At 55.0% G+C, this 57,671-nt stretch carries 42 protein-coding genes and 2 tRNA genes (1 of these 44 only partly in view); 20 read left to right on the top strand and 24 right to left on the bottom strand.

The features are described 5' to 3' along the window. Window positions 1-6: 6 nt before the first annotated feature. From FYJ63_RS02465 to dnaA, 12 genes are all read right to left on the bottom strand, one after another. Complete coding sequence (locus tag FYJ63_RS02465) at window positions 7-777, bottom strand: ABC transporter ATP-binding protein (RefSeq protein WP_229769877.1); 771 nt, start codon at window positions 775-777, stop codon at window positions 7-9. Continuing rightward, the gene (locus FYJ63_RS02460) at window positions 774-1,601 is read right to left on the bottom strand and encodes an ABC transporter permease (RefSeq protein WP_154543447.1); all 828 of its coding nucleotides are present in this window, start codon (window positions 1,599-1,601) and stop codon (window positions 774-776) included. Before FYJ63_RS02460 ends, FYJ63_RS02465 begins: the two co-directional genes overlap by 4 nt. 119 nt (window positions 1,602-1,720) lie before the next feature. Next, window positions 1,721-3,043: an ROK family transcriptional regulator gene (locus tag FYJ63_RS02455; protein WP_195839313.1), complete on the bottom strand. Its 1,323-nt coding sequence runs from the start codon at window positions 3,041-3,043 to the stop codon at window positions 1,721-1,723. A 64-nt stretch (window positions 3,044-3,107) separates the two neighbouring features. Further along, a complete protein-coding gene (locus FYJ63_RS02450; RefSeq protein ID WP_154543443.1) occupies window positions 3,108-4,637 on the bottom strand; it encodes a sulfatase family protein in 1,530 nt (509 codons plus the stop codon). A gap of 131 nt (window positions 4,638-4,768) precedes the next feature. After that, window positions 4,769-5,899: a glycosyltransferase family 2 protein gene (locus FYJ63_RS02445; RefSeq protein ID WP_277026332.1), complete on the bottom strand. Its 1,131-nt coding sequence runs from the start codon at window positions 5,897-5,899 to the stop codon at window positions 4,769-4,771. 49 nt (window positions 5,900-5,948) lie between these two features. Continuing rightward, window positions 5,949-6,959, bottom strand: a complete 1,011-nt coding sequence (locus tag FYJ63_RS02440; protein WP_154543441.1) for a DUF3566 domain-containing protein — start codon at window positions 6,957-6,959, stop codon at window positions 5,949-5,951. An 84-nt stretch (window positions 6,960-7,043) separates the two neighbouring features. Next, the gene (gyrA, locus tag FYJ63_RS02435; protein ID WP_277026335.1) at window positions 7,044-9,659 is read right to left on the bottom strand and encodes a DNA gyrase subunit A; all 2,616 of its coding nucleotides are present in this window, start codon (window positions 9,657-9,659) and stop codon (window positions 7,044-7,046) included. Window positions 9,660-9,745: 86 nt separating this feature from the next. Continuing rightward, window positions 9,746-11,761 (bottom strand): DNA topoisomerase (ATP-hydrolyzing) subunit B, encoded by a 2,016-nt coding sequence (gene gyrB / locus FYJ63_RS02430; protein WP_287847025.1) that lies wholly within the window; start codon window positions 11,759-11,761, stop codon window positions 9,746-9,748. 141 nt (window positions 11,762-11,902) lie between these two features. Then, window positions 11,903-12,526, bottom strand: coding sequence for a DciA family protein (locus tag FYJ63_RS02425; protein WP_154543550.1), 624 nt, complete (start codon window positions 12,524-12,526; stop codon window positions 11,903-11,905). A 22-nt stretch (window positions 12,527-12,548) separates the two neighbouring features. Next, a complete protein-coding gene (locus FYJ63_RS02420; protein WP_338106791.1) occupies window positions 12,549-13,901 on the bottom strand; it encodes a DNA replication/repair protein RecF in 1,353 nt (450 codons plus the stop codon). Between the two features lie 65 nt (window positions 13,902-13,966). After that, window positions 13,967-15,112: a DNA polymerase III subunit beta gene (gene dnaN / locus FYJ63_RS02415; protein WP_277026345.1), complete on the bottom strand. Its 1,146-nt coding sequence runs from the start codon at window positions 15,110-15,112 to the stop codon at window positions 13,967-13,969. A 690-nt stretch (window positions 15,113-15,802) separates the two neighbouring features. After that, complete coding sequence (dnaA, locus tag FYJ63_RS02410) at window positions 15,803-17,356, bottom strand: chromosomal replication initiator protein DnaA (protein ID WP_420846010.1); 1,554 nt, start codon at window positions 17,354-17,356, stop codon at window positions 15,803-15,805. A 284-nt stretch (window positions 17,357-17,640) separates the two neighbouring features. Between dnaA and rpmH the strand changes: the two genes are divergently transcribed. The 11 genes from rpmH (at window position 17,641) to FYJ63_RS02355 (ending at window position 25,867) form a co-directional block, all read left to right on the top strand. Next, on the top strand, window positions 17,641-17,778 hold the full coding sequence (gene rpmH, locus FYJ63_RS02405; protein ID WP_277026346.1) for a 50S ribosomal protein L34: 138 nt from the start codon (window positions 17,641-17,643) through the stop codon (window positions 17,776-17,778). Window positions 17,779-17,782: 4 nt separating this feature from the next. Further along, complete coding sequence (gene rnpA / locus FYJ63_RS02400; RefSeq protein ID WP_154543439.1) at window positions 17,783-18,145, top strand: ribonuclease P protein component; 363 nt, start codon at window positions 17,783-17,785, stop codon at window positions 18,143-18,145. Further along, the gene (gene yidD / locus FYJ63_RS02395; protein ID WP_154543437.1) at window positions 18,142-18,519 is read left to right on the top strand and encodes a membrane protein insertion efficiency factor YidD; all 378 of its coding nucleotides are present in this window, start codon (window positions 18,142-18,144) and stop codon (window positions 18,517-18,519) included. The genes rnpA and yidD overlap by 4 nt, the downstream gene beginning before the upstream one ends. Continuing rightward, window positions 18,510-19,850 (top strand): membrane protein insertase YidC, encoded by a 1,341-nt coding sequence (gene yidC / locus FYJ63_RS02390; RefSeq protein WP_154543435.1) that lies wholly within the window; start codon window positions 18,510-18,512, stop codon window positions 19,848-19,850. The genes yidD and yidC overlap by 10 nt, the downstream gene beginning before the upstream one ends. Window positions 19,851-19,877: 27 nt before the next feature. Then, the gene (locus tag FYJ63_RS02385) at window positions 19,878-20,504 is read left to right on the top strand and encodes a Jag family protein (RefSeq protein WP_154543433.1); all 627 of its coding nucleotides are present in this window, start codon (window positions 19,878-19,880) and stop codon (window positions 20,502-20,504) included. A gap of 124 nt (window positions 20,505-20,628) precedes the next feature. After that, on the top strand, window positions 20,629-21,201 hold the full coding sequence (rsmG, locus tag FYJ63_RS02380; protein ID WP_420846012.1) for a 16S rRNA (guanine(527)-N(7))-methyltransferase RsmG: 573 nt from the start codon (window positions 20,629-20,631) through the stop codon (window positions 21,199-21,201). Window positions 21,202-21,559: 358 nt separating this feature from the next. Continuing rightward, on the top strand, window positions 21,560-22,525 hold the full coding sequence (locus FYJ63_RS02375; protein WP_338106790.1) for a ParA family protein: 966 nt from the start codon (window positions 21,560-21,562) through the stop codon (window positions 22,523-22,525). Window position 22,526: 1 nt separating this feature from the next. Next, the gene (locus FYJ63_RS02370) at window positions 22,527-23,546 is read left to right on the top strand and encodes a ParB/RepB/Spo0J family partition protein (RefSeq protein WP_154543427.1); all 1,020 of its coding nucleotides are present in this window, start codon (window positions 22,527-22,529) and stop codon (window positions 23,544-23,546) included. Between the two features lie 913 nt (window positions 23,547-24,459). After that, a complete protein-coding gene (locus FYJ63_RS02365; RefSeq protein ID WP_154543425.1) occupies window positions 24,460-25,155 on the top strand; it encodes a hypothetical protein in 696 nt (231 codons plus the stop codon). Window positions 25,156-25,211: 56 nt separating this feature from the next. After that, entirely contained in the window at window positions 25,212-25,451 is a 240-nt protein-coding gene (locus tag FYJ63_RS02360; protein ID WP_154543423.1) for a FitA-like ribbon-helix-helix domain-containing protein, read from the top strand. Further along, a complete protein-coding gene (locus FYJ63_RS02355; RefSeq protein ID WP_154543421.1) occupies window positions 25,433-25,867 on the top strand; it encodes a PIN domain-containing protein in 435 nt (144 codons plus the stop codon). Before FYJ63_RS02360 ends, FYJ63_RS02355 begins: the two co-directional genes overlap by 19 nt. A 105-nt stretch (window positions 25,868-25,972) precedes the next feature. Here the strand turns inward: FYJ63_RS02355 and FYJ63_RS02350 are convergent, their stop codons facing one another. From FYJ63_RS02350 to FYJ63_RS02325, 6 genes are all read right to left on the bottom strand, one after another. Next, window positions 25,973-27,232, bottom strand: coding sequence for an aminotransferase-like domain-containing protein (locus tag FYJ63_RS02350; RefSeq protein ID WP_154543419.1), 1,260 nt, complete (start codon window positions 27,230-27,232; stop codon window positions 25,973-25,975). A gap of 231 nt (window positions 27,233-27,463) precedes the next feature. Beyond that, a complete protein-coding gene (trxA, locus tag FYJ63_RS02345; protein ID WP_154543417.1) occupies window positions 27,464-27,790 on the bottom strand; it encodes a thioredoxin in 327 nt (108 codons plus the stop codon). Window positions 27,791-27,900: 110 nt separating this feature from the next. Beyond that, complete coding sequence (gene trxB, locus FYJ63_RS02340) at window positions 27,901-28,836, bottom strand: thioredoxin-disulfide reductase (RefSeq protein WP_154543415.1); 936 nt, start codon at window positions 28,834-28,836, stop codon at window positions 27,901-27,903. Between the two features lie 146 nt (window positions 28,837-28,982). After that, the gene (gene murJ / locus FYJ63_RS02335) at window positions 28,983-31,448 is read right to left on the bottom strand and encodes a murein biosynthesis integral membrane protein MurJ (RefSeq protein WP_154543413.1); all 2,466 of its coding nucleotides are present in this window, start codon (window positions 31,446-31,448) and stop codon (window positions 28,983-28,985) included. Then, window positions 31,445-33,709 carry a DUF6049 family protein gene (locus FYJ63_RS02330; protein WP_154543411.1) on the bottom strand — a complete coding sequence of 755 codons (2,265 nt, stop codon included), beginning with the start codon at window positions 33,707-33,709 and terminating at the stop codon, window positions 31,445-31,447. Before FYJ63_RS02330 ends, murJ begins: the two co-directional genes overlap by 4 nt. A 163-nt stretch (window positions 33,710-33,872) precedes the next feature. Then, a complete protein-coding gene (locus FYJ63_RS02325; protein WP_154543409.1) occupies window positions 33,873-34,400 on the bottom strand; it encodes an NUDIX hydrolase in 528 nt (175 codons plus the stop codon). Between the two features lie 198 nt (window positions 34,401-34,598). Here FYJ63_RS02325 and FYJ63_RS02320 point away from each other — a divergent pair, with 198 nt between their 5' ends. Together FYJ63_RS02320 and FYJ63_RS02315 are read left to right on the top strand one after the other, a co-directional pair. Continuing rightward, window positions 34,599-36,044 carry a CCA tRNA nucleotidyltransferase gene (locus tag FYJ63_RS02320; RefSeq protein WP_338106789.1) on the top strand — a complete coding sequence of 482 codons (1,446 nt, stop codon included), beginning with the start codon at window positions 34,599-34,601 and terminating at the stop codon, window positions 36,042-36,044. After that, on the top strand, window positions 36,041-38,368 hold the full coding sequence (locus tag FYJ63_RS02315) for a transglycosylase domain-containing protein (RefSeq protein WP_154543407.1): 2,328 nt from the start codon (window positions 36,041-36,043) through the stop codon (window positions 38,366-38,368). The genes FYJ63_RS02320 and FYJ63_RS02315 overlap by 4 nt, the downstream gene beginning before the upstream one ends. Before the next feature lie 239 nt (window positions 38,369-38,607). Here FYJ63_RS02315 and FYJ63_RS02310 read toward each other — a convergent pair whose 3' ends face one another. Further along, window positions 38,608-40,110 (bottom strand): DUF1846 domain-containing protein, encoded by a 1,503-nt coding sequence (locus tag FYJ63_RS02310; protein ID WP_154543405.1) that lies wholly within the window; start codon window positions 40,108-40,110, stop codon window positions 38,608-38,610. Between the two features lie 60 nt (window positions 40,111-40,170). On the opposite strand from FYJ63_RS02310, the gene FYJ63_RS11345 reads away from it, so the two are divergent. Beyond that, complete coding sequence (locus tag FYJ63_RS11345; RefSeq protein WP_268233695.1) at window positions 40,171-40,296, top strand: hypothetical protein; 126 nt, start codon at window positions 40,171-40,173, stop codon at window positions 40,294-40,296. Between the two features lie 25 nt (window positions 40,297-40,321). On the opposite strand, the gene FYJ63_RS02305 is transcribed toward FYJ63_RS11345, so the two are convergent. From FYJ63_RS02305 to glf, 3 genes are all read right to left on the bottom strand, one after another. Next, window positions 40,322-41,224 carry an NAD(P)-dependent oxidoreductase gene (locus FYJ63_RS02305; RefSeq protein ID WP_154543403.1) on the bottom strand — a complete coding sequence of 301 codons (903 nt, stop codon included), beginning with the start codon at window positions 41,222-41,224 and terminating at the stop codon, window positions 40,322-40,324. Between the two features lie 154 nt (window positions 41,225-41,378). After that, window positions 41,379-42,308 carry a DMT family transporter gene (locus tag FYJ63_RS02300; RefSeq protein WP_277026548.1) on the bottom strand — a complete coding sequence of 310 codons (930 nt, stop codon included), beginning with the start codon at window positions 42,306-42,308 and terminating at the stop codon, window positions 41,379-41,381. Between the two features lie 205 nt (window positions 42,309-42,513). Then, on the bottom strand, window positions 42,514-43,704 hold the full coding sequence (gene glf / locus FYJ63_RS02295; RefSeq protein ID WP_154543401.1) for a UDP-galactopyranose mutase: 1,191 nt from the start codon (window positions 43,702-43,704) through the stop codon (window positions 42,514-42,516). A gap of 427 nt (window positions 43,705-44,131) precedes the next feature. On the opposite strand from glf, the gene FYJ63_RS02290 reads away from it, so the two are divergent. The 4 genes from FYJ63_RS02290 to FYJ63_RS02275 all read left to right on the top strand — a co-directional run bounded on the left by FYJ63_RS02290 (window position 44,132) and on the right by FYJ63_RS02275 (window position 46,418). After that, window positions 44,132-44,205 (top strand) — tRNA-Ile (locus tag FYJ63_RS02290). A 53-nt stretch (window positions 44,206-44,258) separates the two neighbouring features. Further along, window positions 44,259-44,334, top strand: a tRNA-Ala gene (locus FYJ63_RS02285). Window positions 44,335-44,870: 536 nt separating this feature from the next. Continuing rightward, a complete protein-coding gene (locus FYJ63_RS11340) occupies window positions 44,871-45,566 on the top strand; it encodes an SDR family oxidoreductase (protein WP_338106788.1) in 696 nt (231 codons plus the stop codon). Between the two features lie 348 nt (window positions 45,567-45,914). Next, window positions 45,915-46,418, top strand: a complete 504-nt coding sequence (locus FYJ63_RS02275; RefSeq protein ID WP_195839311.1) for a CBS domain-containing protein — start codon at window positions 45,915-45,917, stop codon at window positions 46,416-46,418. 58 nt (window positions 46,419-46,476) lie between these two features. On the opposite strand, the gene FYJ63_RS02270 is transcribed toward FYJ63_RS02275, so the two are convergent. Both FYJ63_RS02270 and FYJ63_RS02265 read right to left on the bottom strand, forming a co-directional pair. Then, complete coding sequence (locus FYJ63_RS02270; RefSeq protein ID WP_154543397.1) at window positions 46,477-47,763, bottom strand: M20 metallopeptidase family protein; 1,287 nt, start codon at window positions 47,761-47,763, stop codon at window positions 46,477-46,479. A gap of 131 nt (window positions 47,764-47,894) precedes the next feature. Continuing rightward, entirely contained in the window at window positions 47,895-48,812 is a 918-nt protein-coding gene (locus FYJ63_RS02265) for a 3-hydroxyacyl-CoA dehydrogenase (protein ID WP_154543395.1), read from the bottom strand. Window positions 48,813-49,005: 193 nt separating this feature from the next. Between FYJ63_RS02265 and FYJ63_RS11115 the strand changes: the two genes are divergently transcribed. Both FYJ63_RS11115 and FYJ63_RS02260 read left to right on the top strand, forming a co-directional pair. Further along, complete coding sequence (locus FYJ63_RS11115) at window positions 49,006-49,371, top strand: hypothetical protein (protein WP_229769875.1); 366 nt, start codon at window positions 49,006-49,008, stop codon at window positions 49,369-49,371. A 428-nt stretch (window positions 49,372-49,799) separates the two neighbouring features. Further along, on the top strand, window positions 49,800-57,671 hold the 5' portion of the coding sequence (locus FYJ63_RS02260; protein WP_154543393.1) for a VaFE repeat-containing surface-anchored protein. Its footprint extends 7,170 nt past the window's final position; only the first 7,872 of its 15,042 coding nucleotides appear in the window; its start codon is at window positions 49,800-49,802; its stop codon lies beyond the right edge, outside the window.

Raw genomic sequence — 57,671 nt, 5'->3', positions numbered from 1 at the left:
TGGTACTTAGTGCTGTACTCCATCTTGGTGATACACCTCATACCAAATCTCGTTACGCAGCTCAGCAAATTCTGGACTGAGGCGCACTTCTTCCGTACGTGGGTACGGCAGATTAACATCAATCAAGCGGTGAATGCGCCCGGGGCGCGCAGCCATTACCACGACTCGATTAGCCAAGAAAGCAGCTTCGTCTACGTCGTGAGTGATGAACATAACGGTTCGCTTCTCTTGCTCCCACGTGTTGAGCAAATGCTCTTGCATACGAACCCGAGTAAGGGCATCCAGAGCCCCGAACGGTTCATCCATCAATAAAATGGACGGGTTCATCGCATAGGCACGAGCGATAGCGCAACGCTGTTTCATACCACCAGACAGTGTCTTAGGCAGAGAATCGGCGAATTGGGTGAGCTCTACCATATCGATGAAATGTTGGGCTTTCTCACGTCGCTCTGCCTTTGAGACACCGGAATTTTTCAGTCCAAATTCCACGTTTTGACGAACTGTAAGCCACGGGAAAAGCGCATACTGTTGAAAAATCACCCCACGCTCAGGAGATGGACCATTCACGATCTTGCCATCCACAGTTGCTGTGCCTTGGGTTGGTTCTTCCAAACCGGCCAGAATGTTTAGCAGCGTAGATTTACCGCAACCTGAGGGCCCTACGACCGTTACGAATTCATTTTCCTCAATTGTGAGATTCACTCCACCCAAAGCGACGAATTCTTCTTTTCCAAGAGAGAATACTTTGCTTACGTCTCTTACTTCGATTTTACTCATCGACGTTCCTGCCATCCTGTCAATTTGTTCTCAATCCAGAGCACCATGCGATCCATGATTAAACCGAAGGTGCCGATAATGACAATGCCCACAAAAATCGTAGGGATATCGTAGTAAATCTGGGATTGCTGCATCCGATAACCTAAACCTTGCTGTGCCGCGATAAGTTCAGCCGCCACCACTGTAGCCCAAGCAGAACCCAAGCCAATACGCATACCTACGAGAATAAATGGTGTGGAGGCTGGAACTACTACTTTTGCAAAAATCGTGCTGTCTTTAGCGCCTAAGACTCGCGCCGCGTTTATAAGTGTCTTATCCACCTGCACAACACCCTGGAAAGTTGAAATCACGCAGGAAAGGAATGCCGCCAAAAAAATAACAAAGATTTTTGGTGTCTCGCCAATGCCCATAAGCACAATAGCTAGCGGGATAATAGCGAGGGGCGGGACAGTACGGAAGAATTGCACCCACGGCTCGAGTAGACCTCGCGCCCAGCTGTACCAGCCCATCAAAAAACCTACAGGAATCGCCAGAGCAGTACCGAGAAGGAAACCCGTAAATACGCGACGGAGAGAAGCAATTATATCCTCACCCATAATCCCTTTTTGTGCGTACTTTATTGCCGCCTGTACCGTCTCCACGGGGGTGGGAAGATTTTTAACAAACATCGACACTACCCACCACGTGGCAATTCCCAGAAATATGGTAGTCACGTTGAGTGCCATATTTAAGCGCTTTTTCTTAACCTCTGCCTCGTTTTTAAAAGGTGTTTTACGCTTACCAACTGCTGTAGAAGGATCCGGTTCGACTACGTTAATAGACATGATCGAACCTCCCGTTTTTTGCTTTCATCGAAACTCCTTTGTATCAAAAATGTGAAAACATCTCTTGTAGCGTTAACCCTATTTATTAAAGTGTCGTAGAGGTAACGCTGCCACACACGTTACGTGTCATAAATGCGAGGGTTGATAAGGTTTGGTGGTGTACTAGGTGTACTAGCTGTGTTCGCTTCTGACATGCTCGCAATCACTGCACCAACTGCCCCGGCTTTGAAACCAACACTAGCGGCGCACACGCGACTTTGCGCAACAGGAAGAATCTCTTTATCAACCTCTGTTTGAATCACCTCCTGCTGAGTTAGCAAAAGATTTCCTACTTCCCCGGAAATCACAATTGAGTCTGGATCTGTAACCACTGCTGCGCATCCAATAGCCCGCCCCAGTGTTTTCGCCGCCTGAACCACAATTTCTTGCGCCCTGCGATTCGAATCCGGGAGCCTGGATGTGCGTGAACTGTTACCTGGGTTTGTCCTGCGTTCGGGATTGTCTTGATGTGCTGCCTCGCAGAGGTCGGCGAATGTATCTTTCGGGTGTCCCGCTTTCCTCCAGGAGTTTTCTAAAGCAGTAATCGAAATAAAAGCTTCCAGACAACCTCGTTTTCCGCATCGGCATAAAGGAGCATTATCGCTGTGATCCACACACATATGCCCAATTTCTCCAGCGAGTTTTGCCGCTCCCACAACTGCTTTCCCACAGTCAATCACCGCTCCGCCCACGCCGGAGGATAGTCGCACATACAGGAGGTTTTCGGCACTGGGGTGATTCGCGGCTTCCGCAATTGCGGCATAGCGAATATGGTGAGCAGTGGCCACTGGCACATGAAATTCTTCAGCAAAAATCTGTGTTACACGCAGGCGGGTATCGTTGGCTGAATCTTGCATAACTTGTGTGCGAGATTCGGCTTTGAGTTCAGCGCGGCTTGGGAAAACCGCTGGATAGTTCTCCTCGCTAAATCCAAAGTGCCATGATGCCGACCCTGGTAATCCAATAGCGATGCGGCTCAATTGCCTCAGATGAAGCTCATGGGATGAAACGAGGGTTTGAATAAACTTTATTGCCGTGGTGCAGCGGGATTCCCATGTTGCTCCAGCTTGAAACTCCTTCATTCCAGAAACAATTTCTGTACCAGCGTTGTTTGCGAGTATCACGATTACACGCGTATGAGACATATCTACGCCAATGTGTCGCACTGCAGTTGGATCTATAGCAAGAATTGCCGCGCGACGGCCTCTCCCTTCGCCACTCTGAGTGGCCACGGTGACGATGGCGCCTTCATCATGGAGCTGTGAGAGCACGGGAGTAATCGTGGTACGAGTGACACCGAGGCGTGATGCTATTTCTGCGCGCGTAAGCTGATGACCAGCTCCTAATAAGTTGAGCACATCTTGAGAATGTTGTTCAAAACTAGCGCGCCTTTGCGTCTCCATAGGACTAGTATGGAGCATCACACTAATTCTGTCAATTATCCGACAGAATAAATGGTTAGCCTATTTACTCGAAAGAAACCTCATCCAAATCGGAACGCGCAGTATTCACCAGCGGCACATCAAAATCGACCATAGCGGCCATCCACTTGGCAAAAGAATGATCGCCGCGCTCACGCAGCTGACGATAAAGCTCTGTGGCAAGCTCACGGCGTTTTTCATCGTACACCGGCACATAGTACACGTTATTAATCTCACCAGGATCTCTACGCAAATCATACATTTCGTTTACAGATTCAGGCGAAATGATGAGTTTGTAATCGCGGGTGCGAATCATGCGTTGCTGCAAGGGGAAATGATGACCGTGAAACTCGCACACAATGTTCTCTCGCCAATCTGGCACCTCATCCCTGCGGGTTAAATCCACAATCGAACGCCCATCCTCAGCAAGACTCGTATCAATCCCTGCCACTTCCAAAAAAGTGGGAGTGAGATCTAGCAGCGAAACAAACGCATCAGACCGCCCCACTCTCGACACTCCTGGAATGTGGGCAATCAAAGGAATTCTATAAATGTCGTCATACATCGCCGGACCCTTGTCGTTTAGGCGATGGGAACCAGTAAATTCGCCGTGATCTGCACAAAAGAAAACAGCCGTGTCATCGAGTACGCCAAGTTCCTCGGCAGCCTTCATGATTCGCCCAATCTCAAAATCAATCATGGCTACATACCCCCAATACACAGCGATGAGCTTCTTCCACTGTTCCGTGGTGAAGTCAGCTGTGCTCCAATAAGTGGCGTAATTCTGTTGTACGGGAGGTTTACCCACAAGTGAGTCTGCGAAATTGTCGGGTAACGTCACACAATCCGGATCAATTAAATCAAACCACTCATCAGGCAGGAAATATGGCAAATGCGGACCGAAAAAATGAATCTCGAGATCAAATGGCTTCTGATGCTCTTTCCAATCATCTGCATACTCTTTAAGCTTTTCAATCGCACGATCTGCTAGGAAACGCTCAAATGTAGCTTCCTCAGGCTGGCGCAGGCGCGCGGCAATAATATGCCCATCACGATTTCCGGGGAGTTTACCTCGATACACATCATATGCGCGCACCGGAGGTAGATGATTTGCCTCTAGCCACGCCACGTATTTCTCGTTGCCCACGGGGTTTTCGGCGCCCCAGTACGAATCGTCATCCATACCAAATTTGTCTGGCAAGTTGCGACCACAATGATACTTACCCACGATTCCCACGTTATAGCCATGGTCGCGCAATTCTTGAGTATAGGTCCAACTGCCAAGCGGAATAGCTGTTCGATACGCAATATTCCACTCGTCATTAGCCACCACCTTGTGTTTAAAGGGGAATTTTCCTGTAAGGAGTGAAGAACGAGCCGGTGTACAGATAGCAGTCGGCGTGTAAGCATTCGTGAAAGCAAAACCCTCACTACCAAGCTTGTCAAGATTCGGGGTGCGCGCATAAGGATTACCGAGACAGCCTATTGTGTCGATACGGTGCTGATCGGTCATGATATTCAAAATGTTGCGCACATTATCCGGAATCGTTCTAGTAGAGTTCACCGCGTCGTCCATATCGTTACCTTCACAAAGAATCTCTTGAGGTGTCTTTGCCTCGTATTGTACTAGTGTTCCTCATCTTCCTACCTGAAAAAACACAAACAGTCTCTCACAGCCGCCCTACCAGCGCGTATCAAGCTAGGTGACTAGTTAAACCGATACAACCGCTGAGCGAGGCGGTAAAGTTTGACCTGGGTGGAGCGCACGGCGGGATTCTTCAAACTGACCCCCCACACGAGCGGGTGGCGGCGCAGCCGCTTCGCGAGTTTTTCCGAGCGAGACTCGATGTGTTTCCACATGTCATCGCGCATATTGAGCGCCTCGCGGTCGCCGCGGAGAATCGAGAAAATCGAGGACGCCGTCACGATCAGCGCCAAATACCCCTCCATGTATCGCTCGAGGTGGGGGTTGCGAGGCTCATCATGCTGCGTGAAAGCATCGACCATCAACCTGGTGACCCGCATTTGTTGATCGAGCCGGCCGAGCATAACCTTCTCGTTTACCGACTGGTCCTCGCGTCCAATGAAGTAGTGGTAGAGATTCACCGGCATATAGTACATTTTCTTGACATAAGGCAAGGGCTGGTAGACAAAAATGTTATCCACGTAGAAGGTGTGTTTCGGAAGTTCCAGCCCGCTTTCCCGCAAGACCTCGGTGCGGTAGACCGCGGAGTGCATCAAAATGTTTTGCCCCACCCCGAAGCGTCGCACCTGGTTCCAGCCGATAATCCGGTTCATGGGAAGGGCGTTAATGTAGCGAATCACCTTGCGGGAGCCGGTCAAAATATGTTCGTACACATAGTTGCAAACGACAAGGTCAACGCGCTGTTTATGGGCGATAAACATCCGCAGGCGTGCCATCAAGAGGTTCAACGCCACGCGGTCAAGCCAGTCATCAGAGTCCACGACCTTGAAATATTTCCCGCGCGCGGCCCGCAATCCCGCCATTACCGCCCCGCCGTGTCCGGCGTTTTCTTGGTGAATGACCCGAATCGTGTCGGGCATGTGTTCGGCCCAGCGGTCGGCTTTTTCTGCCGTTTTGTCGGTCGATCCGTCGTCAACAATGATGATCTCCGTGTCGTCTCCCGCCCCGAGCATGGAGGACACGCAGGCATCCATGTAGTCCTGGGAGTTATAGCAGGGGATCACGAATGACAGGGTGATAGGGCGATCGGTCTCGACCGGTTTCTCGGGTTCGGACGAGTTTTCCCGCTGGGTCACTTCAGTCGGTTCGGCCGGTTTTTCGAGATTAGCTTTCATGGCAGAGTTTTCTTCCACAGTATCCAAATCCTTCACTTGGGTTCGTTTCGGGCATCTGTTCGTTTCATCAATCGTCAGTCAAAACCAGGTGCAATCCCCCGACCATGCGGGCGATGAGGTTGTAAATCATCGCTGCCAGCCAAGACAGCACGGTAAAGACCAGAATCTGGAAGACACCGTAGAGCGCTACGAGGGCGATGAACCGCGAGAACTGCAAGGCGTCCATGAGATTCACCAGAGCGGTCGCGCTCAAAGCGGCGAGGAAACCCTGCATCGAGGAAAACACGTGGAGCATGTCCAGCACAATCCACAAGGCTGCGGCCGCCACGAACTGAATCAGCGCGAAAGCCACCGCCACGAGGAAACCGATCTTCATGGCCGAGAGCGGATTCACCCGCGAAACCGTGAGCTTCACGCGCCTCGCGTCGGGGATGGAGGCGTATTCTGCCTCGCGTTCGGCTTCTCTCTCGGCTCGTCTCGCCTTCGCGGCTTCTTTCGCGGCCGCTTTCTGGGCGCGTTTTTCTGCCTTTTTTGCTTCTCGTTCTTGACGTTCGAGTTCCGCGGGAGTGGGTTCAGTAGAGCTCGGGTCGGTTAAGTCGGTAGCGACTGGGGTTGCGTTCGCGGAGGTTTCCACGGTGGGTTTCTCTTCCGCAAGGGCCAGCCCGCTGGTGGGTTGGGTTTCTTCCATTTCAGCAAGGGCCTCCCCTGAATTTGGCGCGTTGTTTCCGGATTCGCTGGCCGCAAATATTTCAGTCGAATCGCCACTATCTCCGCCGAGCGCCTCTCCCGCTTCTTCGGCGTGGCTGTTTTCTGCGGTTTCGGAGGAATTATCCGGCTCGCTCTTGTTGACTTCAAACACCCCCGAGTCGCTGTCTCCCGTTTCGGGGGCCGACGGCTCGGCTTCCAAGCGATAGGGAGACACGGAACCCTCGCCTCGGTTCGCGTCCTCCCCGAGCGCGAGTTTCGTCCAGTTCACAGTGCTGGATTCCGTGTCTTCGCTGGGTGGCTGGGCGGCGGGGGGAGGGGGCGGCGGAAAAGCCTCTTTGTTCTTGGCTTTAAAACGCTTAATCCTTGTCATCACGTGCCTTCCGAAAGTCTTAGTCCCAGTCTAAAGGGTGCGCCGGGTTTCACTCAATTGGCTGGTGCTCTAATTGTTCAACTTTCACGCCTCGGTAGGGAGATTTGCGGCGGATTCTGCTGGAGTTTCCGCCTCCGCGGCGGCCTCCCCTGCGGGGGCATCCTCCTCTTCCTCCGTGTCGGTTTCCACGTTCAAAGTCACCGCAATCACCTTGTCATCCCCGTCAGCGCGCGAGAAAATCACGCCCTGAGTGTTGCGTCCGGTTCGGCTCACTTCATCGACCCGAGAGCGGACAATCTTGCCGCCCGCCATAATGACCAAAACCTCGGAGTCCTCGTCGGTCACCAGCGCGCCGACAAGGTGTCCGCGCGCTTCGACAAGGTTCGCAACCTTGATGCCGAGCCCACCGCGACCCTGGACGCGGTATTCTGCGAGGTCAGTGCGTTTCGCGTAGCCGCCTTCTGTGACGACGAACAGGTCCGCGCCTTCCCGCACCACGTCCATCGTCAACAGTTCATCTCCCGAACGGAACCTCATGCCGGTCACGCCCGAAGTCGCGCGACCCATGGGGCGAAGCTGGTCGTCGGAGGCGGTGAAACGCAGGGACTGACCGAGGCGAGACACCAAGATGAGATCATCAGTGGAATCCGCGAGAACTGCGGAAACGAGATGATCCGGCTGGCCTTCCTCGTCTTCACGCAGCTTGATGGCGATAAGCCCGCCGGTGCGGTTCGTGTCGTAGTCACTCAAGCGGGTTTTCTTGACAAAACCGCGGCGCGTGGCCAAAACGAGGTATTCCTTGTCCTCGAAACTCTCGACTTGGAGAACCTGGGCGATGCGCTCCTCGGGCTGGAAAGCGAGCAGGTTCGCGACGTGCTGGCCTTTCGAGTCGCGTCCGCCTTCGGGAATCTCGTAAGCCTTCACGCGATAGACCCGCCCGAAGTTCGTAAAGAACAACAGCCAGTCGTGGGACGAGGTCGTGAAGAAGTGTTCGACCTGGTCGTCTTCGCGAAGTTGCGCGCCTTTGACGCCCTTACCGCCGCGCCGCTGGGAGCGGTAGGCGTCCACGCGAGTCCGTTTCGCGTAGCCGCCGCGGGTGATTGTCACGACCACGTCTTCTTCGGGGATAAGGTCCTCAATCGACATCTCGCCGGCGAAAGGCACAATGGTCGTCTTGCGTTCGTCTCCCCACTTGTCGGTGATTTCCCCAAGTTCGTCCGAAACTATCGAGCGCTGGCGCTCGGGGCGAGCCAGGATATCCTCGTAGTCCTTGACTTTCGCCTCCAACTCGGCGTGTTCATCAAGAATCTTCTGGCGTTCCAAGGCGGCGAGGCGTCTAAGTTGCAGGGCGAGAATCGCGTCAGCCTGAACCTCATCGACCTTCAGGAGATCCATCAACCCGATCCGCGCGTCTTCCACGGTCGGGGAGCGGCGAATCAACGCGATGACTTCGTCAAGGGCATCTAGGGCCGCGAGATAGCCTTGCAAAATATGGAGGCGTTCCTGGGCTTTGGCAAGACGGAAAGCGGTGCGCCGCTTGATGACATCCACTTGATGCATGACCCAGTAGTGGATGAAACCATCGAGCGACAGCGTCCGCGGCACCCCGTCGACCAGCGCGAGCATGTTGGCGGGGAAGGAGTCCTGGAGCTGGGTGCGCTTATAGAGATTGTTCAAGACAACTTTCGGAACCGCATCGCGCTTCAAAACGACGACGATGCGAGTGCCGGCGCGATCCGAGGTTTCGTCGCGAATATCCGCGATGCCCTGGAGCTGGCCGTCTTTGACGAGCTGGGCGATTTTCACGATGAGGTTATCGGGGTTGACCTGGTAGGGGAGCTCGGTGGCGACGAGGCAGGTTCGGCCGTGGAGTTCTTCAACGTTGACAACCGCGCGCTGAATAATCGAGCCGCGGCCCGTCCGGTAGGTTTCCTCAATCCCGCGCCGGCCGAGGATGGTGGCGCCGGTCGGGAAGTCCGGGCCTTTGATGCGCTGCATCGAGGCGGCGAGAAGCTCCTCGCGAGTCGCTTCGGGGTTTTGAAGATACCACTGGGCGGCGTCGGCGACTTCGCGGAGATTATGCGGCGGAATGCGGGTCGCCATGCCGACCGCGATACCCTCCGAGCCGTTTATCAGCAAGTTCGGGATACGAGAGGGAAGCACGGTCGGCTCTTGGGAGCGGCCGTCGTAGTTGTCCATGAAGTCGACAGTGTCTTCTTCAATGTCACGCACCATTTCCATCGCGAGAGGCGCCATCTTGCACTCGGTGTAACGCGGTGCGGCCGGCCCGAGATTACCCGGGGATCCGAAGTTTCCTTGACCGGCAACCAGGGGATAGCGCATGGACCAGGGTTGGACGAGGCGGGCGAGCGCATCATACACGGAGGCATCGCCGTGAGGGTGGTAGTGGCCCATGACGTCACCAACCACGCGCATACACTTGGAGAAACCGGCGTTCGGGCGGTAGCCGCCGTCATACATGGTGTAGATGACGCGACGATGGACGGGCTTCAACCCGTCGCGCACGTCGGGCAGGGCGCGGCCCACAATAACGCTCATGGCATAGTCGAGATAGGATTTCTTCATTTCCTTCTCGAGGTCGACTTGCATGACCCGGTCGGCTTCTTCCTCGGTCACGACCGGCGCGTTCGGGTCGGTCGTGATTTCTTCCAAGTCGTTTTCGTTTTCGTTGTCAGCCACGTTTTCTTTCCTTTTTATCTCTAAGAGGTTTGCATATTAGTTGGCTTAGAAAAATGAGTCATGGGGACGTGCTTTTTGACTCATTTTTAGATATCCAAGAACCTCACGTCTTGGGCGTTGCGCTGAATAAAGGCACGCCGCGAGGCCACATCCTCGCCCATCAACAGGGAAAACACCTCGTCGGCGCTCGCCGCCTCGTCCATCGTCACCTGCTTCAAAAGTCGCACCGAGGGGTCCATGGTCGTCTCCCAGAGCTCCTGGGCGCTCATCTCCCCGAGACCCTTGTAGCGCTGAATTCCGCCTTCTTTCGGGAGCCGCGCGCCCGAATCAAGCCCGAGACCCAGCATCTTGTCTTTCTCTTTGTCGGAGTAAACAAACTGGTGAGGCTTATTTGACCACTTCAACCGGTAGAGCGGCGGGGTCGCCAAGAACACGTGGCCTTCCTCAATCAGCGGCCGCATATAGCGGAACAGCAGAGTCAGCAAGAGTGTCGTAATGTGTTGGCCGTCCACATCCGCATCGGCCATTAAAACAATCTTGAAATACCGCAGCTTGGAAAGGTCGAAATCTTCCCCGATCCCCGTCCCGAAGGCGGTGATGAGAGACTGGATTTCCTTGTTATCAAGTGCGCGATCCAGCCGAGCCTTCTCGACGTTCAAAATCTTGCCACGCAGAGGCAAAATCGCTTGGTGAGCCGGGTCGCGACCGGCCACTGCGGAGCCGCCGGCGGAGTCTCCCTCGACGATAAAAATCTCGCATTCGGTAGCGTCTCGAGAAGAACAATCCCTGAGTTTTCCGGGCATCGAGAAGGTGTCGAGGGCAGTCTTGCGGCGGGTGGCGTCGCGGGCTTTACGAGCGGCGTTACGGGCGACCTGGGCGGATTGGGCTTTCTGCAAGATAGCCTTCGCCTCGGTGGGGTGGGAGTCAAACCAGTCGCCCAACTGGGAATAGACAGTTTGTTGGACAAAGGTCCTAGCCTCGGTGTTTCCGAGTTTCGTCTTCGTCTGGCCCTCAAACTGCGGCGTGCGCAGTTTCACCGAAATCACCGCTGTCAGGCCCTCGCGGCAGTCATCGCCGGACAGGTTTTCATCCTTGTCTTTCAAGACCCCGAGGGTGCGCGCGTATTTATTCATCAAAGAGGTCAGCGCCGAGCGGAAGCCCTCTTCGTGGGTGCCGCCTTCGGTCGTGTTGATGGTGTTGGCGTAGGTGTAGACCGATTCGGAGTACGCCGAAGTCCACTGGAGGGCGACTTCGAGAGCCATGGTTTCGTTTTGGGAGGCCTCGAAGTCGATGATTTCTTCGTGGACAACCTCGGATTTCTTCGTCTCGTTGATGAAGTGGACGTAATCGTGAAGGCCGTTTTCATAGAGGTAGCTCACTTGTCGGTGGCCGACCTTTGGTGAATCTGCATCCCCCTCCGCGTCCCCCGTGACGAAATCGCCTTCCGCAGTGACATTCGGGCGTTCATCGGTCAGGGTGATTCGCAAGCCCTTGTTCAAAAACGCCATCTGTTGGAAGCGAGTCCTAAGCGTCTCGTAGTCGAAGTCTACGGTTTCAAAGATTTCCGGATCGGGGTAAAAGATTTGTTCCGTGCCGGTTTCATCAGTGGGCTCGCCGCGGGTGAGCGCCTTGGTGACCTTGCCGCCATTACCAAATTCAATATGCCAAGAGTAGCCGTCGCGCTTCACCGTAGTCAGGATTTTGGTTGAAAGCGCGTTGACGACCGAGATTCCAACCCCGTGCAGGCCGCCGGAAACCGCGTAGGATGAGCCGCCAAACTTACCGCCCGCGTGGAGGATGGTCATGACGACTTCGACGGTCGGGCGGTGTTCGGTCGGGTGTTCCGCGACGGGAATCCCGCGCCCGTTGTCTTGGACCTTCACCCCGCCATCGGCCTGGAGTGTGACTTCAATGTGGTCACAGTATCCGGCCAAGGCCTCATCAACCGAGTTATCGACCACCTCGTAAACCAAGTGGTGCAGCCCGCGTTCGCCGGTGGAACCGATATACATGCCGGGCCGAACCCGAACCGCCTCCAAACCCTCGAGGACGGTGATGTCCGAAGCGTCATAGTGTTCTTCGGACTTGTCGAAATCGCTCACGTTGTCTCCTTGCTTGAGCTTTGATTTTTAGCCAAGATTCTCGTTTTACATCCGTCATAATCCTACACTTTTTTAAGGCGATAGGCTCTCAGAGACACGTAAAGCCGGATTTAACGCGATTAACCCGAAATTCACATTTTCCTAACCGTAAGTATCGCGAGGGCCGCGACCCGGCACCGACAACCGGCCGTGCTTCCAAGACGGCACCACCGGCCCGCGCACGATAACCTGTTTCACCGCTCCCGCCCCGAGCCGGTTCGCGAGCTGTTTTTCCAACTGCGGCAAAAGCCATTTCAACTGGGTAGCCCACGCGGTAGAAGCTGTCCGAACCGTGAGTTTCCCTCCCTCAAAACTCTCCACCTGAGAGTGGGCGGCGACCTCCGGGCCGACATATTGCGCCCAGTTCGCCTTCACATCCTCCACATCCAGAGCACCTTGCCAACCGTGGCGTTTCACAAAATGCGCCCCCAAGAAACCCAAGGGCTGCGGGTCCCAGCGAGAAGGCCTCGGACCGGTTCCAATCCGCGCCACCCCGGGGGAATCCTCCACCAGATTCGGCAGTTTCTCGGGTGTCACCCCCAGAAGCCCAGCCAACTTCTCTCGATACCTCGCGTCAAGTTCCGCTTGGAGCAAATCGGTATCGCTCAAGGAAGTCTCCCGCGGAGATTGAAAGGACCCCACGGCTCCGGCTTCGGGGTAAAACCCCAGTTTAAACATAATTTCGCGATATCTTGCCAGCACCCGCTGCGGTAATTTCGCGCGCATGACGGGGTATCCGTCGGAATAATCAATGCTCAACATGAGGATTGGACCCCGCTTCATCTAGATCTTCCAGCGCCTCTACCTGGCTTTCGCGGCTGGCATTTAGTGACACCCGATATAACTTCCCCTCCAACTCCGAAGGTAACTCCGTGCCCATTGCGGAAGTCACCAAAACCTGGTCTGCCTCGCGAATCGCCCCGAGGAGAGCGGCGCGCCGCAACTCGTCGAGTTCCGCAAAAACATCATCTAGAAGCAGGACCGGCGTGTCTTCGAGCTTCTCTTTCAAAAGGTAAAACTCCGAAAGCCTCAGAGACAGCGCAAAAGACCAGGTCTCGCCGTGTGAGGCATAGCCCTTGACCGGAAAATCGTGGAGCGTAAGCGCGAGGTCATCGCGGTGGGTTCCACTGAGGTTCACCCCGCGTCGAGCCTCGTCAGCGTGGCGAGACTGAATAGCGAGGAGGATTTTTTCGCGCAGCAAGCCCTCATCTGCGAACATCTCCGCGCGCGCCGCGGGGTCGAGGTCGAGGGTTTTGCTGACATTGTCGCGGTAAGAGACAGTGGCCGCGAAAGTGCCGCTCCGGGCGGTTTCTGTTTCGGTAGCGGGGGTGGCGGTAGGGGTAGCGGAAACGGTCGCGAAGGGGGTTGTGGATTCAGCAAGGGATGGCCCGCTTGGCGGATTTTCGCCTGAAATCTGGGCATAAATCTCGGGCAGGAACTTTGCTAAGTCCCGCGTAACCCGCTCGCGAGCCGTCATGACTGCCGCAAACAGCGGCACCAAAGCCTCATCCCAAATCCCTATTTGGATTTCATCAAGGGGAGCATGGCGTTTGGCGAGGTTTTTCAGATATGCGCCCCGCTGACGCAGGGTCTTTTGAAGATCCGCGAGTGTTCCAGCCAAAGTGGGGTGGAGTTCTACCGCAATTTTGTCCAGGAAACTGCGTCTCGTCGCGGGGTCTCCCCCAACCAAGTCGAGATCTTCGGGGGCAAATAACACGGTAGAAAGATGTCCGATAAGTTCTCGCGGGCGGGTTTTATGCCGGTTGATCATGGCTCGGTTCGCTCTCCCTGCCACAATCTCAATCTCCAACAATTCCCCCGCAGCAAGTGGCTTGGTCTCCCCCAAAACCTCACTTTCGCGGGAGTGAACCCGAGTGCGAATCACGCCGGCACGGTTTTCAAGTTCGGGGGAGCGAAAAATCAGCGCCGCGTCGGTCCCGATTCGGTGGGAGGACAAAACCGCCAGATAGTTCAGCGCTTCGAGGAGATTCGTTTTGCCCTGGCCATTAGCCCCCAAAAAAACGGTAACTCCCGTCTCCAGGTGTAAAACCAGGGACCGATAGGAGCGAAACCAGTCGAGAGCCAGGTCGGAAACAAACACGCAGCCTCCAAAAATGCGTCATCTTTGCCCGCGCGCCGCCCTCAGACAGTACGCGGACGAAAGCATCACATACTCGTCCGAATCGGCATGATGAGATAGCGATATTCGAGATTATCTTCCCCGGTTTCTTCCTTCTGACCAGTGATAACGACCGGTTTTGTCTCGTCTTTGAAAGATAGACGCGCATAGGGTTCATCAATGGCGCCGAGTCCTTCGAGCAACATCCGCGAGTTGAAAGACACCGAAATATCCGGACCATTCAAAACGGCAGAAATCGTATCGCTCGAAGAGTTGTTTCCGCCCCCACCAGCGCTAAATTCGAGCTGTCCCTTGGTGAACTGGAGATAAATCTGTTGGTTGGAGAGGTTGGAGGACACAATCGAGACGCGCTTGGCGGCCTCAATGAACTCCGCGACTTTCACAATGGCGGTAACATTGATGGGCTCGGGGAAAAGCCGACGCACATCGGGATAGGCACCGTCATTAATCTGGCTCGTAAAAACGCGCCCACCTGCGGAAAGACCCACAAGATTGGCGGGTTCATCCCCGGATTCCACGGCGATAGAAATATCTCCCGAACTCGCAATATTCTTCGCGGCGTCAGAAATATTCTTCGCCTTCACCACGAGATCCTGGTTCACGTCTCCATGAGCAGACTTCCACTCCACTTCCTTCAAAGCCATCCGATAGCGGTCGGTGGCCAAAAGATAGAGCTTGTCGGGACGCACTTCCAGTGAAATACCGGTCAGCAAGGGCAAAGTGTCATCTCGAGAGGCTGCTACCGCAACTTGCGAAATCGAATGCGACAAGGCGCCGGCATCGATAGAGCCGGCAATCTCGGGAAGCACCGGCAACTGCGGGTATTCCTCGGCCGGCATCACCAGCAGGTTCTGTTTGAAGGTTCCGCAAGTGATGTGGAGGTAGTTGTCTTCCGTTTTGAAAGTAACTTGGGAAACCTGGTTCGGCAAGGCGCGAGCTGTCTCGCTGAGTAATTTGCCGTCGACTACTACCACTCCGAGTTCCACGATTTCCTGGGCCGCGACGGTGACGCGGGCCGAGACTTCATAGTCGAAAGAAGAAAAATTCACGCCACCGTCAGTGGCCTCAATGCGAACGCCGGCCAAGACTGGAACCGCAGGTCGAGGCGAGATGGAGCGGGAACTCCACTGGACGGCTTCGGCCAAGACTTCGCGATCTAAGACTAATTCCACGACACACTCCTCTAAATCAAGATTACTAAAACTTTAGCCTATAACAGAACCTCCTAACGATTTTTTCGCTTCGTCAAAATCCGGCCGCCGTTCGATGTTGGATGATTTTTGTCAAAGATTTTTAAATTGGTAGTAATTTTCATCGCAGGTGTGAATTGTGGGGAAAACCCGAATTCCCTCTCGCAATCCTCTGAACTACAAATGAGTAGTTTTGTTGATTTTTCGGTTCAAACTCACCTCCCAATTGTGAATTAAAACTTTTCCACAATTCCATCCCCAGCCTCCCCAGGCGTGTCCCACACCCTTTCCCCCGCTTTCTCCACAGCCCCTTCCCGCCCCTCTTCCTTCACCCCTTTTTCCCCACCAACTCGCCAAACGAGGGTCAGTCATTTCCTCCAGTTGTGTCCCGCTAGTTTAGGGTTTGTGTCGCGCTCGGTATTGGTTACTTTGTGCTTCGGAGCTGCTTGGGGGACGACCGCTCGTTCACTTTCTATTTGTGTGGGTCGTCCCCCAAGCGGCTCCGGAGAGCCCTACCCGAGAACCACAAGAGTCCCGCAAGACGAAACAATGGGCTACCTACTAACGGATCGAGCTGGTAGAGAGATTGACGGAACGAAAACTACTGGTAGGTAAAGAGATGATTACGAGGAAATCGGGGTTGAGGGAGAAGGGGACGGGCGGCGCGTGAGATTACGCCTCGCGGGCAGCGCGGCGGATTTGGTTGGTGATTTCCGTAACCGACTGGTAAGTCGTGGAATCCTCGTTCATCGAGTTGGTGATTTTCTTCACCGCATGCATCACCGTCGTGTGGTCGCGCCCCCCGAAAGCCTCGCCGACTTTCGGCAGGCTCAACTCGGTCAACTCCCGACACAGGTACATCGCGATTTGGCGCGAATTCACAACTGTCCGAGACCGGTCGGTGGACATGATGTCCTCGCTCTGGAGTCCGAAATATTTCGCGGTCTCATCCACAATCATCTTCGGGGTAATTTCCCGCGAATTCTTGCTCGTAATGAAGTCACGCAGAATCTCTTTGGCGGTATCCAAAGACACAGAATTCCCCGTGAGCGAGGCATAGGCCGTGATCCGAACCAGCGCGCCTTCGAGTTCCCTAATGTTGGAAGAAATATTGGACGCGATGTATTCCAGCACGTCATCAAATACTTCTAACTTTTCTTGGGCGGATTTCCGCCGCAAAATCGCGATGCGGGTCTCGAGGTTCGGAGGTTGAATGTCAGTCATCAACCCCCATTCGAGGCGGCTCTTGATGCGTTCCGCAAAAGACTTCAGCTCTTTGGGAGGGACATCGGAGGTGATGACAACCTGTTTGCGGGCGGTGTGGAGCGTGTTGAAAGTGTGGAAAAACTCCTCGAGCGTTTGCTCTTTACCCTGGAGGAACTGGATGTCATCAATGAGAAGAAAATCGACCTCGCGATAGTTGGCCTGGAATTCCGGAAAAGACTGGTTCGCAATCGCGTTGATGAACTCGTTGGTGAACTCCTCGGAGGATACGTAGCGAACCTTTGATTCAGGATAGAGCTCCAGGGCGTAGTTCCCAATCGCGTGCAGCAAGTGGGTTTTCCCGAGCCCCGAACCGCCGTAGATAAACAGCGGATTATAGGCTTGAGCAGGCGAAACGACGACGGACTCGGCGGCGGCGGCCGTGAATGAGTTTGAGGACCCGATAACAAAAGTGTCGAAAGTATATTGCGGGTTTAATCCGGTATTGCGGTCTATCTGGACCGTGCCCGTGAGCGGTGGGGTCGCCGGTTGGCTGGTCTGGGCGGTGACTGTGGTCACAGTTTCTCCAGAGGTTTCGGAAGATACCGTGGATCCCGTTGCCACGCTGGTGGATACGGAGCCGTCGGTCGGATTCCCCTCGGCAGGAGGATTCGGCGGGGTTGGAGGAGCGGGAGGGGCGGGGGTGGCCGCGGGCTGGGTGTCTTGCCAGGCTAGGGATTCATCAACGGTGATGATGAGATTCTCGATGGGTTTTGCCAAGACTTCACTAAAGGATTTCATCAAGGAGTCAGTGTATTTTGCCTCGATAATCCCCTTGACCATGGCCCCCGGAACCGCAATCACGACCGCGTCTCCGTTTTGACCCAGGGTTTTCGATTGACGCAACAGGGCCAAATCGAACTCGGGCAAAGTCTCCTCGGCCTGTATAATCTCTAGGGTGGCGGGGAGAAAATCAGTTTCATCGGAAGGTGTGAGAGGGGTGGAGGTCTCCAAAAAAATCACACCTTTCGTCTTTTCATCTTTGAGAAAAATCTGAATAAAGTCTGCCACGAATTCGGAAATCCACAAAGTTTTCCACAACCTGTGGATAAAGTTACAACGATGTAACTTCCGCTTGTTCTGCAATGTTACTAAAATATTTCCCTAGAGCTTCGTCTAGAGGTGTCCCCCAGAGTTTTCTTCGAATTTGCGCCAAAGGTCCCTTTTTATCTAAGATTGAACTCTGTCTTATGACCAACTTGAGGCTCAGGTTTTTGACCTGGGAATGAAATATTGCAGGAGAAGAAGTGACTAAGCGTACTTACCAGCCGCACAATCGTCGCCGTGCTAAGAAGCACGGGTTCCGTAACCGCATGGCTACCCGCGGGGGCCGTGCCGTAATTTCCGCTCGTCGTCGTCGCGGTCGGAAGCGTCTCTCGGCCTAAGCTTTTGCTCGCGCGGGACAATCGCTTGGTGAGCGCCGCTGATTTTCGGTTAGCGATGCGTAAGGGAGTGCGCTTTACCAGGCCGAACTTAGTGGCTTTCCACGTGCGAACCGAAGTGGAGACACCTCCTCGAATTGGCTTTATTGTTCCGAAAAAATCAGTGCGGCTAGCGACCGGACGCAACTTAGTGAAAAGACGTCTGCGCAGCGCCATTCGGGAGCGTCTCAGCCTTTTCCCGTCCGGTTCACTCACTGTTTTTCTCGCCCGCGGAAAAGTCGATAAGGTTAGTTTTACAGATTTGAATCTTCAGCTAGCTACCTTGATCGAAAGATTGCAAAACCATTATCAGGAAAATGAGGAGAGATGAGCCTAGCGGAAATGGGGAAGTTCCTGGTGCGACTCCCTGCCAATTTTGCCCGTCTCTTAATACACTTTTATCAACACACATTTTCCTTGGCTTTGGGGCCGCGCTGTAAGTACTATCCCTCCTGCTCCCACTATGCCGATAAAGCCTTCGAGGTTCACGGGTTTTTCAAGGGACTTGTCTTGACCGGTTGGCGCTTGTTGCGATGCAATCCCTTGAGCGACGGCGGAGTTGACTATCCGCCGGTGAAAGGTTCGTGGAAGAATCCCTGGACCGAGCCGGGTTCCGTCACCGCCGAAACGTACCGCGAGGATTCGGTAAATTCATTAAATTGTTCAACAGTTAATGACACAAAAGGGGTGTACTCATGCTGTTAACCATGCTCAAAACCGCTGCTGAGGGCGATTTGGCGCTCTACGACAAAGTCCTGTGGCCCTTCATGTGGATTATCGGCTGGATTATGCGCGGGATTCATGAGCTCCTCGGCCTGGTCGGGGTTTCTCAAGGCGTCGGTATCGGCTGGGTTTTGGCCATCATCGGTTTGACCGTCTTTGTGCGGCTCTTGCTGGTGCCCTTGTTCGTCAAACAGATTAAGGCCTCTCGCGCGATGACCCTGGCGCAACCCGAGATGACCGAAATCCAAAAGAAATACAAGGGCAAACGCGACCAGGATTCTTTGATGCGGATGCAGGAAGAAACCAAGGCAGTTCAGAAGAAATATGGTGCCTCCATGAGTGCGTCGTGTTTACCGGTTCTGTTCCAAATGCCAATCTTCTTAGCTCTTTACCGGCTCTTGTACAATATGAAGCCCGTGGCTGACGGCACTTTGCCCGGCAATGATGCTATCGGCGGCATGGGGCAGGTACAGGCCCAAAACCTCTGGGAATCCACTTTCTTCGGCCAGTCCCTCGGTTTGACCATGTTCGGGCCCGGCTCGGATATGTACACCAAGATTGTTATCGGCATTATGGTGGCGTATCTTGTGTTGTCGATGCTGTTCCAAACCATGTTCTTGACCATGAAGAACATGAGTTACGAGCAATTGCATTCCGATAATCCGATGGTGAAATCCACCAAGTCGATGCTCTACTTCATGCCGCTGGTCTACCTCTTCACCGGACCCGTGGTCCAGGTGGGCCTCTTGATTTACTGGGTGACTTCCAATACCTGGATGATTGCTCAGCAGTTCTTCATTATTCGCTCCTACCCCACTCGCGGATCTGATGCGGCGAAGTGGCGGGAGCCGGCGCACGAGAAGAAGTTCGAAGCTTACCGCGCTAAAGAAGAAGCCCGACTCGCCTCCGAAATCGAAAAGATTAACTTGAATGAGGAGGGGCTCAACCAAAAGGGCGTCCAGGTTGCTTTGCGCCAGGCGAGATTGAACCATATCCACCGTTTGGAAAAGCGCCGCATGGAGCTCGGTCTTGATGAAATCAACCTCGGCAACGTGGATGCCGTGGGTGGTAACACCGGCGGACAGCGGATGCAGCCGGGACAAAAGGGTTGGGAAGAATATCGGGCGCAGTTTGAGAAGGACTTGGCCGAGGAGAAAGCTAAAAATGCCGCCGTGGTTGAGGATAACGAGACTGTGGGCAAGGACGGACTCACCCCTGCGCAGCGCGCTGCCAAACAGGCCGAACGACGGGCTGCGGAACGTAAGGCTCGTCAAAATAAATCTAAGAAGAAGAAAAACAACAAAAACCGATAGAACAAAAGAAGGGCACCGGGGAGACAGATGACAAGCACAGAACAAATTGATGACTTGGACATTATCGAAGAAGATACCGAAGTCGTCGCGAACCACGGTTCTAAAATAGAGAGGTTAGAGGCCGAGGGTGATATTGCGGCCGACTACCTCGAAGAGCTGCTGGATATTGCCGATTTGGATGGCGATATTGAGATTGACGTCGAAAACGGTCGTGCGTTGGTTGAGATCGTGACCGAAGATGAAGAACCGGATCGCCGCCTGAATCGTCTGGTTGGTCGGCACGGCGAGGTTTTGGAGTCTTTGCAAGAGCTGACCCGTTTAGCGGTGCAGTCACAGACTGGCGAGCGTTCCCGCTTGATGCTCGACATTATTGGGTATCGCGCCGATCGACGCGAAGAGCTGCAGGCCTTGGTCGAAGATTTGGCCGAGAAGGTGAAGCAAACCGGCGAGCCAGTGAAGATGCAGCCGATGAATCCTTTCGAGCGCAAAGTCTGCCACGATATGGCTGCTGAGTTGGGTCTTTATTCCGAGTCCGAGGGCGTGGCACCGAATCGATATGTGGTGTTGTCTTTGGATGAAGGTGACGATGAGGACCTCGACGATGATTCCGAGGAACTCGTCGATGAAGATGAAGACTTGGTAGATGACGAGTAAATCTAACCGGTTCATAGACGTTCCAGAGATTTCGAACCCTGATGGCACCGTTGGCGCTCCCGAGGTGGAAGTAGAACCGGAACCTTCGGGCGTTGCGGACTTCTTCGACTTCGCGACCAATGGGATGCGGTACTTCGTAGACCTCTTGGTAACAGAGGGCATGGAGCAAGGGCTGTTGGGTCCGCGAGAGGCGCAACGTATCTGGTCTCGCCACATTTTGAACTGCGCCGTTTTAGGGCAGTTTCTTCCCGAGGGTGTAAGCGTGGCCGACGTTGGCAGCGGTGCTGGTTTACCTGGATTGGTTTTAGCCATTGCTCGACCGGATTTAGAAATAACACTCATCGAGTCTATGGATCGCCGGTGTCGGTGGCTGGAATGGGTATCCAGTGAACTAGATCTCGACAACGTACGTATTTTGCAGTCTCGCGCCGAATATCTGAAGGGACGAGAGCGATTTGAGTACGTTACTGCTCGGGCTGTAGGTAATCTCACCAAGTTGCTCCCTTGGGTGGCGCCGCTGGTTAAGCCGAAAGGGCAATTGTTGCTTTTGAAAGGTCAGAGCGTTCGGACGGAGATTGAAGAAGCCTTGGGTAAAAATGTGTTCCGCAAGTTGCATTTGACTGTGCCTGAGGTGCTTACGGTTGAGGAACCTGTTACTGGTGAAGACACTCGGGTGGTTAAGATCATCAAGAAGTGACCTCTTTGTTTCACGTGAAACATTTTCGGGTGGGGCGGGACTCGGTCGGTGTTATTATCTAATTTCAACATCATTGAATCAGGTTTCACGTGAAACATAGTCTACAATTTTGCGATGCTTCGTGGCGGTCTCATTGAACAAAAGAGGGAGTGTTTCACGTGAAACACCTTGGTAAGGAAGCCTAATGGAGATCCAAAATGAGTCTTACAATCATGGAACTCAAACTGTGAATCCAGATTGTGAAACGTTGCAAACTTGCGACTTTACCTGTGGATAACTTGTGGATAAAAATATTGCGACGAAGTGATTTTTTCATTCAGAACTATAGCGTAGACTGGTAGGAAAGAAAGGAACAATAGTGGATTCTGAAGACCGCCCACCGGTTGTGTTGCCGCATACGGATCACGAAGATTCGATTCATCGCACCTTGAAACCGCATAAGCCCACCTCGATTGCAGACACGCCTATCGCTCAAGAAATTGAAAAGACCATGGCGATGAAACGCGCACTCAAGTCCGAGGAGTATCCCCAACTTAGGAAGAATCACGTGGTAGCGGTTGCGAACCAAAAGGGTGGGGTTGGGAAAACCACTACGGTGGCTAACCTTGCGGTTGCTCTGGCGCAAAAGGGCACTAAGGTTCTCGTCATTGATTCAGACCCTCAAGGCAACGCCTCGACTGCTCTTGGAATTGAACACCATGCCGGCACACCTTCCCTCTATGAAGTGCTGGTAGGAAAGATGGCCTTAGGAGAGGTAGCCCAACCTTGCCCGAATGAACCTTCACTCTTGGTGGTCCCGGCTACCGTGGACCTCGCAGGGATTGAGATGGAGTTGGCTGATGAAGCCGACCGCTCCTATTTCCTGCGTCGCGTTTTGGAAGAATATCTGGCAGAGCGGGAAAGCACCCTGGTTTTGATCGACTGCCCCCCTTCGTTGGGGCTCTTGACGGTGAACGCATTTTGCGCCGCGAACTGGGTTTTGATTCCGGTCCAAGCGGAATATTACGCCCTGGAAGGAATCTCGCTTTTGACGGACACCACGAACAAAATTCGGGCGAGCCTCAATCCTGACCTGGATATTATAGCCTTCCTTGTCACCATGTTCGATAAGCGTACCAACCTTTCTGCCCAGGTGGAGTCGGATGTCCGGACGCACTACCCGAACCAGACTTTGAAAACGAATATCCCTCGCCAAGTCACGATTTCAGAGGCTCCTTCCTGGCAGCAAACAGTCGTGACCTATGACAAGAATTCTCAAGGCTCGGTGGCTTACCAAATGGCCGGTTTGGAACTGTTGAATAAATTAATCGAGAAAGAAAACTGAAATGGCAAAAAAACAGGCCCTGGGAAGTGGGCTCGGAGCTTTGATTCCCGATGCCACTATTACCCGTGGAGTGGATGTGATTGTTCCCCCGAAGCGCGGCGCGCTTTCCAGTCCCGAGGATGCGAAGGTTCATGATTTGTTGAATCCGCGTTCTCCGCGGAACAAGACTCGAGGGAAGGCTGATGGGGAACCAGAACTTGTGGAAGTTCCGGGGATGCGGATGGCGGAGTTACCGGTAAGCGCGATTGTCCCCAATGCGGTTCAACCCCGTGAGGTTTTCGACGAGGATGCGCTGGCTGATCTCGCGAACTCCATAAAGACGGTCGGGGTTCTCCAGCCGGTAGTGGTGCGTCCCTTAGAGAAAGCCACCAAGAGCGAGGCGGAAAAATATGAACTCGTGATGGGAGAGCGACGCTGGCGTGCCTCGAAGCTTGCCGGTAAGAAAACTATTCCCGCTATCGTGAGAGAGACCGCAGATGAGGATATGCGGAGGAATGCGCTGCTGGAAAACCTCCAACGCGTGAATCTGAATCCTCTGGAAGAAGCGGCCGCCTATCAGCAAATGATTGAGGAATTCGGGATTACTCAAGATGTTTTAGCAAAGAAACTCTCTCGCTCACGTCCCCAGATTTCCAACACCTTGCGGTTGCTGAAACTCCCGAGTGGAGTTCAGGTGAAAGTGGCTGCGGGGGTCTTGTCGGCCGGGCACGCGCGGGCTCTTCTCGGGCTGGAAGAAGCCGCGGATATGGAGAAACTTGCCGACCGGATTGTATCCGAAGGACTCTCCGTGCGTGCCACGGAAGAGATTGTGGCTGTCGGTGATGGGGAAACCCCGAAAGCCGAGCGCAAACCGCGCGTAAAGACGGCGCTCACTCCGGAACTCATGGAGAGTAAAACCCGCCTGGAGGATGCGTTGCAAACGCGAGTAAATCTCCAACTCGGAAAGAACAAAGGCCATCTCACCATCGAATTCGCGGACGTAGATGACCTAGCCCGCATCACCAAGCAAATCCTCCACTAGCCGACCTCACTGCCTTCTGCGTCAACCCAGTGCTACGCGGTGCTCGTCGCGTAACGCAGGTTCATCTTCTAGTCGTGTGGGTCGTGCTTGGGCTTGTACGGTATTTTCCTGTGGTTGCTTCGGAACCGCTTGGAGGACAACCGCTCGGCATTGTGCTCGACCTGCACGGGGTGAGGCATTGGTGGTTCTCTTGGTCGGGCTCTTCGGAGCGGACGCGAACCCTAGCGGGACGGAAGGGGAAGTTTCCCCTCGCGATGTGCGATTTTATTGTCGCACATCGCTCACCCCTCAGTCCCGCTGCGGGTTTCGCGTTACCGCTCCTCGTGCCCTACTGAGTGGTTTCGTTACGTAACTGGCGCACCGGTGCGCTGCTCCACGTTCGTTCACTTAACGTAACGTGACCACCCAACTGAGCGGAGTGCTCGGGGAGTTTCGAAGGAGCCTGTGGGTATTCGCAATCTCTTCGAGATTGCACACCCTCGGTCGCTCGGTTCGAACTCAAGCAAGCTTGGCTCGACCTCACTCCCTTCGGGTATTAGCAATCTCTTCGAGATTGCATACCCTCGGTCGCTCGGTTCGAACTCAAGCAAGCTTGGCTCGACCTCACTCCCTTCGGGTGCTCGTAGTTTTTCTTAGCAACTTGTTGCTTAGAAAAACAGAGCGGGACCCCACCGCGACGCAGACCGAACGCAATGCCGAGCTTGCTCGAGCATTGCCGAGACCAAGGAAGCGGCGCGCAATGCGAAGCATTGCAGGCACTTGCGCGATTGAGAAACGTACCGAGCACTCCGCGACCAAAAGACGAGAACGCGACGGAAGCCCGAGAAAGAGAATACGTGACACTACAGTTGAGGTACCGAGAAATGGAGTTAGAGTAAATCAAGCCCTGGATATGAGGGCGTAAAATGGAAGGGTGAGACCTGCAGATGTGGTGAAGTGGCTGGTGAGGCGCTTGTTGGGGGAGCGTGAGATCATCACCGACGGGCGAGCCTATGTCGCAAAACGCTACGGGGATAAATGGTGGCGAATCCGGCGGGTGACGCTGCGCGGATTCCAGCCGCAGCTAATGAGCGACTACCCCGCCACCCAACACTGTTCCCTCGCCTCCGTGACCGCGGTTGTTGATTATTATGCGCAAAGGGACTGGAAGAAACGCGGAAACGAGGCGCGAAATCCTAATACCCTGACGAGACAAGCAGTCTTCGAGACTGTGAGCCGTAAGGCATATTCGCGCTTGCTGTCATCTCCACAAATTGGGACTTTTCCTTGGAATATCGCCCGAATCTCGCGGCTGTCATTTGCTGAATTTGGCTATGAAGTCGCGGCCAAAAATCGCTGCTATCTCCGCTGCCACCCCACCCTAGCCAGGCTCCTAAAAAGCGAAATCAACCACGGGCGACCCGTCATCGTGAGCTTTTCTCACAACCAATATTTCTCTCATACGGTGACCGCCTACGGATATGAAGAATACATTAACACACAAACACAAGAAAAAAAGGCTCTTCTCGTTGTGGCTGATAACTGGTCGCGCTCCGAGCGCCTGGTGGATCTCACCCGCGCTGGAGACTGGAAGGATACATTTGTGGCCATCAGTCTTGTAAGAAGCTAGTGAAGCAGATATGCTAGCAGTGAAAGCATATTGACAGCAAACAGGAAGATAAGAAGATGGCTACCATAACCGTGCGACAACTTGATGACGAAGTCGTCGACCAGCTGAAACTTCGGGCTGCCAGTAATCGGCGCTCTATGGAGGCTGAGGTGAGAGAGATTTTGTCGGAAGCCACCAAGCCTAAACAGGAGGAAAAAAATCTCCTGCAGCTTCTTGATGAAGCCCTGCACGGGTTTGAAGGAATCGACTTGACCGAGCAGCGAAGCGAAAACCTACGATGGGCCGAATTTCAATGATAATTCTGGATACGAATATTATTTCGGAGCGAATGACACCGAATCCGGATCCTCGGATTACTCACTGGGCTGAGAGTATCGCTGGAGCTGAGATGGCGCTTACTGCCATCACGGTTCATGAAATCCGTTACGGGATCTTGCGGCTCGGGGAAACGCGGAAATCCACCGACTTGGCAGCAAGGTGGGCGGTATTTCGTTCGCTGCTCTCAGCCTCCCAGGTTTTGCCATTTGATGAAGTTGCCGCAGAGATGACCGCGAGAATCGCTGTGGATTGCGAATTGCGCGGTATCTCTATTCCCAGTCATGACGCGCAGATTGCGGGGATTTGTTTGGCACATCGGGCGAGTCTGGCGACCCGCAATGAGAAGGATTTCGAAGCGATTGCGGGATTAGAACTCATAAATCCTTACCTGTGAATGGGGGCTGTCAGAGCAAGGTTCTGTAAAAGAAGAATTTAAAACCACATCCAGGTCCCACGTGTCCGCATGACAACGCGACTGGAGAAACAAGCAGCAAGGACACTACGCGGTCTTAGACGCCGGTGAAACGCGGGCAAGGAGGTCTTTTTCCTGCTCGTAGGTGACAGCCAGGCGGCGGATGCCCTCGCGAATTTCCTCCTCGGGAGGGTAGCAATAAGCGATGCGCAGGTAATCCGCGCCGCGACCATCGGCGTAAAAGGCCGTTCCTGACACGTAGGCGACGAGATTTTCCACCGCTCGCGGTAGCATCTCGTTCGTATTGATACCAGGGGGGAAATGCACCCAGGTATAGAAGCCGCCCACGGGATGCGTCCAGGTACACTCGGGGAGGTACTTGGTGAGAGCCTCCATCGTGGCCCGAGCCCGCCCGCGATACATCACCCGGAACTTATCGACCTGGCCGTACCAGTCAAAATCTCGAAGATAGGTCGAAATCGAAAGTTCCGCCGCCATCGAGGGGGACAAAATCGCGGTCTCATTCGCGACCACGAGTTTCTCGGTAATCTGGTCGGGAGCCAGCGCCCAGCCGATGCGGAAGCCGGGGGCAAACATCTTGGAAAAGGACCCAAGATAAATGATGCCGTCGGGATTTAGCGGCTGCATCGCGGGGTAAAGGTGTCCGTCAAAGCCAAGCAGCCCGTAGGGGTTGTCTTCCAAAATCAACAAGTGATGGCGTGCGCAAATCTCCACAATCTCGGGCCGGCGCGCCTCAGAAAGCGTCATCCCGCCGGGATTGTGGAAGTTCGGGACGGTGTAGAGGAATTTTGCGGGCCGGCCAGCTTTTTCTAGCGCCGTAGCGGCTTCATCAAGGGATTCGGGGATGAGGCCTTCATCGTCCATCAAAACGTGGTGGACCTCACATTGATAGGAATGGAACACCGACAGGGCCCCGACATAGGAGGGGGCTTCGACAAGAATCGGGTCGCCGGGGTCAATAAAAAGCTGGGTAACGAGGTCGAGGGCATGTTGAGAGCCGGCGGTGATGGTGACGTTCGCCGCCGAGGCATTGATGCCTTCAAGGCTCATGATGTCAGTAATTTGCTCCCGCAAGGGCTCAAAGCCCTGACCTCCGCCGTACTGCATGGCGGTCGCGCCGTCACCTGCGAATAAGCTCTCGAAAGAGCGGGCGATTTGATGCAGGGGAAGATCTTTGAGGTTCGGCATCCCGCCTGCCAAAGAAACTACTTCCGGGCGGGAGGCCACTGCGAACAGGGCTCGAGTCTCACTCACCTGAAGATTTTTGGCGCGCGACGAAAAGGAGTCCGTCCAATCGACGCGGGGAGTTCCGGAAGCTACAGTCATGCAATCAAATCCTTAGTTTGGTTAAAGAAAAGCTTAGCCACCAAGATTGAGGAGCCAAAATTTCCCCGCCTCCGCTAAAGGTGGAGTCGGGGAAATTTGGGATTGTGGCAAGCTTTGTGGAGGCTAAGCCGGAGGGTCAGACCCTTTTGGTTACATTCCCTGCGGTCATTACCCCAAAGAGGTCTGACCCGCCCGGCTTCGCTACGCCTTTAGCGGGAGCCGGACGAGCCGCTAGCCGATTACGGATTCGATTTCCCTGCGGAACTGGGCCTTCGGGCGACCGCCGATGAACTGCGCGGCAACCTCCCCATCCTTGTAAATATTGAAAGTCGGGATGGAAGAAATCTGGTACTTGGCCTGGAGGGAAGGGTTGTTATCGACATCGCACTTCACGACCTTCAACTTATCTCCAAATTCCGTAGCAATTTGGTCGATAATCGGCCCCATCTGGCGGCAGGGCGGACACCACACGGCCCAGAAATCCACCAAAACGGGAAGATCGGATTCTAGAACCTCGGTGTGAAAATTGCTTTCACCAACTTCGGGAGCATTGGACATGATTGTTGCCTTCCTTTCGTTGCATCTTATGCTATGTTACTCATTCTACTGTTTTGCAAAACTAATGACTAGAGATGATCCAAACCCACCTCGAAATCCCAGGTAAACCGCTATATCTGTGATTGAATTTCCTGGTCTTTCAGATACCGCTCGGCATCAATTGCCGCCTTACAGCCGGTTCCGGCCGAAGTGATGGCCTGTCGGTAAATCGCGTCGGTGACATCTCCGGCGGCAAAAACGCCCGGCATGGAGGTTGCGGTAGTGGGGGAATCGACCCAAATATTGCCCTGTTCATCCAGTTTCAACTGGTCTTTCACGAGCTCAGTTCGCGGAATGTGACCGGCCGCAATAAACAAGCCCCCGACCGCCACGGTTTCTTTCTGACCCGTGACCGTGTCGCGCAAAGTGACCGTCTCCACCTTGGCTTCGCCATTAATGGACTCCACCACCTTGTTGAACTTGAACTGAATCTTCGGGTCAGCAAAGGCTTTCGCCTGCATCGCTGCGGAGGCACGCAGCTCGTCGCGCCGGTGAACCACCGTCACCGAGGAACCGAAGTGAGTGAGATAGGTGGCTTCCTCCATGGCTGAGTCGCCCCCACCCACGACCATAATCGGCTGGTCGCGGAAGAAGAACCCGTCACAGGTCGCACAGTAAGACACCCCGTGGCCAACGTGTTTCTCCTCGCCGGGAACGTCCAAAGTCCGGTATCCAGAACCGGTCGCAATGATGACGGCTTTAGCCTGATAGGTGCCCTCATCAGTCGTGACGGTCTTAATATCCCCGCGCAAATCGAGCTCGGTAGCGTCCTCGTAGACGAGCTCGGACCCGAACCGTTCGGCCTGTTCACGCATCATGTCCATGAGATCCGGACCCTGCACTCCCTCGGGGAAACCGGGGTAGTTTTCGACTGCGGTCGTGTTCATCAACATGCCGCCGGTATCGACAGAACCCGCCACGATTAGGGTTTTCAACGCCGCGCGGGACGCATAAATTCCGGCGGTGTAGCCGGAAGGACCGGATCCGATAATGATGACGTCGTACAAGTCGACTCCTTGAATTGTTGAGACACAAACCTATAAGCATACTAACCAAGATAGGGCCGGATTTGTTCCCAAATTCTCTTTAAGTGAAAGAATTCACGCCTGAAATTTCACTGGAATTTTGCTGAAATGGGCCGTTAGTCCCTCGTCTAGCCGAGAACCTGCACTTCCGAAACGGTGAGCCGGAATCCTCCGCCCGGACCGGTCGGCATCTCGGTGGACCACAGCACCAACTGGTTGGTTTCCACCGGCTCGGCGAGTTCATAGGTCACCGTGTCAGCAAGGGGCAGACTACCGAGCAAAGCGCCGCCGCTGGGATCTTGGGCGGTCGTTTGCCGCAGTTCCAGCACGCCTCCTTTCGCCGAGGAGGTCACGATGACTTTCCGCACCTTGACCGGAGCTTCACCGAGGTTGATGGCGAGCCCGAAGCCGCGTCCGTCAACGAGGGTCGAGGTTCGCATTGCATCGGTTCTCCAGGAAGTTTCCGGTTTCCCATCAATAGCTAGCGGAGCCATTTCTGCGTTATCCCAGCCATCGTTCTTGCCCGAAATCGAGGTCACGCCGGCGATGGGGAGTGGCGCGGGGGCGGCATCGGGGACAACCTTCAACTCACTTTGCGGGGAAAGATCCAGGGTCTCATTTGCCGTGGTGGCTTGGGGGCGGGGCCAGAACCAGACCACCAGGGCAATGATGCAGACCAGCGCGACGCCGACCGCCACAATTTTCACGGTGAGTTTGGATTCTTCGGCAGCCACTTTGACGGCGTTGTCGTTGTCTTGGGCGGCTTGGCGGGCGTCAGCAAAGGATTGGCTGAAAACGTTGCGAGTGCCGGCTTTCCAGGAGGCGCTCTCGGTCGCTGAAGTGTCGGTTGACATGGCGCTCCTCTCGTTTTCTCCCAGTGTAGCCGTTCCGGCGGGTCTGCGTCCCACCTTGTCAGCAAATGTTTTCACCGTGTCGCGAACTTCGGTGACATTGAAGACCCATGTCAAGAAGAAATAGAGCGAGCCCATGATGAAACCGACAAGGAGCGAGCGGATAAAGCCGGAAAAGAAAGTGTCGGCGATGGTGTAATTCTCATCCGGCACTTCAAAGACTCCATACAACACGAGCCAGGCCGGAATCCCAGCCAACACCACTGCGACGAGGCAACGCAGGTAGTGACTGCTGGCGTCCCGGATCACGTGGGCGGAGATCCCGCGGCGACGCAACAGAGCGAGCCCAATAAGCCCACCCACCAGCAGGGACAGGGGCTCGCCGATAAGGGTCACTTCGAGCCAGTAATCGGGGGGAAGCGCGAAGCGGGCGACGAGCGCGAAAAGACCGGTGAGAACCGGCGCGGGGAGAGTCACCAGGAACTGGGTGCGGGTGTCCTCGAGGGAATAAAACACCCGGGTGTTGGTCGAGAAAATCGTCTGACCAGGGATGCCGAGGCTCAAGATGACAAGCACGGTGGCGAGAGCCTGGGCTTGCTCCGGGGGGAGGGCGGAGGCGGTGAAGTTCGCCAGCGGTAGTGCCCCGACGATGAGCATCCCCGCCAACAGGATTGTGAACAGGGAGGACAGGCGCAGCGCTTTGAGATAATCCTCGGAGAGCGCCGGAAAATCGTTTTGGGTCGCGTGGTAGGCCATAGCCGTGAAAACCGCGGTGGAAACCGAGATGGTGACGAGGGACTGGGGGAGCATGTAGAGCATCGTGGCGTAGCCGAAAAGCGAGGTCGCGGGGTAAAACTCTCCGGCGAGATTGCCCGCGCCGTTTGCCTCCGAGCCGATGCGGGTGGCGATAAGGTTCATCAAGGCGTTCGCGAAAATTCCGGCGAAAGCCCAGGCTGCGACCTTGCCGGTGTGGCGAAAACCGAGCCCGCGCCACTGGAAGTTGGCGCGCAATTGGAAGCCAAGGCGTTTGAGGGGGAACAGCAACACGAGTGCCTGCAAAGCGATGCCCAAAGTCATTGAACCTGCCAAGAGCGCGATTTTTGGGGCGTCCCAGGTGGAGGTGTCGAAGTTTTCGGCGGGAGCGGTTCCGTAGAGGCGGATAAAGAGAACGAGGCCGGTGATACCGATTACGTTGTTGACCACCGGCGCCCACATGTAGGGGCCGAAGCTGGAAAGTGAGTTCAACACTTGACCGAGGAGGGCATAAGTGCCGTAGAAGAAAATCTGGGGGAGGCACCACAGCGCGAAGATGACGGTCAGGTTGAACAGGTCATCGGGCATGCCCCCGCCATAGAGCATCACGATTGGTAAGGCAAGCATCACCGTCACAACCACCATCCCCAGAAGGATGATGGAAGCGAGAGTCAACAGGGCATTGACCTGGTCGGTTCCCTCTTTGCCGCGGTTTTTTGACAGGGCGCGCACGATGGTCGGGACGAGGATGGCGTTCAAGACCCCACCAGCAAGGAGGTTGTAGAGGGTGTTCGGCAAGGTGTTGGCGGTGTTGAAGGCGTCGGCAATTCCGAAGCCGCCAATCGCGGCGACCAGCAGCCATTGGCGGGCGAAGCCGAGGATGCGGCTTACGAGGGTTCCCGCGGCCATAATCGCGGAGGAACGACCCGTGCGGGTAGCGGCGACTCCTGCGGCGACCTCGCGGGTTTCTCGGGAAGAGTTGAGCCTCATGAGCTCACCTTCGTCCCACGAGTCCGCTTAATGATTTTCCGCCCGATGCCGAAAATCAACACCACCACAAGCAGTCCGGCGAGAACATAGATTCCGGTGGACTCCCATTCGGCGCGGACCCGCACCTGGATAGTTTCCGCGGTGCCCACTTGTTGACCTTCCAGGTTGCTGAGCCCCACTCGCACCGTCACATCCCCGTGACCCACGGCTTTGACTGGAATACGCGCCTGGGCCGTGGAGCCGGCGGGAACTGTCAAAGGCTTGACCTTCCCAAACTGGAGGCGCGTGTCGGAGGCCTTCAGATTCACGAGAACCGTCACCGGCGAATCGAGGCCATTGGTGACCGAGACGGGGATTTTGGCCTGTTCATCAATGAGGTTGATGACTGAAACCGGCTGGGCTTTGATGAGACCCACAAGCCTGCGCTCCGACACTAACTCTTCAGCGGGCGCGGCGAGGCTCGCCCGCGCGTTGGTCACGGCTAGGGCATCGAAAATCGCGGGGAGTTTCGCCGGTTCTTGGCTCGCCGCCGCGAGAGACTGGGCATCGGAGTGAAGCCGGAGGAACGAGCGTAAGTCTCCGGAGAGTCGCGAATCTGGCTGGGGTGAATTCTCGGACTCGGGAGAGAGCCAGGAAGTCGCGCGGTCATCGGGGGTGAGTTCGGAGGCATCGGGGAAACTGAGCCAGCGGGCGCTCGTCAAGAGATCAAGGGTTGCTTTCAGCGAGGCATCAGGCAGGTAGTCGCGCGAGGTGGAAAGGACGAGGAGACGCGGGCTAAAGGGGCGCTGCCGAGTGAAGACGGCGGTGGAAGCCAGGAGAATTTGACGGGTCTGGAGTTCCGTCAAATTGCCCGCCCCTTTGAGACTTAACCACTTGCTTAACTGGGAATTAAGCGCCCAGGCCTGGGTCTTGGTGTCATTAATGACGACTTCGCGTCTCGCGTCGAGGTCATAACTTTTCGGAGCGGGCTGAGTCGTGAAATCCGCGGTGTCCTCGAGGACGAGCGGGCGCGCTCCCCAAGTGGCAATTTCCGCGGCGAACTGGCTGGTGTCGGGGGCATTATCCGAATCAGCGGGAGGCCAAAGGATGAGTTTGCTTTGGTAATCGGGGATTTTTTGGCTGACTTTCGCGGCAAGGTTCTGGGAGGCATCAAGGAAAACTGCTTGCTCCGCGGGGCGCAGAGACGTGAGTTGAGAAGCCGCAAAATCCCCGGGAGGAAGAAAGAAAAACGAGCGAGTCCCGCATTTGCCCTCTTGGCGAAGTTGGGCCAACGGTTGCAGCGGCTCAAAGGGGGACGGGCTCGGCACCGGCAGTCCCTTCATCCACGCTGGCGGTTCCTCCGGGGCAGGCGGGTCGGGGATTTTTCGAGTCGGAACGGTGACGCCAAGTTTATTGAGATAGTCGGTTGCCTGGGTCTCCCCAGACTCATCTTCAGCCAGTAAGAGCGGGTCATAAGCCAAGGTCAAGGGATATTTTGCGGCGAGGAGGCAGAGTTCTTGGAGGCGCCGTTGGGGAAGCCACATCGGGCTGTCGCTGCCCTCGCCGTAGGTCGCGGCCATGTCGCGTGCGGAAGTCACCAAGGGAGTGAGAATCATCATCGGACTCGGCTCAAAACTCGCCCCAGAATCCCACAGGAGAAGGGAACGAGCCGAAAATTCCGCCGCCGGATCAAAATCACTCGAGCCCTGATTCGCGGGAGGCTTAGCATCGGCGTTTGCGTTCGCTTCTGTGTCCGTTTCCGTGTCCGTGTCCACGTTCGGCGTAAAGGTCACTTCCAGGAAACGCGGGCCCCACTGTTCCGGGTCGCTAAAAGGGAGAGCCTCGATAGGGATATTCAGCGTCAACAAAGTCTCAGTCGGCTTCAGGGAGGTCGTTTCAGTAGCCACGGATTTTAGCCCCGCCCGGGCGCTGTCGAGGCTCCCATCCAGCCAGTTCTCCAGGGTTTGTTGATTGATGGGGGTGCGGGTTCCGACTTTGACGCTGACGGTTCCCGAGGTGGGATCCCCGGGATAGGCGGAAGTCACATTGAGGATGAGTTCTTTAGTTTCGGGGGTAATGATGGGGGTTTGGCCGACGATTTTGGCTTCGCTTCGCGGCGGCGGAATGGCGGCCGCGGCCTGCGGGGAAGTTAGGGTGCCGAGGGTGTTCAAGGGGTTCGCTGTGGGGTCAACAAGGGCGATGGTGTTTAGGGAAATGAACAGCAGCCCCGCCAACAATGCGGTGATTAGGCGCAAAAAAGGCACGACCCGAAAACTGTCCATAGGAAAACTTTACCGCGACGCAGACCGAACGCAATGCCGAGCTCGCTCAAGCATTGCTGAGGTCAAGGATGCGGCGCCGAGCCGGAGCGGGTCAGACCCCATGGCTACGCTTCGCAAACTGGGGACGGTTTCCTTTCGCTCCAGGGATCGATTGGTGCGGTGGCTAGTCGCGGGGTCGGCGGGTCAGGAGGCGGGTGGCGATGGCGGCGATGCGGCGCTCCGCGGGATAGGCGAGACGCTGCTGAAGCAAAGAAAGCGGCACCCACTGCGCGGCCGCGGCTTCATGATCCGGATCATCTTCCACCGTGAGACTACCGCCGGTGGTTTCGCACAAAAAATGGTGGACCACCTTGTGAACGCGCCGGTCAGGGCCGGAAAACCAGTAATCCATTGATGACAAGAAACGTACCGGACGGCACTCAATTCCAGTTTCCTCGTGAATTTCGCGGGCGGCCGCCTCCGCGGGGGTTTCACCTTCCTCCACGTGCCCTTTTGGCAAGAGCCATTCGAGGCGACCCGCGCGAGAGCGTCGCAAAATTAACGCCGCCGAGATTTTCCCGTTCACCAGGTCTACCGCAAGACCTCCCGCAGAGACTTCCTCGACTATCGGGAGGAGCCGCCCCGAGCGCGAGCGATAGAAGCCCTCCGGCGTAGTTGTCGAGGGCTCCGTCTCATCTTGCTCGCGGGCCATGTCTCGATTTTAGCGGAGCAGTTAGCGGAGCAAAGGAAGACCGGCTTTCCGGAAGCGGGACTTACCGGTGGGGACGGGTCAAAGTGGTAAAAGGTTTACCACTTTGACCCGTCCCCACCGGTAAAAACGTCATTGATAGCCAAAATGGTCTGACCCGCCAGCTCCGGTAAGATAGACACGCAGATAGGAAGGAGCGAAGTGGGGCAGAAAGACGAAGTATTTCAGGCACTTAAACCCAAGGTCACCGGAATCGGCGAGGCATTCACGCGCGCCGGTTACGAGATTTCCCTGGTCGGAGGGCCGGTTCGCGATGCCCTACTCGGCCTGCACCCCCACGACCTCGACTTGACGACTTCCGCGCGCCCTGAGGAAACCGAGGCAGTCTTACACGACTGGGCGGATGCGGTTTGGGACGTGGGGCGCAACTACGGCACCATAGGGGCGCGCAAAGGCGATGACATCTTCGAAATCACGACCTACCGCTCTGACGAATACCAGCGTGACTCCCGCAAACCCGAAGTCCACTTTGGTGACACCCTCGAAGGCGACCTGTGGCGGCGCGATTTTACCGTGAATGCCATGGCGCTGCGTCTTCCCGACCTTGAACTGGTTGACCCGACCGGAGGAGCCCGCGACCTCGAGGAACAGATGCTCCGCACCCCGATCGCACCGGAAGAGTCCTTTGATGACGACCCGCTACGAATCATGCGAGCCGCCCGTTTCGCCTCCCAACTAGGTTTCGACGTCGATTACGCCGCATTAACGGCCATGCAGAATATGCGCGAGCGCCTCCGGATTGTCTCCCGTGAAAGAATCATGACCGAATTCTCGCGGCTGATGCTCGGAGCCGCGCCGCGCCGGGGGCTCGAACTCATGGTTTACACCGATGTAGCCGAGGAAGTCATCCCCGAGCTCATGGATCTGCGCGATATGCAAGACGAACACAAGCGTCACAAAGATGTCTGGGAGCACTCTTTGACGGTTCTTGAACAAGCGATTGCCCAAGAAACCGGCCCGGACGGTCCGGTTCCAGCTCCTGACCTCGTGCTTCGTCTTGCCTCACTGCTGCACGACATTGGCAAACCCGCCACTCGGAAGTTCGAGGCGGGCGGGGTTGTAACCTTTCATCAACACGACATCGTCGGGGCGCGGATTGCGCGCCGCCGTTTGAAGGCCTTGAAATTCGACAAGGCGACCATCCGCGATGTCTCGAAGCTAATCGCACTCCACCAGCGCTTTCACGGCTACGGGGATCAGGAATGGACCGACTCGGCGGTGCGGCGCTATGTTACCGATGCCGGCCCTTTGCTGGAGCGGCTGCACCGGCTGACCCGCGCCGACTGCACCACCCGCAACGTCAAGAAAGCCGAGCGGCTGGCGGCGGCCTATGATGACCTCGAGGCTCGCATCAAGGAGCTCAAGGAAAAAGAGGAGCTTGACGCAGTTCGCCCTGAGTTGAATGGGGATGAAATCATGGCGATCCTCGGGATTGGCCCGGGGCGGGAAGTCGGGGCGGCATACAAATTTTTGCTTGCCTACCGGATGGAAAACGGGCTGGTGGGGTCGGAAAAGGCTGAGACTGTCCTGCGTGACTGGTGGGAAAAATGGCACAATAGTGAACCTAAAGGAGAGAAGGTGTCATGAACTCACGGCCAGTCCAGCCGCGGCGCGTCACGGGTCAAACCGTGCGCCAGGTGCGACCCAAACGGAAAAAGCATCATTATGTTCGCAACACGTTTTTGACGTTGCTGTTCCTCCTGCTTCTCGCAGTGGTCGCGGCTTTCGCGCTGTTCTTGGTGACTTACGCCACTACTGAAATCCCCAAACCTTCCCAGTTTGCCCGCTCTCAAGTCACAACCGTCTACTATGCCGACGGGAAAACCGAAATCGGGAAGTTTGCCGAGGTCAACCGCGAAATCATTGATACGACAAAAATTCCGAAATATGTTGGTAACGCTGTGGTGGCCTCCGAAGACCGCACATTTTGGACGAACTCCGGCGTTGATGTCAAAGGTATTGTGCGCGCTTTCGTCAACAATGTTCGCGGCCGTCCGCTCCAGGGCGCCTCGACTTTGTCTCAGCAATATGTGGAACGTTACTATATGGCGGAAAACACGAATAAAGGCAACGTGTTCCAGCGCTATTGGGCCAAGGCGAAAGAGTCCATTCTGGCGCTCAAAATCAACCGCCAACAGGACAAAGAGGTCATTCTCGACAACTACCTGAATACGATTTATTTCGGGCGTGGCTCTTATGGAATCGAGGCCGCCGCCAAGTCCTACTTTGGGAAATCTGCCAAGGATTTGAACTATTCGGAGGCGGCGCTTCTCTCGGGGATTATTCCGGCCCCCTCGGCCTATGACCCGGCGACGAATCCGGAGATGGCGAAGACCCGCTGGGAGCGCGTTTTGGGATATATGGCCGATTCGGGCTATATCACTCCGGCAGAACAGGCTTCCGCCGAGTTTCCGGCGACGATTCAGCCCTCCCAGAGTAAGCAGGATTTCGGTGGGGTCAACGGGTATTTGATGTTCCAGGCCCGCCAAGAATTGAAGGACCTCGCGGGTCTTACCGAGGAACAGATTGACACCCAGGGCTTGAAGATCGTCACCACGATTGACCAGGAAAAACAGCAACTCATGATGGATACCGTCGCGAAGCTGCCGAAGGGCCATGCCCCGAATCTTCGGGTTTCGATGGTTTCCACCGACGCTAAAACCGGGGAAATCATTGCTGAATACCCCGGATCTGACTATTTGAAGGTTCAAACTAACGCCGTCACCCAAGACCATTTCCAGGCCGGCTCCACCTTCAAGCCTTTCGGGCTGGTGGCTTCACTGGAACAGGGCGGGAGCCTCAACGATGTTTACAACGCGAATTCACCAGCGACAATCCAGGGTGTGCCGATTCAAAACTACGGAAACTATTCTTATGGCACAGTGACGATGGCTCGGGCCACTGCCTTGTCTTTGAATATCCCCTATGTGCGGATGAATGCGAAGGTCGGACCGGCTTTGACCAAGGAGGTTGCGATTCGGCTGGGGTATCCCGAGGATACGCCTGGTTTGGATGACACTTTGACGAATGTTTTGGGGTCGGCTTCCCCGACCGCCGCCAATATCGCCACCGCTTTTGGTACCCTCGCCAACGAGGGACAACGAGGGACGGTTCACCTGATTCGTCAGGTCACCGACGTTGCGGGAGACATTGTGTATATGCCGTCTTTTTCCCCCGACCAGGTCGTGGATCGCAATGTGGCTTTGACTGCCACCCAGGCTTTGCAAGGGCCGTTCAACTCTGGCGGGACGGCGCAAAAGGCCAGTATTGGACGCCCCGCAGCCGGTAAAACCGGTTCTTCCACGGACAATAAATCGGCTGTTTTTGTCGGATATATTCCCCAAGTTGTCACGGTGGTAGGCCTCTACCAGGTTGGCCCGAACGGGGAAGAAGAACGCATCACTCCTTTCGGGGGGGAGCGTGAAATCACCGGTTCTACCTGGCCGGCTTGGTTGTGGAAACAATACATGTCCAAGGCTGTAAAGGACTTGAAGGTTGAGAGTTTTGAGCGACCCGGCAAGGTGGCAAAGACTGAGGTGAAGCGCTCGAGTGAGCCAGAGCCGACCGCGACCGAGGACACTGCCTCGCCGAGTGTGGCCCCTTCCGTGTCGATGTCTCCCGCGCCCGGATCCGGTGAGCCCGGGGTTCCCGGGGATCCCGTGGTGACAGGTGGCACTGGCGGGGCTGTCGGAACCGGAGGCGCCGACGGAACTGGTGGGGGGACTGGCGGACAGAGTCCGGCACCGAGTGTGACGATTCCGGGGACTTCCGGCTATCCCGGGACAAATCCGGGCACCGGTGGCACCGGCGGTAGTGACGGTGGCGCCGGCGGAACTGGTGGAACCGGTGGGACCGGTGGGACCGGCACGAATCCAAGCGCGGCTCCGGTAGCGCCGGGAAATCCCAGCTAGGTTCCCAACCGGAACCACCCAAAGGGCTGGGGCAGGTTCAGGGCGTTCTTCAGCGACGTGAATAGCCACACCCCTGACGTGGATAACCACAGTAACACACTTTTTTAAGAGCTTGATTTGCGAATTCCCAGTTCAGGGCGAATCAATGTTCGATATGCTATATTGCCAGAGTGGCTGTGTGGTTATTCACGTAATGCCAGACCTGTCGAACCCCGAGAAAAGGAGAAAACCGAAATCATCTAGTGTTTCCGGTAAAGCCGCTTGCGCTGGAACTTCGGCTCGGAGGTGACGAGAATCCCGAGATTGCGAAAAATCCCCTCATCAACCGAACCGAGAATCGTCGTCGTATGGACATTGCAGCCCTCGAGCTCCTTCAACTTCCCGAGCGCCGCCCGCGCCAGCGGGTCGTTCCCAGCAGACACCGACAGGGCAATCAGAACCTCATCGGTGTGCAGCCGCGGGTTTCGCGACCCCAAGTGTTCGGTTTTGAGCGTCTGAATCGGCGCAATGGATTCCCGCGACAACAGGTCAATCTTCGGGTCAATCTCGGCGAGATACTTTAGGGCATTCAACAACATGGCCGCCGAACATCCGAGCAGAGGTGAGGTTTTGCCCTTGATGATTGCCCCGTCGTGGAGCTCAATAGCCGAACCGGGCTGGCCGGTGGCCTGCTCCACTTCGAGAGCAGGCCCAACAACTTTCCGCTCGTATGTCGAGGTGCCGGCCTTGGCCATCACCATCGCAATCCGTCCGGAAACCTCCCCGTCGAGCCCCTCTTTTGCCTCATCCACCAGCGCCTTGTAATATCGGCGGATAATCTCTTGGCGTGCGGCCCGCTGGCAAACCTCATCGTCGGAAATACAATGACCCGCCATATTGACGCCCATATCGGTGGGGGACTGGTAGGGGGACTGGCCCGTCAACTGGTCGAGCATGGTTTTCAACAAGGGAAAGGTCTCCATGTCGCGGTTATAGGAGGTGACCTGCTGGCCGTAGGCCGCGAGATGATAGGGATCAATCAGGTTCAAGTCATCAAGATCCGCGGTTGCCGCCTCATAGGCGAGATTGACCGGATGTTCCAGGGGAAGATTCCAAATTGGGAAAGTCTCAAACTTGGCGTAGCCAGAGTTAATGCCGCGCTTGTGGTCGTGGTAGACCTGGGAGAGACAGGTGGCGAGCTTACCGGAGCCAGGTCCCGGAGCGGTCACCACAATCAGATCGCGCTCCAACTCGACATAGTCATTCCTTCCGAATCCGTCTTCGGACAGGACCAGTTTCGTATTGGAAGGATACCCGACAATAGTCCGGTGACGTGCAACTTTGAGGCCAAGACGTTCCAAGCGCTCCATAAAGGCCAGCGCGATGGCATTGTCATCTTCGAGCTGGGTCATGACGACGTTTTTGACGAGAAACCCGCCTTCACGGAAGACATCGATGAGCCGCAACACGTCATCCTCATAGGTAATCCCAAGGTCAGCGCGCACTTTCTGGCGTTGGAGATCCTTGCCGTTGAGACAGACCAGAATCTCGATCTCGTCTTTCAGCTCGCGCAGCATCGCGATTTTGTTGTCCGGAGTGAAACCCGGAAGAACCCTAGAGGCGTGGAAGTCATCAAAGAGTTTGCCGCCCATCTCGAGGTAGAGCCTGCCGTTATCGCCGGCAATATTCCGGCGGCGCTCAGCAATGTGCTCGGACTGCATTTTGATGTATTTTTGCCGGTCAAAGCCGATTTCCTGAGACATATGCGGGCGCCTTCTTTGTTGGGGTTGCTAGGACGGTTACAACTTTATACCAGGCCGGCGGTGTCGGCGGAGCTGGCGGTTCCAGAGCTAGCTGTGGCTCCGGCAATAGAGCCGGCGGTAGCGGCAGTGTCGGCGATGGAGATTCCTGCGCCGGCGCGGCCGGTGCCGCCAGGTTTGGCGGCCTAGTCGAGCTGAGCTGGAAATGGCTCAACTACCAGGTCACAAGGTTTTCAAAAGGCTTTCCAGCACGGAGAGCCTCGATCTGGCGGGTAAGGAGAGCCTTCATTCGAGGCTGTCGCCCCTTGGAAGCGCCCCCGATATGCGCGGTAATAAGCTCAGCGGCGGCGAATAAGGGGTGACCCTCGGGAAGCGGCTCCGGATCGGTGACATCAGCCACAATCTTCAACCGCGAAGCATGGCGAAGCAAGGCCTCAGTATCGGCCACCTCACCGCGAGCCATATTGAGAACCGTGGCGCCATCTGGGAGACCGGCGAGGATTTTTTCACCCAAAAGCCCGCGGGTCGAGTCTGTCAACGGCACCACGACGATAAGCGCATCAAGGGATGGCAGGTACTTTTCGAGGTCAGCCAGTTCGTGGACCTCCCCGAAATCATCGGTTCTGGCGCGGGTTGCGAAGCGAAGCAAATCGACTTGGAAAGGCAGCAACCGCTTGGTGATTTCCCGACCAACTCCCCCCACCCCAACTAAACCGACGCGGGCATCGGTGAGCCCCTTGACCCGGAAGTAGTCCCATTTCCCGGCCGCTTGGGAGGCGGCAGCGCGCTTGAGGTCGCGCATCGCATACAAAAGGTTCGCCACCGTCAACTCCGCAGTGATGTCCTCGTAGACGCCCTTCCCGTTCGCAACCGCGAGACCAGCGGGAACGGGGTGCCCCTGGACTGTCTCATAGCCGATAGAGCCGAGTTGGAGAAGACTTGCGCCCACGCTGGCGGCGACCTCGAGGTCAGAGGGACGGGCGAGAATGTGGGAGACAACAATGTCGAGGTGCTCGGCGGGGGCGGGATCCTTCAAGTTCCAGGTGTATTGGCTCACCTCGGGTAGGTCGAGGTCAAAGTGCCATTGCGGGGCGAGGGAAACTGTGATGGTTTTCATGGTTCAACTTTAGCGGTTCGGGGGCGACGGCGAGGTTTCGAGCGAGGGAGGGGATGTTTCGGGTTCACCAAGAGCTTGGTCGGGGGCGTGAGGGGTCAACAAGGGGGCGAAGTGTTAACCGGGGATCCGTAAGAGGTTCGCAAGAGAAACGGGTTTATGCCGGTTTTTCGGTCGAAGAGACTTGTGGAATATCGGAAGTATCGACGATAACCGGTTGATGCGCTTTAATGTGGGACAGCGCCACCACCCCCGCGATGGCGATAAGACCACAAGCGGCGACTGCGAGTGCCACTCCCCAGGTGAAGTTTTGGCCTTCCCCGAGGACGAAAATCCCGTAGCAAACCGCCACGACCGGTGAGGTTATTGTCATGGACGCCACGACCATTTCCGCTTGTCCCGTGGCATACCCTTGTTGAATCATCCACCCGGCAGTCAGAGAGCCGATGATGAGACAGGCGAGAATCCCCCAAAATAGGGGGTTGTCGAGCCAGTTATGCTGGCGGGCGAAATTGATGAGTGTCCTGACAAGAGCTGCTTCGAGACCGTAGAACATGGCTCCGCCCGAGCCCCAGAAAAGCGAGCGCCAGTACTGCGGGCCTTTCGCGCCGAGTCCCCCGAAAGTCGCTGCCACAAGGTAAATCACGAGGGCGCCGACAAAGACTTTCCATTCGGTGAGTTCGGATTCCGGCGTGGCATAGATGGAGACAATCGCGGTAAAGATGCCGGTCGCAACGACGGTGAGCGCTACAAGGGAGATTTCGTTTTTACTGATGCGACGGTGCGCCACCCGCGCTTGGAGAATCATCGACCAGGGGAAAGCCAGGAGTCCCACGGGTTGAACCACGGAAACCGGGGCGAAGAATAGGGCGGTAATCTGGCAGGCCAGGGAGATTCCCATCAGCCCCATCCCCTGCCACCAGCGGGGATTTTTCAGGCTCGCGAGAAGCTGGGAGGATTTGAGGCGGTGGCGGGATTGATTGTGGCGAACCTCGCGGCGAATCGCGCTGTTTTGGTAGCGAGCGGCGAGGGCGAAACAGAAGGAACCGAAGATTTGGAGAATAATCGCAAGGGGAATGTTATGCACTTGTCCCCTCACTTTCTCGATACTGCGCTTTTTCCAATCTTACCCGCCGAGTCGCGTTCTGTCCCTAGGGTGCTACTCGAATTTTTCAGCTCTTTTAGGGCGCTTTCGCGATAAACTCGTCAAGGTTCCGACACGAGCAGACCTATAGGCCGACTCGTGTCGGAACCTTCACGACTTAGTTTGAGACTGTTGAGATAATCGGGAATTAATCCCGTTCCGGAAGCGCCATGGTCTTGGTCTCTCCGCTCAAGAATGGCGCCACCACATTGTTGAACCGGGAGAGCGCCGAGGCAATTGCCATATGCATATCGAGGTATTTATAGGTTCCGAGCCGCCCCCCGAACAGGACATTCGGCTCGGTCGCGGCGAGTTCGTGATAGGTTTTCAAGCGCTTGCGGTCGGCGGCAGCATTAATCGGGTAATAGGGTTCCTCCCCGCGCTTGGCGAAACGCGAATATTCCCGGGCGATAACCGTTTTATCCTTCGGATATGTCTCCGCGCGTTCGGGATGGAAGTGGCGAAATTCGTGGATTCGTGTGTAGGGCACATTGCGGTCACCGTAGTTCATCACCGGACAGCCCTGGGAGTCGCCGGTCGGTTTCACCTCGAGTTCGAGGTCAATAGTCCGCCAGCCGAGGTCGCCTTCGCGGTAGTCGAAGTATTCATCAATCGGCCCGGTGTAGACCACGGGGAGATTTCCGACTGTTCGGGATTTCGAGAATTCGGATTCCGGGTCAAAGAAATCCGTGTCGAGATGGACGGTGATATTGGGATGATCCGACATTCGGGTGAGCCACGCGGCGTATCCATCGGTCGGCAGCCCCTCATAGGTGTCGTTGAAATACCGGTTGTCGTAGGTGTAGCGAACCGGAAGGCGGGTCACGATGGAGGCGGGGAGTTCCTCCGGGTCGGTCTGCCACTGCTTCGAGGTATAGCCCTCAAAAAAAGCCTCGAACAGGGGTTTTCCGACTAAGGAGATGCCCTTGGTCCGGAAGTTATCATCCACGTGGGTCGGGTCAATATCGGCGGCTTGGCTCGCGATCAGCGCGCGGGCTTCGTCGGGGGAATATGCCGCTTGGAAGAACTGGTTGATGGTCCCGAGGTTCACTGGCATCGGATAGACAACGCCATTGACAGTCGTGTAAACGTGGTGGACATAGGGGGTGAATGAGGTGAAACGGTTGACGTATTCCCAGACGCGTTCATTCGAGGTGTGGAATAAGTGGGCGCCATATTTGTGGACTTCGATGCCGGTTTCAGGGTCGGGCTCGGACCAGGCGTTTCCTCCGAGGTGGTCGCGCCGGTCGATTATGGTAACTTTCGCGCCGGCCTCGGCAGCCTCGCGAGCCATGGTTAAGCCAAATAATCCGGATCCGACGATAAGTAAATCAGTCATGAATACATCCTAGCGAAACCAGAGTGGCGCGGTCCCTAAAACTAGGAAGCCCGGGATCCTTTCGAACCCCGGGTGGTGAAATTTCCGTCAGTCTTTCGGCCGATTTTGCATCTTTTCATAAATAAGAATCGATGCTAGAATGGCTTCAGGAAGGGAAATAATGAGTGCAATGAGTGCGATCATTGTCCTCACCCTTTCTTCCTAGGCCCCGGAGCTCCAGCTCCGGGGCTCGACTATATCCAAGGCGGTTGCCAAGGGTATACCAGCTCGAAACCATCCAAGGAATCTCGCTGGCGGGTTAATCCTATTGCAAAGCATCAAAAGAAATCAAACAACATCTTATTGGTGATTTTCGCGAAGGTTCCGCCAGCGAGACTCCTAATTTGCGCGGGTTATGGCCTTTCGGGTAAGATTCTTTGGTGCCCAAGGGCCTATAGCTCAGTTGGTTAGAGCGCAGTCCTGATAAGACTGAGGTCGCTGGTTCGAGCCCAGCTAGGCCCACAGTTGTGGAATCAGGTTTTTCACGCGGGCATTTCCAAGGATATTCGGTTTTCGGGGCTATAGCGCAGTTGGTAGCGCATCTGCTTTGCAAGCAGAGGGTCGGGGGTTCGAGTCCCCCTAGCTCCACCAAGTGCCTGCTGGTGTTGATACATTTTCGCGCCAGCAGGCGTTTTCACTTTTGGGTGTATCAAAACAGGGTTACGCGAAATTGCTGCCTTGAGCTGGGGTTTTATACCTGGTTTTTGGGGTTATGCGAAAAGGTTGGCGTTGGCGCGTAAAGGTTGGGCTGATTTGCGTGTATATCGCGGTTGAACAAGCTCTGGGGGGGATACGAAGATAGCCAGCCGTGGAGGACTGGCTTGGGTAGGTTATTGAGATAGCTGGCCGCTAGTTAATGGTGATGTTCATACCCGCCATCTTCGCCGCTCCAGCGCTCGGGCGTTTTCCCTATGGGGAGGGAGGTTTCGTCAAGTGCTTTCCTGTTATGAAAAATCCGAGGTTTTGATATACTAAACCTGTCGGTTTCAACGTAGAAAGGACATATTATGGCGCGAACCGTTGTGGTGACCGGTGCCGGTTGAGGCATAGGCAAAGCCACCGCAGAAATTTTAAACAAACAAGGCATCGATACCATTACCGTGGACCTTAAAGGCGCGGATTTAACTGTGGATCTTGGTAATGCTGATTCTATTGCCGCAATGGTCGATGAGATTTCCAAGACCCATGATCATATAGACGGGGTGGTTGCAAACGCAGGCACGCAAAGCAATTCTCCCCTGGATTTGACGGTCAACTATTATGGGGCGATCGATTCAATCCTGGCGCTGAAGCCTCTGCTGGAGCGCTCTAGTTCTCCGCGGGTGGCAGTCACTTCTTCGGGAGCCAGCCTGCAGCCAACCGATTATGAGCTAGTTACACTGCTTTTAGATGGAACTAAGGAAGAAGCGTTGGCGCGCGGACAGTCTCTTGCCTCCCAGGGTTTTATGGCCTCGTATTCGAACTATTCTGCCTCAAAGCGGGCGATTGCAACCTGGGTGCGTCGGGTGGCGCCTACCGATGAGTTCGCTGGTAAGGGCATTGCTATTAATGCGGTAGGGCCGGGTGTAGTGAAAACCGCGATGACAGCAGAACTGCTCTCAACTGAAGAAGGAAACCGGATGGCTTTCGATGCTATGCCTGCACCTTTGAACGGAGCGGTGGAACCGGGTGCAATTGGAGCAGTGTTGGCTTTCCTAGTTTCTGAGGCTAACGCTTCCATGACGGGTCAAATCATTTATATTGACGGCGGTTTTGACACGACCGTAAATGGTCGTGGCCCCGATATTTGGCATGAGCCGCGCCACATAGACAAGAGAATGTAGCGTTTCTAAACGGTTTCGGGAACTAAAACCTGTCTTGACAGTCAGGTTTATTGCTGTGCGCCCGAAGTCTCTTTTACATTCTTTCCTATAAGAATGAATCTGCCTCACCCGTCAGGCTAAGGCGCTGTGTTTAACGACGCATACTATCCCTTGTTCGGCATAAAAATCAATTACTATGGGGGTTTTGTTCTTTTTCGTTTCTATATAGACAACCGTATTCTGAAGAGCTATACTCTTTCCGCATTATTAGAATGCTTAAAACGAGTCGACGGCAAAGTGTCGACAACAAGTGAGTGTTGTTAGTGTAAGAGCGACATGCGATCATATTTGACAAAGAAACAAATAATCATGTTAAAAATTTTTGATTGGCGGCGCGGGGTCATGCCAGCGGAGGGAATGGTTTTACATGATTCGCTTTCGATTGATAATACGGCCACGGTGCGCGACGCTTTGAAACTGTTCAACAAAAACGGAACCACTAATGCTCCGATTATTGATAAACACGGCGCGATTATCGCTTTTCTCTCTGTAGGTGATGTTTTGCGTGAGTTCGGAAACGAGGTCGCAACCGCTGCGCTGGCCGATTTCTATAGCTATGTTCCTGATTTGCTGTTTACCGAGGAGAGACAGAGCGAGGAGAACAGGTTTCGGAAAATTCTTGTTCAAAAGGTGACTTCCATTGCAACAAAACGGGTTGTTTTCGTGGACGCGTCTGCTTCATTTAAGGAAGTGTGCCAAGCGCTTTCCGAGCGACATATCAAAAAAGTTTCTGTTCTGAAACAGGGGAAACTCATCGGGACGATTAATCGTAAAGATATCGTCAATCACATTTTGGTGAATCTAGCAGAGTAGCTCGGGGAGTGGAAATCTAGCTCACCTATGGTCTGCTGAATTAACCTTTAAGCGAGTATCAGGCTGAGGCCAGGTGCTGAGCGACTACCGCCAGGTGCATCCGCACACCAGTGAGGAGAGCCTCATCGTTAGCGTAGAAGCGGGGGGAATGATTCGGGGCGAATCCTTTCCCGCCGGGAGTTGCCTGCGGTATGCCGTCGGGGACTAACTCCACATCTTGAACTCCGAGTAGCGCATACATTCCCCCGTAGGTGTTTATGAACTCGGAAACATCATCGTAGCCTAATGATGCGGGGGGAGTGAACACGTGGTCTTCGCCGCCAGCGGCGGCTGTCAGACCTGGTTGAAGGGCAGCGATGGTTTCCGGGCGGTTAACAACTGCGGGTACCTGTTGGAGGAATTCCACTTCGCCTACACAGTTATAGGCGGCGGCTATATTGCGGCAGGTGCGCGCTATCGCGGCGTTTATATCGGTAATGAGTTCAGCATTGAGGCAACGGACTGTACCGAAGAGTGTGACGTGTTCGCCGACGATATTGAAACGTCCCTTGTCCTCGACGTGGCCGATGCTGATCGTGAAAGCGTCTTTGGCGTCGAATTGACGGTAAAGCTGACCCATCGCGGAAATGATGTCGGCCGCGGGGGGCAGGGGGTCGCGTCCCGCCCACGGGGAGGAACCGTGTACTTGCTCCCCGGTGACAGTTATTTTCAGCATTTCTGAGGCGGCGTGCTGGACGTTTGGAGTCCACCCGACCATGCCGGTGGGCGCTGGGGTGACATGCATCCCGAACGCCAGGCTAGGGCGTGGATCCAGGTCGTGAAACTCTGGGCTGGAAAGCATGAATGCTGCGCCTCCGGTTTCTTCGCCTGGAGCTCCTTCCTCGGCTGGTTGGAAAGCAAAATAGACGGTTCCGTGGATTTGTTCCCGTCGGGTGGCGAGTATCTGTGCCGCCCCTAAAAGCATCGAAATGTGGCAGTCATGTCCGCAGGCGTGAGCTACCGGAAACGACCCGCCAACGTATTCCTGAACCTGGTTCGATTTATACGGCAGGTCGCTTTCTTCTTTCACAGGTAGCGCGTCAATGTCGGCGCGAAGCAAAACTCCTTTTCCAGGGTGTTTGCCGGACAGGCACGCTAAAACCCCGGTGCCGCCTACCTGTTCATGTATCTCATTGGGGTTAAAACCGAAATCATGTAACCGTTGTGCGATGTATTGAGCGGTTTTCACTTCCCGATTAGACAGTTCTGGATGTTGATGCAAATGGTGCCGCCAGGAGATAACATCTGGTTCTATTGCTTTTGCCGCTGTAAACAGTTCTTCGAGACTGAGAGTATTCGCAACCATATCCGCATCTTTCACTAGACTTCGCAGTGTTGCTGGTTGAGCACTGTGTTCTTTACGGTTGATACCTTACACCCGTGGCGTGGAGGGGTCTCATAAAGCTCCTCCACGCCACGGCGGCTGGTTGTTTCCTGCTATTTCGCGGCCGCTTCGGGGGACACCATGTCCGGGTTGGGGCCGGTGATGTTGCCCTCTTTGTCGTATAGGTAGAATCCTTTACCGCTGGCTAGACCGGTCACTCCTTTATCGATTTGGTGTTTCAGCAGCCAGGCGAATGAACCTTCAGCTTCGCCTTTGCGTGCGCGGTTAATGTTGTAGGCGACATTGAAACCAACGACATCGTACATTTCAAACGGTGATTTCGCGGATTTTGTCGCGACATGCCAGGTGTTGTCGATGTCTTCTGGTGAGGCGTGGCCGTTCACCCACAGGTCCGCAGCCGCGTTCAAAAATGGGATGAGCAGTGAGTTCAACAGGTAGCCGGGGACTTCTTTTTGGATAGGGATTGGCACGAGGTTAATTGACTTGGCGAAATCTAAAACGGTGTTGAAGGTTTCGTCTGAGGTCTTTGGGGTGCGCATCACTTCGCCGGTGTTGTTGCGCCAGACCAGGTTAGCGAAGTGAAGGGTTGTGAAATGTTCTGGTCGCCCGGTTGCTTCCATGAAATCGGAGGGACGCAGGGATGACGTGTTGGTGACGAAAATCGCATGTTCCGGAGCGGCTTTGTTCACCTCTGCCCACACTTGTTTTTTCAAATCCAGTATCTCTGGTACAGCCTCAATCACGAGATCTGCGTTCGCTACGGCTTGTTTCAAGTCGGTTGAGGCGGTGATTCGGGTTACTGCCTCGTCAAACAGCTCCTTGCTGTAGTGGGGAATATCTTTCAGGTAGTGTCCCCGCAGCCATTCCCAGCGTTCCGGCAGTTTGGCGAGTATTTCGTCGCTGATGTCGTAGGCCACCACGTTTTTCCCAGCCCAAGCGTTCTGCATGATGATTTGAGAGCCGAGAACTCCGGTTCCAAGGACTGCAACGTTTTGAATGTTAATACTCATAACTAATTCTCCTTTGATTCTATGGGGCATCGTTGCCCTGTGTGCAGGATAGCTCAATGGTCCGCGATTGTCCTAACATAAAAATGTGTTGGCTGGCTCTTAAGCCGGCTGTAGTTTTGATGTTTCCGCCGGGGGTTTTCCGGGGAAATTCTCTGGGCTTGCCGAGTGTGGCTTTAATCGTCGTCGCTATACTGTGGTTGTTGATTTCGCTGCGGCTGGTAGCCGCGGCTGGACGCCGCCGACAGGTTTCGAGGCTGCTGGGAAATATTTGAAGCGCGTGGGCTATCGTGGCTTTACCAATCTTGGATCTCATGAGCGCAATCTGGGTCGGAATCACACCGTTCGGCTTCAGAAACTGAATCATTGGCGGAAGTTTGCCAAGTATTATCCGGAGCCGACTGACACGTCATACTGGGGGTGTATTTTTGGGCGAGATTTTTGGGTCGCGGCATTCTCTTTCCGAAGCGCCTCACCAGGTTTGTTGTTTTTAGGTGTTTTGTTGGTTAGCCTCGTTTCGCTTTCTTTGATTGTCGGCGTGGAGGCGGCTCTGCTTTTCTAGCTAGGAGTTCTTGCTTGAGTCCAGGTTTTCGGGAATAATTGGGTTATCAGGAAAGGATGGGGATTCTCGGGGGTTTTTCAGGAAACGGGTCAGGAAGTCGAGATTCCGCGGAAATCTATCCGACTTTACGCATAATTTACTCTTTGAAAAGTCTGACATTGAATTTACAAATCCAGGTTTCAATTCTGAATAAGACCTGACAAGCGACCTCAAGCATCGCGAATTTAGCGCGTTTTTCCTGAGATTCCCTAAAACAGATCCAAGGCTAACCGAAACTTAAGTGCGCAGAGTTGAGATTGTCAGCACAATACTTACAGTACTCTTGGAATTGGCTGAAAGCCATGGTAATCTTAATTACTGTATATGTAGGAGGAGTGTCTGCCGCCTAGGAAGCGGCAGCGAAATTTGAATAATCGGAGGGATCCTCTATGGATAACATGACCAGGAAACCGCGGGAAAGCAGATCTGCCGCGTCCGGACTCACGAAAGTGGGTTTTAAGAAGAAATCCCGTAACTGGGCTGCAGGTGCTGTGGCAGTAGGTGTTGCTATTGCCTGGACTATCGGCGGTCTGGTCATGCCATCAATGGCGGCTGACGCCAGCGCGCAGCTCGTCGAGAAACCTAGTTTCACGACGGTCGTCGGCACGACCCAGACCGGGGATTGGAAGGTCATCTCCAGCGGGATAGCCTCGAAAATCGTCAGGTTTGGGCAGACCAGAGGTGATTCTTCGGCTGAGACAAGTTCGACTTACCTTGATACGGTTCCCCTAGAGAAGTCCTCTGACGGTCAGCTCGCGAAGTACGGTCGCATCGTCTACAAGGCCACTTCCTGTTGGGGTTTTTCCACGCGCAACACGACAGATGGTTTGAACTATAAGACCACCTGTTGGTATCCCACCAGATTCGTGGGAACCTGTGAGGAAACTGCCGACGCTAACGGGACGGATCGTTCGGCGAATGATCCCGAGGAAACCGAGCTGCGTCGCGCCCCTGGTTTGAGCGAGGAGGCGGAAAACAGCCTTGAAGAAGAGACGAACGGCGACGCTCCCGAGGCGACCCTGAGCGACTCCACCCCGGATGAGGTGGAAGAGTCCGCCCCGAGCGCGGGAGAATCCGGCCTCCAGTCGAGTGAAGACACTGCCTCCGATGCTTCCGAGACTGGCGCCACCCAGGCTCTCATCTTCCCGACCAAGACTGGGGACTCCTGCCAGTCCTACAACAACATCTCGGAACTCCCCGTAAATGAGCTGAATGCTAATGATTGGCAGATTCTCGGCTACGAAGAGATGGGGACGCCGATGTGGAGCCCGACCACGGAAACGAATGGTACGAATGGGCTGCCGATAACAGTTCCCGGTGTGTTCCTTGAGGTGAACGGAAAAGGAACCATGGTCGGCTACTTTACGAACACTGGGAACTATCCCATAACAAGTTCTGCCAGCGAAAACCAACTGTTCAAAAAGAATGGTTTAGTGCGGGTGATGCTTGCCCAGGTGAATACTACAGCAACTGGTGGCAAGTTCACGTTAACAGCCAGTGACGGGACGGAATATCCTGCGCTCTGTATAGAGCCAGATAACACCAGCGTTCCGAAGGAAGGTAACCCTATCAACATCTCCGGTGCTGGCTTTGGTTCTTTCGATGTGGGTACCGCTCACGAATTGGAATTGGCTAATGTTGTCGACCTCTATAACAAGAACAAAGCGCTCTTCGGTCAGTCTGCATACACGCAGCTCGGCACGTTGCAGTGGTTTGTGTGGTACATCAGCAGCGGTTACAATGTAACTTACTTCAAGGATCGTTATAATCCCGACCAATCCAAGATTGCTGAAATCCAGGCGGAGCTGCAGAAGCGCCAGTCTGAGAAGGTGAAGACTATCTCGGATATGCTCAAAGCCTTGCAGCTCAAGACCGTTGCTGCCTACACCACTTCCGATAACACCGCGAATGTTTATAAGGTCGTGCTGGAAGGCTATGACACGTTCCACGGCGACCTTGCAAATCTTCAGGTCACGATGACCCCGCAGGCAAACTCGGGAGTCACGATCAGCTACTACAAAGACGAGAAGCTGACTCAGCAGGTGACTAACCCGACCCTGGAGGAACTCTCGAAGGGGCTCTACATCAAGTTTGATTACGCCAACGGCGTCTGCACCGGCAGCGATCCCAGCACCCTCAAGATCGGTTTCGTTGGCGACGCTTTGATTCCCGGTCTGACCATGAAGTATAAACACTACCAGGCTCAGATCATCCTCGACGGCGTGCCGGTCAATGTCTCTGGTGAACTGACTGTCTCCGGTGGAGCCTGCCCGCAGCCGAGCAACCCGAGCATCGGGACAACCGCGAAGGTTAACGGCTTGGAAAGCAACCTCGGTCAGGCGGAAACCGCCACTCTCACCCCCGGCGCTTCCGTCACTTTGACTGACGACGTGAAGTACGAAAACCTGAAGCCGAACACCCCCTACACCCTGACCTCCACCTTGACGCACTTGTCGAGCAACGGTGAGCAGCGCGGGGTTGAACTCGCAACTGCCAACGTCATGTCCGACCAGGACGGAACCGATGTCTGGCAGGGACTGTTCTCCAAGGAACTCAACTATGCGGATGTCAATGAGGGCGACAAGTTCTATTACGAAGAGGTCTTGAAGGATCCCACCACCGGCGCCATCATTGCCTCGCACAACGGCATCAACCCGGATCAGACCGTCATCATCAAGAAGACGCAGCCCCAAGCCACCCTCGTTCTCGAGAAGGTCGGAGCGGGAGCTGCTGCCTCCGCCCAGGGCAATGTCACCTTCACCGTGACCTGCGGCGAAGGCGCGACCAAGACGCTGTATGCTCCGGCTCGCGGCGGTGCTGCCAACGAAATCCCCACCCTGGCTGGGGTCAGCCAGACGGTTTTGAACGTGACTCCGGGCGAAGTCTGCGAGGTTGTGGAAACCTACACCTCCTCCACGGTCGTTCCGCAGTCCACCGGCTCGAACTACACTCCGTTCACCGTGACGGACACGACGACGAACACCTCGATCCCGGTTGCCTCCGGTCGGACCGCCCAGTTCTCGACCCGCTCTGAAGCCGGCACGTCGACTCTCACCGCTAACTACCCCTTCGTGGTTCCCGCGAACGGCGGTAGGGTCAAGGTGGTTGCGACCAACAACTACAACGACCTCACCGGCGGTTTCAAGGTCACCAAGACCGTCGAAGGCATCGACAAGGATCAGGCCGCTGCCGCGAACCCGAACCAGACCTTCCAGTTCACCTATAGCTGTGCAGACAGCCAGGAAGGCGGAGTTTTCTGGCTCCCCAACAACGGAAGCTGGACCTATGAGGTTGACGGTCTCAAGGTTGGCACCCAGTGCACCATCACGGAAACCAGCCCGACGGCTCCCGCCGGATACAACGTGACGGTTTCCGCCGCGTCCTCCAACGGCAGCAACTCCCAGAACGGCACCATCACGGTTGGCGCCATCGAAGCCAACAAGATCGCCGGAGTCACCTTCCTGAACTACTACCAGCCGTCGAATGCTTCCTTCTCCATCAAGAAGATCGCGAAGTACTCCGACTCAGGCGAAGCAATTACCGGTAACTTTAACTTCACCTACAACTGCGGACAAGGCGACCAGAAAGTCACCGTTCCCGCCAACGGCAAAGCGGTTCCGGTAACGGCCAACATTAAAGCCGGCCAGCACTGCACTGTGAAAGAGCTTTCCGCTGATCCCTCCGACCCAGCCAACACCACTTTTGAAGACGTAACCTTCAAAGCAGGAAACTCTGCTCCCGTAAAGGACGAGTACTCCTTCGATGTACCGAAAGACGGCACCGTCCTGGTCATTGAAGCCACAAACACCTACAAGCACAAGCAGGGCTACTTCACTTTGACGAAGTCCTTCAACGTCGACGAGAACCCACTCAAAGACAAGGCGTTTACGTTCACCGTGAAGTGTGGCGACGCGCCAGAACAAACGGTTTCTCTTCATGGTATTGACGACCCGAAGACAACAAACGTGCGCGAAAACGCAAAGACTTTCGGGCCTTACAATCTCGGCACAACCTGTAAGGTGACGGAAACAAACCCCTCCACCCCATCTGCCGTTGATAAAGTGACCTGGCAAGGCGGTCAGCCTGTAGCTGGCGACGCTTGGTCTCGTACGGTGACGATCGATACGGAAAGCAAGGCAAGCTCTCCGGCTCTCACCTTGAACGCGACAAACAACGTCAGCGCTCAGTACGGCAAGATCTCTTTGAAGAAAACGATGACCGGCTCCGCTGCCGCAAACCAGAAAGCCATCGATGCCACCTATCCGATCGATCTGAAATGCGATACCGGAGACAATCCGAATGTCGTGAACCTCAAAGGCAACGGGGAAGTTTGGACAAGCCCGTCCAACACTATGGTTGTAGGTTCAAAGTGCATCCTGCACGAAGACCTCTCCAAAGTCAGTATTGACGGAATTACCCCAACATTAGTTGCAGTCAACGGAGCAACCCCGGTAACTGGCAAACCCGGCTACTATGAGGTTACCGTTCCCGCGAAGGATGCCCCACCGGTCGAAGTTGTTTTCAATAACTCCATGGAATACCAGAAAGCATCGTTCAAAGTCATGAAATACGTGACCTCCTCACAAGAGGTGACGTTCTCCCCGAACGAGTTCCGTTTCACATACACCTGTAAATCCCCGCTGGGTGACTTCACCAACGCGAACAACCCGCTGTACGCGGGCGTTACAAACCCATTCAAGGATTACGTCAAAGTGTTTGTAAACGGTTCCGGAACATCCCTCACAGCGGAATCACCGGCTGTTGAAGTACCGGCAGGCTCGACCTGCTCCGTGACGGAGATCGATCCGAAGACCTATAACCAGACGCTCATCCAGAGCCCGAAAGTGAATCCAGTAAGCTACGAGAAGACAACCTTCCAGCCTGCTGGAACCGCTATGACCTCCGGTGAACAGACCATCAGTGAAGGTTCCACCTTCTACTTTGCTGCGACAAACAACTATGTAGATAAGGTAGCTGGGTTCCAGTTCAACAAGGTGTTCAACCCCGATACTGAGGTGTCGAACAACAACGCCGCTTGGGAAAAGAACACCTTCAACTTCGGTTGGTCTTGCCAGAAACCAGACGGTTCAAAGGTGAATGGTTCAGCCCCGATGACAATCACGAGTCCCGTCGAATTGTCCCCGAACCTCGCGGTAGGAACCAAGTGTGTGATTTGGGAAGAATCCGTTGCTCCGCACGCCAATGAAACCACCTCAACCAAGTGGCTTGTGGATGGATCTGAAGCCGAAGGTGCGAAAGTCACTGATTTCGCGGGTAATGAACACGCCAACGGCTATGCATTCACGATCAATGAATCTCAGGCACGTCTCGCGATCACTGCCCAGAACACTTTCAGCGTTCCATACACCTCGCTCACTTTAGATAAGAAGCTGGTTCGCGGCGAGAACGTGAGTGTCGATCCCAATAAGGTGTTCGACTTCGAGGTTTCCTGCGACTACACCACGGGCGGAACCCACTCCACCCAGGTTCAGCTTAAAGACACCGACCCGGTCAAAACCATTGACACGATTGACGGTGTGAAGATTCCGGTGGGCTCGACTTGCCGCGTGAATGAGGCGAACGCCAATGTGGCGAACCACACTTGGATCCTGAAGCTCACCAAGGACGGTCAAACAATCTCCAACGGTGCGGCCTTCACTCTCGACAAGACAACCCCGATCGCGGTTGTGGCTGAAAACACCTACACTCGCGACCTCGGTAAGTTCGCGATTGTGAAGACTGTGTCCGGTGAAGGCAACCTCGTCAAACAACCGTCCTACGACTTCGATTACACCTGCACCGGCGACGGTGAACCAGTCACAGGTGAAATCCTCGGTGTAGTTGAAAACTCCTCTGTCGCTAAAGAAAGCAAAGACATTCCTGCGGGCTACACCTGCAGCGTCACCGAACGCAAAACCGAGAAAGTGGACGGTGCGACTTGGACAGCGACGCTGGATCACAACAACTTCAAGATAGAAAAGAACACAACGTTCGCTGTGAGCGCCGACAACCGCTTCACCGATTCTTTCGGTAAGTTCACGTTGAAGAAGGTTCTAGACACCGAATCTAACGCGACGGTTCCAGATGGGACGAAGTTCAACTTCCAATACTCCTGCACCGATTCTGTCGGCAAACCGATAGCTGTCCCCAATAACGGGAAGTTCTCGGTCGCGGCGGGCGCCCCAGCCTGGACTTCACCTGACCTCCCGTCTGGCTCTATCTGCAAGGTCTGGGAGACCGGGGCAACGCCGGCTCTGACCGGTGTCGTTACGACAGTCAAGTACGAACTGGCAGGAACCCCCTACAATGAGGGAGCCTCCACCAGCGGCTATCAGCCCATGGACTACGTGTTCGGAGCGAGCGACGAAACTGCTGGAAAGTTCGTGATCGGAAAGGCAGGCACAACTCGCGAGATTACCGCAACTAACAAGCTAACCAAGCACATGGTGAAACTCCAGGTGATTAAACAAGGCTTAGCTAAGAAACACGGAGATTACTCTACAGATCCCAGCGCGTACAGCCGAGACAACTTCGACACTCAAACCTACACAAAGTGGGAGAATGGCACCTATGTCACCCACCACTACATGGATCGGAAGACCATCTTGGTTAAAGCCACTTGTGTCGGCGAGAACGGCGATCCGGTCTTAGAAAAAGACAACCTGGTAGTTCCGGTGAACGACTTGGATGCGCAAGGCAATCTGAAGCCTACTTTGATCGGAGAAGTACCTGTCGGATCGACCTGTACAGTCGCTGAGAAAGACGTCAACTTCAACGACTACGACGCTTTCTTGCTCGGAGGGTGGCACCATAAGGCGGTCTTCAACGTGAAGGATGCCGCCGGCAAACCCCTCGCCCCGGAAAAAATCTACGCTTTCGATATGGTCTCCGATAACGGAGATAAAGCTGCTATCCAATTCGTGATGGACACAGAGGAAGCCACCGCCACCGTTCAGATGGATAACAAGTGGGATTGCTTCTATTCCGTGACATCAGATTTGAAAGTAGAAGGTAAAGACTCCGTTTCGGATCCTGCTGGTAAGGGCAAGGTTGTAGATATTCCCGCAGGTACGACGGGCCAAATCAGCCTTATTGATACGGTGACGTTCAACAATCTTCCTGCCGGCTGGTACACGGTAGTAGAACGACTGTTTAGTAAGAATGATGCCGGTCGTGTCGTGAACTTCAACAAAGGTTACCTACCGAAGGCAATCATTGATGACAAAGGCTCCTGGGACTGGTATGCCTCCGAACCGTTCTACTTCGATGGTACGGGCACGGTTAATAAGGACCTGGAGTTCAATGTTTCTCTTGATACTCTCCGAGATCATCCTGAGGGAATTTCTGTAGCCGTCATGGTGTACCGTGATCCGAACAAGCTCGGGCCTCAGGTGGTGACCGCATGCAACTCAAATTGCAACATGATTGCCGCTGAAGTGACTCTTCCGCAAAGCCAGACGATTATCCCGAAATTTACCCAAACGATGGATACCCTGGCAAACAACTCGGCCACCAATTCCCGCGTTTTGGCTCTAGGCACTAGCGTCAACGACCAGCAGGTCAGCGACACTGTGACCTACTCCAATGTGTCAGAGGGTGACTATTACCTCTACGGGCGAATCGTTCGCGCAGACAACACTGCCGTAACCATTGGTGAAAACGGCTCCCCGCAGAAGATTGAGAAACTGAAAGCGAACACCCAGGCGAAACTCCAACACACCATCCCCGTCGATCAGGACAAACTGATCGCGGAAGTAGCGAACGGCGCTACAGAGTTCGTGGTCTTTGAATACCTGTTGCCGGCTGGTGTGAACGTGGCGGGTCTCTCCGCTATGACCCCAGACCAGCTCAAGGAAGCGTCCCAGGCTGCGAAACTGCCGTTCCACGCCGACGTCACAGCCGAGTCCCAGAAGCTCTATACTCCGAGCCTCGAAACTGACGCCACTATTGGAGAAGTCGGCGGGACTAAGAACGTTGACCCGGCTGAAACTGGAACCGTGAAAGTAGTTGACAACGTCTCCTACAAGAACCTGAGCGGTGGCGCAGAATACACCGTCACTGGAACCCTGCGCTACCAGGGAGACGCTACCCTCGCGGACGGCACCCAGGTTAAGAAAGGCGACGTAGTTAAAGGCGTGACAGTTCAGACCGCCACCATCGACCTCACCAAGCAGGACGCCAAAAAGACGTTCTCCGGTGAGATCAAGATGACCTTCGACGTTCCCGCCCAAGCTCTGAAAGGTCAGACGGTTGTCGCTTTC

Origin of the sequence: Mobiluncus porci, from assembly GCF_009695935.1 — a bacterium.
Lineage (GTDB): Bacteria > Actinomycetota > Actinomycetes > Actinomycetales > Actinomycetaceae > Mobiluncus > Mobiluncus porci.
The sequence above is the reverse complement of the archived record's forward strand: the minus strand, read 5'-3'. Positions and strand labels throughout refer to the sequence as shown.

Excerpts from the sequence above, each read along its gene's own strand:
- FYJ63_RS02330 (WP_154543411.1), bottom strand. The coding sequence starts at position 33,709 with ATGGACAGTTTTCGGGTCGTGCCTTTTTTGCGCCTAATCACCGCATTG.
- FYJ63_RS02350 (WP_154543419.1), bottom strand. The coding sequence starts at position 27,232 with ATGACTGTAGCTTCCGGAACTCCCCGCGTCGATTGGACGGACTCCTTT.
- FYJ63_RS02465 (WP_229769877.1), bottom strand. The coding sequence starts at position 777 with ATGAGTAAAATCGAAGTAAGAGACGTAAGCAAAGTATTCTCTCTTGGA.
- FYJ63_RS02360 (WP_154543423.1), top strand. The coding sequence starts at position 25,212 with ATGGCTACCATAACCGTGCGACAACTTGATGACGAAGTCGTCGACCAG.
- FYJ63_RS02325 (WP_154543409.1), bottom strand. The coding sequence starts at position 34,400 with ATGGCCCGCGAGCAAGATGAGACGGAGCCCTCGACAACTACGCCGGAG.
- yidC (WP_154543435.1), top strand. The coding sequence starts at position 18,510 with ATGCTGTTAACCATGCTCAAAACCGCTGCTGAGGGCGATTTGGCGCTC.
- FYJ63_RS02265 (WP_154543395.1), bottom strand. The coding sequence starts at position 48,812 with ATGAGTATTAACATTCAAAACGTTGCAGTCCTTGGAACCGGAGTTCTC.
- FYJ63_RS02305 (WP_154543403.1), bottom strand. The coding sequence starts at position 41,224 with ATGAAAACCATCACAGTTTCCCTCGCCCCGCAATGGCACTTTGACCTC.
- yidD (WP_154543437.1), top strand. The coding sequence starts at position 18,142 with ATGAGCCTAGCGGAAATGGGGAAGTTCCTGGTGCGACTCCCTGCCAAT.
- FYJ63_RS02275 (WP_195839311.1), top strand. The coding sequence starts at position 45,915 with ATGTTAAAAATTTTTGATTGGCGGCGCGGGGTCATGCCAGCGGAGGGA.
- murJ (WP_154543413.1), bottom strand. The coding sequence starts at position 31,448 with ATGAGGCTCAACTCTTCCCGAGAAACCCGCGAGGTCGCCGCAGGAGTC.
- FYJ63_RS02455 (WP_195839313.1), bottom strand. The coding sequence starts at position 3,043 with ATGGAGACGCAAAGGCGCGCTAGTTTTGAACAACATTCTCAAGATGTG.
- glf (WP_154543401.1), bottom strand. The coding sequence starts at position 43,704 with ATGACTGATTTACTTATCGTCGGATCCGGATTATTTGGCTTAACCATG.
- trxA (WP_154543417.1), bottom strand. The coding sequence starts at position 27,790 with ATGTCCAATGCTCCCGAAGTTGGTGAAAGCAATTTTCACACCGAGGTT.
- rsmG (WP_420846012.1), top strand. The coding sequence starts at position 20,629 with ATGCGGTACTTCGTAGACCTCTTGGTAACAGAGGGCATGGAGCAAGGG.
- FYJ63_RS02385 (WP_154543433.1), top strand. The coding sequence starts at position 19,878 with ATGACAAGCACAGAACAAATTGATGACTTGGACATTATCGAAGAAGAT.
- FYJ63_RS02315 (WP_154543407.1), top strand. The coding sequence starts at position 36,041 with ATGAACTCACGGCCAGTCCAGCCGCGGCGCGTCACGGGTCAAACCGTG.
- FYJ63_RS02460 (WP_154543447.1), bottom strand. The coding sequence starts at position 1,601 with ATGTCTATTAACGTAGTCGAACCGGATCCTTCTACAGCAGTTGGTAAG.
- FYJ63_RS02425 (WP_154543550.1), bottom strand. The coding sequence starts at position 12,526 with ATGCGCGCGAAATTACCGCAGCGGGTGCTGGCAAGATATCGCGAAATT.
- FYJ63_RS02450 (WP_154543443.1), bottom strand. The coding sequence starts at position 4,637 with ATGGACGACGCGGTGAACTCTACTAGAACGATTCCGGATAATGTGCGC.
- FYJ63_RS02370 (WP_154543427.1), top strand. The coding sequence starts at position 22,527 with ATGGCAAAAAAACAGGCCCTGGGAAGTGGGCTCGGAGCTTTGATTCCC.
- FYJ63_RS02440 (WP_154543441.1), bottom strand. The coding sequence starts at position 6,959 with ATGACAAGGATTAAGCGTTTTAAAGCCAAGAACAAAGAGGCTTTTCCG.
- FYJ63_RS02270 (WP_154543397.1), bottom strand. The coding sequence starts at position 47,763 with ATGGTTGCGAATACTCTCAGTCTCGAAGAACTGTTTACAGCGGCAAAA.
- FYJ63_RS02310 (WP_154543405.1), bottom strand. The coding sequence starts at position 40,110 with ATGTCTCAGGAAATCGGCTTTGACCGGCAAAAATACATCAAAATGCAG.
- FYJ63_RS02355 (WP_154543421.1), top strand. The coding sequence starts at position 25,433 with ATGGGCCGAATTTCAATGATAATTCTGGATACGAATATTATTTCGGAG.